The organism is Sphingomonas phyllosphaerae (assembly GCF_029623345.1).
Classification (GTDB): Bacteria; Pseudomonadota; Alphaproteobacteria; order Sphingomonadales; family Sphingomonadaceae; genus Sphingomonas; species Sphingomonas phyllosphaerae_C.
Genome location: NZ_JAPYKH010000019.1, coordinates 1 through 57,671, shown reverse-complemented (window position 1 = coordinate 57,671; position 57,671 = coordinate 1). Strand labels below are relative to the sequence as shown.

Below are 57,671 nucleotides of genomic sequence, written 5' to 3'. Positions count from 1 at the left end.
TCATCGCCGGCCTGCCGGGCAGCGAGGAGAGCTTCTCGATCGAGGACTTCCGCGCCGCCCTGGCCAGCTATGATGGGGTGGATGCCGCCGCGCTCCACGCCCATCACGTCGCCTTCCTCGAGGCGGTCTGCCCGGTGGCGGAGGAGCTCGGCCTGCACCTGGTGGTCCATCCCGACGATCCGCCCTTCGCGCTCTTCGGCCTGCCGCGCGTGGTCAGCACCGAGGCCGACGTCGCCGACCTGTTCGCGCGCGTGCCGAGCCGCGCCAACGGCCTGTGCTTCTGCGCGGGGTCGTTCGGCGCGCGGCCGGACAACGACCTGCCGGGGATGGTCGACCGGCTCGGCGAGCGGATCGGCTTCCTCCACCTGCGCTCGGTCCAGCGCGAGAGCGGCGATGCGCGCGGGGGAACGTTCCACGAGGCGGCGCACCTCGAGGGCGACGCCGGCATGACCGCGGTGATCGCCGCGGTCCACCGTCTCCAGCAGCGCGAGGATCGCTCGATCCCGATGCGCCCCGACCACGGACACCAGATGCTCGACGACCTCTCGCGCGTGACCAATCCCGGCTACTCGCTGCTCGGCCGGATGCGCGGGCTCGCCGAGCTGCGCGGCGCCGAGCGCGGCATCGCCCACGCGCTTGCCGGGGCGCGCGCGGAGGCGCTGGCATGACGCGCGCGCTGCGGCTCCATCCCGATCGGCTGTTCCCGAGCGATCCGATCCAGCGCGACATCGCGCGCGCGCTGTACGCCGAGATCGGCGCGCTGCCGATCGTCAGCCCGCACGGCCATACCGATCCGCGCTGGTTCGCCGAGGACTCGCGCTGGCAGAATGCGACCGAGCTGCTGCTCGCGCCCGATCACTACGTCTTCCGCATGCTCCACTCGCAGGGCGTCGCGCTCGACGATCTCGCCATCCCCTCGCGCGCCGGTACGCCCGCGACCGATCCGCGCGCGGCGTGGCGCGTCTTCGCGGACCATTACCACCTGTTTCGCGGCACCCCGTCGCGGCTGTGGCTCGACTATGTCTTCGCCGAGGTGTTCGGCTTCGACGTCGCGCTCGAGGCCGAGACCGCCGACCTCTATTACGATCGCATCAACGAGCAGCTGGCCACGCCCGCCTTCCGCGCGCGCGCGCTGTTCGACCGGTTCGGGATCGAGTTTCTCGCGACGACCGAAGGGGCGGACGATCCGCTCGACTCGCATCGCCGGATTCGCGAGTCGGGCTGGGGCGGGCGCATTGTCACGACCTATCGCCCCGACGGCGTGATCGACGTCGAACATGAGCAGTTCAAGCCCGCGATGGCGCGTTTCGCCGAGCTGACCGGCGAGGATGTGTGGTGCTGGCGCGGCTACCTCGCCGCGCACCGTCAGCGCCGCGCCGACTTCCGTGCCGCGGGCGCGACCGCGACCGACCACGGTCATCCCAGCGCGCGCACCGCCAACCTCTCCGCCGGCGAGGCCGAGGCACTGTTCGCGCGGATCGCGGGCGGGAGCTGGGACGCGGCGGACGCCGAGCTGTTCCGCGCGCAGATGCTCACCGAGATGGCCAAGATGAGCGTCGAGGACGGGATGGTCATGCAGCTCCACCCGGGATCGTACCGCAACCACAATCGCCGGCTGTTCGAGAGCCACGGCCGCGACAAAGGCGCCGACATCCCGCTGCGGATCGAGTTCGTCGAGGCGCTCAAGCCGTTGCTCGACGTGGTCGGCAACGATCCGCGCTTTACGCTGATCCTCTTCACGCTCGACGAGACCACCTATGCGCGCGAGCTGGCGCCGCTCGCGGGCCATTACCCGTGCCTGCGGCTGGGGCCGGCGTGGTGGTTCCACGACTCACCCGAAGGCATGTTGCGCTACCGCGAAATGACGACCGAGACCGCGGGCTTCTACAACACGGTCGGGTTCAACGACGACACCCGCGCCTTCCTCTCGATCCCGGCGCGCCACGATGTCGCGCGGCGGATCGACTGCCATTATCTCGCGCGGCTCGTCGCCGAGCATCGGCTCGAGGACTGGGAGGCGGCCGAGCTGGCGCGGGATCTCACGGTCGGGCTCGTGCGGAAGGCGTACAAGCTGTGAGCGGCGCGGAGCGGCTGTCGCCTGCCACCGTCGATCGGCTGCCCGAGAGCGTCATGCGCCCTGGGTACGACCGCACCGCGCAGGCCACTGGGATCGTCCATCTCGGGCTCGGCGCCTTCCACCGCGCGCATCAGGCGGTCTATACCGATGCGGCGATGTCGGCGGGCGACCGCGACTTCGCGATCACCGGCGTGTCGCTGCGCTCGCCCGCGGTGGCGGAGGCGTTGCTGCCGCAGGACGGGCTCTACACCGTGACCCAACGCTCCGCCGCGGGCGAGCGGGTCGCGCTGGTCGGTGCGCTGCGCGACATGCTGGTGGCGCCGCGCGACGGCGAACGGCTGCGCATGGTGCTCTCCGCACCCACCACGTCGCTCGTCACGCTGACCGTCACCGAGAAAGGCTATCACCGCGGTCCCGATGGCGCACTCGACGTCGCTTCGGTCGAGACGGCGGGGGGCACGATCTACCACCATCTCTCGCGCGCGCTCGCGGATCGCCGCGCCTCCGGTGCCGGCGGCCTGACGCTGGTGAGCTGCGACAATCTCGCGCACAACGGCGCAGCGCTCGCGGCCTCGCTCGGCGCGTGGCTCGATCGCTCCGATCCGGGCCTGCGCGCGTGGTTCGAGGCGGAGTGCGCCTGTCCGTCGACGATGGTCGACCGCATCGTCCCCGCCGCGCGCGACGCCGACCTGGAGCGCACCGCCGCCGCGATCGGCCTGTACGACGCCGCCGCAGTAACCACCGAGCCCTTCATGCAATGGGTGATCGAGGACCGGTTCGCGACGCGCCGTCCGCGCTGGGAACTGGCCGGCGCGCAGCTGGTAGCCGATGTCGCGCCTTATGAGTTCGCCAAGCTGCGGATGCTCAACGGCGCGCACTCGGCGCTTGCCTATCTCGGGCTGGAGCGCGGGCATCAGTTCGTCCATCAGGCCGTCGCCGATCCCACGATTCGCGCCATCGTCGAGCCGCTGATGCGCGACGAGGCCGCGGCCAGCCTCACCCCGGCGCCGGAGCAGGACCTCGGCGCCTACGCCGACGCGCTGTTCGCGCGCTTCGCCAACCCGGCGCTGCCGCATTCGCTGATCCAGATCGCGATGGACGGCTCGCAAAAGATCCCGCAGCGCTGGCTCGCGACCTTGCGCGCCAGCGCAGCGAAGGGCCGCCGCTGCCCCGCGACACTGACGGCGCTGGCGGCGTGGCTGCGCCACGTCCGCGGCGACGGCGCGCCGGTCAACGACCCGATGGCGGAGCGGCTCGCGGCGCTGTGGCGCGAGGTCGGCGAGAGCGGGATCGTCGCGTCGCTGTTCGGCGAGCGCGGGCTGTTCGCCGACCATTGGCAAGCCGACGCGGAAGACCGCGCGGCGCTCGACGCGCGGCTGCGCGACGGTTGAAACGAGAGGGCGGCAGGCGCCGCTGCGGGAGGGTCGAGTGAGTTCAGCAGCTGAGGTGAGTCCGCCGGCGGTCAGGCCGCGCGGGCGCGTGCGCTGGACGATCTGCGCTCTGCTCTTCTTCGCCACCACGATCAATTACATCGACCGCCAGATCATCGGCATCCTCAAGCCCACCTTGCAGACCGAGCTGGGCTGGAGCGAGGTCGATTACGGCATGATCGTCTTCTGGTTCCAGGCGGCCTATGCGATCGGCCTGCTCGCCTGTGGCGCGGTGATCGACCGGATCGGGTCGAAGGTCGGCTATGCCGTCGCGATCACGCTATGGAGCCTCGCCGCGCTGTTTCACGCGCTGGTGCGCAGCCCGAGCGGCTTCGCGCTGGCGCGCTTCGCGCTGGGGCTGGGCGAGTCCGCCAACTTCCCCGCCGCGATCAAGTCGGTTGCCGAGTGGTTCCCGAAAAAGGAGCGCGCGCTTGCCGCGGGCATTCTCAACGCCGGCGCCAATGTCGGCGCGATCGCGACTCCGATCGTGGTGCCGATTCTCGCGCTCCGCTACGGCTGGCAGGCCGCCTTCATCATCACCGGACTGCTCGGTTTTGCCTGGCTGGCGGCGTGGCTGGCCTTCTATCGCGCGCCAGCGCAGCACCCGCGCGTCTCGCCCGAGGAGCTGGCCTATATCACCTCGGACCAGCATGCCGACGAGCTCAACGCCGCGGCGCCGCGCCCGTCTTGGGCGTCGCTGTTCCGGCACCGCGGCACCTGGGCGTTCATCGTCGCCAAGTTCATGACCGACCCGGTCTGGTACCTGTTCCTGTTCTGGCTGCCCGACTTCTTCGCCAAGCGCCACGGGCTCGACCTCAAGACCTTCGGCCCGCCGCTGATCGCGGTCTACCTGCTCGCCGACGTCGGCAGCATCGGCGGCGGGTGGCTGTCGTCCTGGCTGATCAAGCGCGGCTACAGCGTCAACGCCGGACGCAAGCTGGCGCTGCTGGCGAGCGCGATCCTGGTGCTGCCGATCTTCTTCGCCACCACGGTCTCCAGCCTGTGGGCGGCGGTGGCGATCATCGGCGTGGCGGCGGCGGCGCACCAGGGCTGGTCGAGCAACCTCTACACGATGGTGTCGGACACCTTCCCGTCGCGCTCGGTCGCTTCGGTGATGGGGATCGGCGGCGCGGCCGGCGCGGTCGGCGGCATGATCATGGCGCGCTACGTCGGCGAGGTGCTCGAGCGGGTCGGGAGCTACCTGCCGGTGTTCGTCTGGGCGGGCAGCGCCTATCTGCTGGCGCTGCTGCTGGTCCACCTGCTGGTGCCGCGGTTGGAGGTGAAGGCGTAAGCAGGGCTTGTCCGTCCATCATGAATCGGCGCCGGCGAACTGACACCATCGCTTCCGTCATCCTGAGACGAGTTCAGGATGACGGAAGGGAGAGGGAGAACGCAGTCCCAGCCGCTCACTCCCCCGGCCGGTAACGGCGCTCGACATGACCGGCGAGCTCGTCGGGGTAGAAGTAGATCGGCCGCAGCGCTCCGCTGGCGTAGCGTTCCACCTGGTCGACGAAGTGGCGCGACGCCGGGTCGCCGCTCTGCCCGCCGGCCATCACCGCCGCCGCGCGCACCCGCGGCCCGAACTCGATCACCGCGACGAAGCTGTTGCCGCTCGTACCGTAAGAGCGCCGTGTTCCCGGCCAGCGCTTGGCGCCGAAGGAGGCGAGGCTGCCCCATTGCGCCGAGGTGAAGGGCACCGGTACGGAAGCGCGCGCGTCGTCGAAGTGCGGCGCGATCGAGTCGTCGAGCCGCTGGAAGCGGTTAATCTGCGCCCAGGGCGTCCGCCACGTGCCGAAGTCGCGCGTGAGCCGCGCCACCGCCGCCTCCAGCGCGGCGAGCTTGGCCGCCGCGGTGACCCGCGTCGCGATATAGTCGGGGACGTTGACTCGCTCGACCTGCGCGACGTCGCCGACCTCGCGCCACAGCTGGTCGCCCCAGAACACCGCGAGGCTGGTTGCGACCGACTCCGCCGCCCAGCGGTGATCCCAGCGCTCCAGTTCGGCGATGGGGGCGGCGAGCGCCGCGCGCCGCGGATCGGTCGCCGGTAGCGCGCGCCATGCGGCCACGAGCGGCGGTAGCAGCCGGGCGAAGGCGGGCAGGTAGGAGTCATACGCCGCGGCGCGCAGTGCCTCGACGGTCCAGCCGCTCTTGCCCTCGAGCAGCAGGTCGGCGTGCGCGCCGCGCGCGTTGCCGCCGGTCTGGTCCATGTAGCGCGGGTAGTCGGCGGCGCGCGGGCTGTCGGCGCCCGCCGCGGTCCACGGCCAGTCGTTGGTGTTGTGGACCCAGCCGGTGCGCGGGCTGAGCACGCTCGGCAGCGTGGCGAGCGCGTGCAGCCCATGCCAGTCGGTGCGCGGGTCGCTGCCGTCGACCGGACGGGTGTAGTCGAAGCGGTCGGCGCGGCGCGGCATGAACTGCGGCATGAGGAAGGCTATCTCCCCTCTGTCGTCGGCGAAGATCGTGTCGTTGGAGGAATTGGCCTTTCGCCCGGCGATCCGGAGGTAGGCGGCGAGGTCGGTGGCGCGGGTGCGCAGCCAGCTCTGCTCGAGCGCGGGACGGGGCCGCCACATCAGCGCGGTCGCGATCCAGCGCCCGTCGCGCTCGGCGGTGATCGGGCCGTGATGCGTCCGCCACGTGGTGAAGCGCCGCTCCGCCATCGTGCCGTCCGTGCGGCGGTAGCGCAGCGACACCGCGCGCGCCGCGACCGGCCGCCGCGCCTTGCCGTAGCGATAGGTCCAGCCGGCGCCGCGGCGCTCGACCCGCTCGGCGAACTCGTCGACATTGTCGACGGTCGACGAGGTGTGCATCCAGCCGGCGTGCGCGTTGAAGCCCTGGTAGACGAAGAACTGGCCCCAGGTGCTCGCGCCATAGACGTTCAGCCCGGTGTCGCTGCTCAGCTGCGCCTCGGAGCGGAAGTAGAAGCTGGTGTGCGGGTTGATCAGCAGCAGCGCGTGGCCGTCGCGGGTCAGCCGCGGCGCGATCGCGATGCCGTTCGAGCCCGACGGCTCGCGTGGCACCACCCCGCGCTCTTCCGGCGTGGGCGGGGTCGGACGATCGTAGAAGCTGCGGAGCGCGCTCAGCGGGATGCGCTCGACGTCGCCGCCGATGCTGCCCTCGGTGAAGCTCAGCGCCATCCACGGCTCGTAGCGGGTGAGCACGCGCGGCCGCACCGCGGGATGGGTGGCGAGATAGAAGTTGAGCCCGTCCGCCCAGGCCTGGGCCAGCGCGCGCAGCCACGGCGGGCAGGCGGCATAGCCCGCGCGCAGTTCGGCGTCGTCGACGAAGAGGCGCTGGCGCAGGTCGGCCCAGAGCGCGGCCTCGCCCTCCGCCTCGGCGGTGCGGCCGAGCGCGGTGAGGTAATTGGCCTCGACGCGGGCGAGATCGTCCTCGGCCTGTGCGTAGCTCAGCGCGAATACCGCGTCGGCGTCGCTGCGGCCGTGGACGTGCGGGATGCCCCAGTCGTCGCGCGTGATCGTCGACGCGGCGGCGTGGCGGCGCCAGCGCAGGGCCTCGCGCTCGGCGGCGTCGGCTGGCGCGGCGAGCGCGACCAGTGCGGCGACCGCGGCGACGCGACGGCGAGGGCGGCGGCGGAGGAGCGAAAGGCGGTCGATCACGGCAGCAGGATAGCTGCGCCGCCGGCGGAGGCAACGCCGCGCGCGCGGCTCCGTCGCGCGCCATCATCGCTGGTTCTTCTTGAAATGAGTCAGTAGCCTGCGAGCGAGCGGCCGCGACACGGCGATGCCGCGTGAGACCAGGGAGCCGAGCGCGGGTGAGGGAGATCGACGCATGAGGCGCTCGCTCGCCCTGCTCGTGCTCGCGGGCGTGATCCCGATCGTGGCGCTGGGCGGCACGTTCGGCGCGCTGACGCTGCGCAGCGAGCGCGAGGCGGTCGCCGCGCGCGGTCGCACCGACGCCAATCTCGCCGCCGCTTTGGTGTCGCAGACGCTGCGCAGCAACGTCGCCGCGGTCGCGATGGTGGCGCAGTCGCCCGCGCTCGACGGCGCCGCGCCGGACATGACGCGCTTTGCGACGCTGGCGCGCCGCATCCTCGCGAATCAGCGCGACTGGCACGCGATCACGCTTACGGACACTCAGGGGCGCGTGGTGTTCAGTACGGCGCCGGCCGGTGCGGCGGCGATGCCGCTCGCCGGTCTCGATGCGGCGGCGCTACGACGGCTGCGCGAGCGCGGCGAACCGCAGATCGGGACCTTCTCGGCGGTGAGCGACGGTGCGCGAGTCTTCCCCGTCGCCGTGCCGTTGGGCCGGGTGGGGCAGGTGCGTTATGTCGTGGCCGCGCTGGTGCCGGCGGCGCGGCTCGAGCGGCTGCTCCGTGTCGAGCCGCTGGCGCCGGGCTGGACCGCCTCGATCATCACCGACGCCGGCTCCGCGTTGATAGTGCCGCGCGCCGCGGCTCCGCTGATCCACACCGACCCGCGACCGGTCGAACTGTGGATGCCGGTGAGCGGGGCGCGCTGGTCGATCCGCATCACCGCGCCGGCACAGGCCTTTCTTGTCCCGGTTCGGCGCGCCGTGCTGCTGCTGCTCGCCGCGGCGGCGCTCTGCGTCCTGCTGCTTGGCCTGCTCGCGCGGCTGCTCGCGGTCGAGCTGCGGCAGCAGCGTCAGCGCAGCGCTTCCGAGCTGCAACGCCAGCGGATGGAGACGCTCGGCCGGCTGACCGGCGGCGTCGCGCACGACTTCAACAACCTGCTGACGCCGATCATGATCAGCCTGGAGCAGCTGCGGCGCCACGCTGCCGACGCGACCTCGACGCGCCACGTCGACGTCGCTATGGCCGGCGCCGAGCGCGCACGGCTGCTGGTCAGCCGGCTCCTCGCTTTCTCGCGGCAGCAGCAGCTGTCGCCCGAGCCGGTCGAGCTCGCCGCGCTGATCGACGGGCTGATGGACCTCATCGAAAAGTCGCTGACGTCGGCCATCACGATGACGGTCACGGTCGCGCCCGAACTCCGCGCGGCCGAGGCCGATCGCGGGCAGCTCGAGCTCGCCATCCTCAACCTCGTCATCAATGCACGCGACGCCATGCCCGACGGCGGCGCGCTGCGGCTCTCGGTCGCGCCCGCCGAGCCGCGTCATGTCGCGGGCCTTGCCGCGGGCGACTATGTCGCGATTACCGTCTCTGACACCGGCAGCGGCATGGACGCGGCGACGATCGCGCGCGCGATCGATCCCTTCTTCACCACCAAGCCGATCGGCAAGGGGACCGGATTGGGGCTGTCGATGGTCGACGGCTTCGCCTCGCAGTCGGGCGGCGCCTTCCTGCTCGAGAGCGAGCCAGGCCGGGGGACGAGCGCGCGGATCGTGCTGCCGTGCAGCGCGCGAGCGGCGGTCGCGGCGCCGCTCGCCGCCGTAGCGGCGGGCACGAGCGCGCTGACGATCCTGCTGGTCGACGACGACCTCCGCGTGCGGCGCGCCACGGCCGAGGTGCTCGCCCAGGCCGGTCACACGGTGATCGAGGCCGCCGACGTAGACGAGGCGCTCGGGCTGCTGTCGTCGCGGGGCGCGGTCGACGTCGTCGTGACCGACTTCATCATGCCCGGTCGCTCGGGCGCCGAGCTGATCGAGCAGCTACGCGCCGATTGGCCGCGGGTCGCGGTGCTGATGGTGACGGGCCACGTCGAGGACGATGGCGTGCTGCCCGATGGCGTCGAACTGCTGCGCAAGCCCTATCGCGGCGCCACGTTGCTGGCCGCGGTGGAGCAGGCGGTGCGCCAGCGCGGCAGATAACGGGCGCCGGGAGGGTGTCGCGGTCGATTAAAGGCACGGGCCGCTTATCTCCGTCCCGATGCGCCCAGATCGCACTGTGGCGCGTTAAGACGTCGAGCGGAGGAATACGACAGTCGTAACGAGAGGTCAGCGTACCCCGCTGCCGATCGTCGCGGCAGACGCGTCCGCCCCGGCACGGGCTTCTCCCGCGCCGGCGAGGAGGAGCCTATCATGCGCGACAGCGAGACCTTCACCGCCAACGCCGTCCGCTGCCGCGAGGAAGCGGATGCGGCCACGCTCGACAACGTGCGCGACCGTTGCCTGCGGGCCGAGGCAGCCTGGGTCGCGATGGCGTCGCGCAGCCGCCGCTCCGAGAAGGCGCGCGACGAGCGGGTTTCCGCCGCCGCCTGAACGGCGCGATCAGGCGCCGCCGCGCTCGCGCGTGATGCGGCGCACCGTCGCGACCAGCGCGGCGAGCTTCGGATCGTGGATCGGTTCGGCGAGCTGCAAGTCGCGGCTGCGGCCGTCGATCGTCAGCCCGATCGTATAAGTGCGCGCGTCCGGGCGTGGTGCGGTGGGCTGGGGCGCGCAGTCGAAGAAGCTCGCCTCGTCGGCGAGCCGCGCCAGCTCGGCGCGCTCGTCACCGCCCAGCCGCTCGAGCGGCACGCATGAGTCGGTGGCGCGACCGGGCAGATGGGCAAAGCCGCCCTCCACCCGCATCCGCGCCTCGCCGCCGCCCCCCGCCTCGTCCGCCATCAACTCACTCCGACATCGCTCCACGCCGTGCCGACCGCCGCCGCCTCGACACTGCCCGTGCCGTACAATCTTCCGGCCACGTCCACCGTCACCCGCGCGAACGCGGCGAAATCGGTGTTGGCCCTGACATTGGGGTCGAGCAGCGCATTATACCAGATCGTGCCGGCGCGGTCCCAGGCGTTGCCGCCGATCGCCGTGGCGGCGAGGTAGAACGCGCGGTTGGGAATGCCCGAGTTGATGTGGACGCCGCCATTGTCCTGATTGGTGCGGACGAAATCGTCCATGTGCGCGGGCTGAGGATCCTTGCCGAGCACGGGATCGTCATAGGCGGTGCCCGGCGCCTTCATCGAGCGCAGCGCGCTGCCCTTCACCTTGGGCGTGAACAGCCCCTCGCCGATCAACCAGTCGGCCGCGGCGGCGTCCTGGCCGAGCGCCTTCTGCTTGACGAGCGATCCGAACACGTCCGAGATGCTCTCGTTGAGCGCGCCCGACTGGTTGAAATAGGCCAAGCCCGCCTCCTTCTCGGTGACGCCGTGGGTCAGCTCGTGGCCGATCACGTCGAGCGCGAGCGTGAAGCGGTTGAACAGCGCGCCGTCACCGTCGCCGAACACCATCTGCGTGCCGTCCCAGAAGGCGTTGTCATAATCCTGGTCGTAATGCACCGTGGCGTCGAGCGGCAGGCCGGCGTCGTCGATCGAGTTGCGCTGATAGGCTTCCCAATAGAGCGCGAAGGTGGCGCCGAGCCCGTCATAGGCCTCGTCCGCCGCCGCGTCCCCGGTCGGCGCGTCGCCCTCGCGGCGCACGACGACGGCGCCCGGCGCCTCGGGCTTGTGCTGGGCGTCGCGGATCGTGCGCAACGGGCTGGGGGCAAGGATGTTGCCCGCCGCGCTGCGCAGTCGCGCGACGCTGCCCAGCACCGGCCCGGCGGTGGCGGCGCGCACGAACCGGATCGAGGGATCAACCAGCAGCGCACGGATCGCCGAGCCGCGCAGCTCGGGCGGCCCGTGCTCGGCGATGCGCGAAAGGATATAGGGCGGCAGGATGCAGTGGATCGCGTGGCGATGGGTGAGCGTGCACATCGGCGTCTCTCCTTGGCAGATCAGCGGCGGGCGCGGCGCAGCCATAGCGGCGCGAGCGCGACCCAGATGATGGTGACGAACGCGAGCAACTGGCGCGTCTGCTCGGCGCCGCCGGGCAGGTAGCCGAACCCGCCGAGCGCGGCGGCGTAGAGCAGGAAGGAGGCCAGCGCGACCGCGATCGCGGAGGCGTCCGGCTGGCCGCCGCTGTCCTGCGTGCCGAACCAGCGCAGCGCGACGACGAAGGCGCCGATCACCGCGATCAGGATGAGCCGCACCGAGCGGTCCTCGCCCGCGATGCTGGTGGCGAGCGGGTAAAGCGCCACCGCTTCCACCGGGAAGAGCTTGGCTAAACTGGTGTAATAAGGCTCGATCGGGGGCGCCGCGGTCGCTGGCGCGAGGGCCGGCCGCGCTGGCTCGTCGCGCGCACGGTCCAGCCGCAGCGCGCCGCGCAACAAGGGTGCGGACGGGCTCGAAGCGACGCCGTTGGGCGGCTCGGCGCGCAGCACGGCGGTGGCGCGCTCCACCGCGGCGGCGTAGCGCTCCACCGCGGCGTCGCTCGGCGTCAGTCCCTCGCCCGCGCGACGCGCCTCGGCCGAGCGGTCGAGCACCGCGGCGAACACCGCGGCGTCACCCGGGACGGTGATCAGCGTCGCGGCGAAATGATCGAGTGCGTCGCCCAGCGCAGTGCGCAGCCCGAACAGCCGGTCGAAATAGCGCGGCAGGAAGCGCCCGTCGGCGACATAGGATTGCACCTGCTCGGCAAGCGCGTCGGCGGCGGCGAGCGCCTCGGCGTAGCGGGTCATGCCATCCTCCTCACAGCGGGCGCGCGATCGTGGCGACCAGGTCGAGCGCGCGCGCGATCCGATCGAGGTTGAGCTTGGCGGCGGCGCGGCGCTGCGTCGGGGTGAGCTGCCCGGACAGCGCGGCGCGCAGGTCGGCCTGTGCGGTGGACGCCAGCGCGAGCGCGTCCGCCACCGCCGCAGCGCGCGCCGGACCGGTGCGCGCCGCCTCGCGCGCGGCGAACACGCGCGCGGCGAGCTGCTCGCGCTGCTCCGCGGTGAGGTCGGTCCGGTGGCGCAGATAGGTGCGGAACAAGGCATTGCCGTACAGGTCATCGGCAGTGCGCGCGGCGGTGCGGCCCCAGCCCTCGACCTCGCCGCGCAACTCGGCCAGCGCCTCGTCGACCGTGTCGCCGCGCTCTTCCACCAGCGCGCGCACCTTGCCGGCGGTGCGCGCCTCGCGCGCGAGCTCGGCGGCGAAGGCGGCGAGGGCGACGAGGCTCTGCCCGCGCGGTGTCGCCGGATCGGCGTCGGTCACCCCCGCCGCGGCGACGACGCGGCCGACCCGCTCGGCAAAGGCGGTCAGCTCGGAGGAGGTATCGGCCTGAGGGGCGGCGACGATCGTTGCCAGCGCCTCGACATAGTCCCCGACCGCGGCGAGCAGCGCGACGCGCGGCTCGAGGAGCGCGCGCGGGCTGGTACCGACTTCGATGCTGAGGACGGCATAGCCGGGCGCGGGCGTGACGCCCTCGGGGCAGAGCGATGCCGGCGGCGCGGCGGCGCTCATCGGTACCTGGATCTGGAGCGGCGTGGCGGGAAGGCAGCTGGCATCGCTGGCGACCAGCGCCGCGGCAGCGTCGCGGCGGCGCTGTTCGACCGAGTCGAGATAGGCGGCGGTGGCGGAGACCGCCTCGCGCCCGCGCGCGCTGACGTCGGAGGCGGCCTGGATCCGCACCGCGTTCGTCGCGCAGCCGGTGAGCAGCAGCGCGGCGGCCAACGCGGCCGGCGGTGGGACGGGTTGGCGCATGGCGGGCGACTTACCTCCATCTCAACGGGCGAGATCGCCGAATCGGGTCACGCCGCGATCCATGTTCCACACCTGTTCCATGTAGGACAGCGCAAAGCGGTGGACGGCCACAGAAAAGGCGGGTGGCACGGCCGCAAGCAGCGCGGGAAGCGGGTTGGGCGCGTACGCGCGGCGCTTGGATGGAGTCGGAGCTGATGTCTGACCCTCCGCCACCCCGGCGAACGCCGGGGTTCGGTTGGCAGAACTGCCGTGAGAGCCACCGGCTTCTCCCACCTCGACCCCGGCGTCCGTCGGGGTGGCGCGATGGTCATGTGCTCTAGGCAAAGGCAGGCACCGTTTCGACACCTGCCACTTGCAGGGGGGCCAATGCCGCCGGTCGGGGCTCTGCCCGACCATCTGCACGGCACGGCCGCGTTCGGAGGCGAGGACATCAATGGGGTCGGCCTGGCGCTGGCACCACGCCGCGGTGCAGCCCGTGAGACGGGCAGGCGTTCGCCGCTACGCCGCCGCCGAGTCCGCGCCGAGGAGCCAGGCCTCGGCCTGCTCGACCGTCTCGAAATAGCCGGCGGCGCGTTCGGCCGCGGCGCGGCGAATCTGCGAGCGCGCGAGTGAGCGCGCCACGACGAAGGCGAGGCGCCGCGAGGCGTGGCGCGGGTCTGCGAGCACGGCGCGGAACTCGGCGACGCTGCCCTGCGCCTGAATGTCCATCTCGCGGATGTCGACGAGCGTGACATGCGCGTTGGCGCCGCAGGTGAGCAGGGCGTGCGCCGCGTCGCGCGCGGCGACGAAGCGCGCGATAGCGGCGGCGTCGAAGAAGCCCGACATGGTGATACGCACCAGTGCGCGCGACACGTCGACCTGGATGAGGAAGTGCTCGGTCATCGCCGGGCGGCATAGTCGAGGATCGGTAAAGGGTGCGTTAGTCGCATGGGTGGATGGGCGAGACGTCGGCGAACAACTGGCGCCGGAGAGTTGCCGCCGCTGGTGCCACGCTCAATGCTCAGCGCTCCCCGACCGCGCACCCCTTCGGCCGGCGCACCGGGTTGCAGCGCGCGACTCCGCCGCCGGGCAGCGCCACGTGATAACCGCCGGGGAAGCGCGGGTCGGGCCAGAGATAGTCGGTCGACACATATTGCGCCCCGCTCGCCAGCGCGGTGTCGCGGCGGCGCGTGTCGTTGGTGCGTGCCTCGCGCGTCTCCGCGTCGGCGCGGGTACGCACGAGATAGCCCGCGGCGACGTCGCGGCGGATCCGCGCGGCGTCCGCCACCGTCTCGTTGAGCGTGAGATAGGCCGCCGCGGGCGAGTCCTCATCGGTGTTGATGAAGAACACGCGGCCCTCGAGCGAACGCCGCGTGCCGCGGTACAGCGCTACCTTCGCGGGCGGTTCGTCCATCGCGAACAGGATCTTGCCGCGCGCCTGCTCGAGCGTCGGCCAATTGTTCGCCAGCACCGCGTCGCGCAACGTCGGGTAACGGCCCTGGACGTCGTCTGGCGTGATCAGCTTGGCCGGCGGCAGCACCGCCCGGATCTCGGCGTCGAGCGCGTCATAGCCGGCGGCATCGGGCACGATCGAGTCGATCCCGCCGCGCGCCGCATTCTGCTCGTCCTTGACGTTGAACATCAGCATGATCGGCACGTGCCGCGGGTGCGCATCGGACCAGCGGCGGATGATCGCCAGGCACTCGGTCAGCAGCACGCAGCTTGATGAGTTGTCGATGCCGGGGATGTGGAGCACCTTGTAGCCCGCGCGGCGTAGCGCGGGATCGTCCGACCCGCGCGCGTAATGCCCGCCCTGCGGATCGTAGTTGACGTCGATCTCGAGCTGGCGCGCGCCCTTGTCGAGCTGCTCGCTCAGGTCACGGTGCGCATAATCGAGCGCGTCGGCCAGCTTCGGGTCGGCGGCGCGGAGCCGCGCCATGGTCGCGGCGGGCATCGCGCGCTTGTAGCTGTTGTGGGTGCCGATCACCTGGAGGTCGTTAAGTCGAAGCGGCGCGGCGTCGCGTGCGGCGTCGCATGCGGTGGCGGGGGCGGCGAGGAGAGCGGCGAGCGCGAGGGCGCGGGTGAGACGGATCATGCGCGCGGCCCTAGGGAGCGCACGTGAAACTGGCGTGACAGCGTCGGCCAGCGCCCGAGTCTCCGCCGCCTTCAGCAATGGTTTGCGCTCAACATCAGCGGTTTGCGTGAGACCGCTTGTGCCGCCGCGGCGTGGTATTATCGTCAGACAATAGCAGGGTGGCGGAAGGCTGCCCGCAGGGGAGGAAAGAGGGAATGCGCTCGCTGTTGCTCGCCGGCGTCGCCGCCGCGTCGCTGGTCATGCCGCTCGGATCGTGGGCCGCCGCGCAGGGCATGCCGCAGGTGCAGCCGGTGCAGGTCGACCCGTCACGGCCCGACTGGGAGAACCCCGCGGTCAACGCGCGCAACAAGCTGCCCGCGCATGCCACCGGCTTCCCGTACGAGACGCGCGCGCTCGCCATGGCGGGCGCGGAGGCGCGCTCGTCGCGCTACGTCGCGCTCGATGGTACGTGGAAGTTCGCGCTTTCGCCGAGCTCGGACGACGTGCCCGGGGGGTTCGAGAAGCCCGACTTCGACGTCGCGGGATGGAAGGACATTAAAGTCCCCGGCGACTGGCAGGCGCAGGGCTTCGACCAGCCGCGCTACAACAACGTCACCTACCCGTTCCCCGCCAACCGCCCGCTGATCCCGCACGCGACCAACCCGGTCGGCTCGTACCGCCGCGACGTGGACGTGCCCGCCGGCTGGCAGGGCAGCGACGTGATCCTCCACATCGGCGCGGCGGGTTCGGCCTATGAGATCTGGGTCAACGGCGAGAAGGTCGGCTATTCCGAGGATTCGAAGCTGCCGAGCGAGTTCGACGTCACGCGCTTCGTCAAACCCGGGCGCAACATTGTGGCGATCCAGATCCACCGCTGGTCCGACGGCAGCTACCTCGAGGACCAGGACTTCTGGCGCGTCTCGGGGATCGAGCGCTCGGTCTATCTGCTCGCCGCACCCAGGACGCGCGTGCGCGACGTGTTCGTCCACGCCGGGCTCGACGACGCCTATCGTGACGGCAAGCTCGCGGTCGAGGTGGCGGTGAGCGGCACGGCGGCCGCGAGCGCGCGCTACGTGCTGATGGACGGCGACCGTGTGCTGCAGCAGGCGCGCGCCGCCGTGGCGGCGGGTTCGGGTGAGCGCGCGGTGACGCTGAGCGGCACTGTGGCGAACGTGCGGCCGTGGACCGCCGAGACGCCCAACCTCTACACGCTGCTGGTCGAACTGTACGACGCCAAGGGCGCGCTGATCGAGTCGAGCGCGCGCCAGATCGGCTTTCGTACGGTGGCCATCATCGACGGCCGCGTGACGGTCAACGGCAAGCCCATTACGATCCGCGGCGTCAATCGCCACGAGCACGACCCAGAGACCTTCCACACGATCACGCGCGCGTCGATGGAGCGCGACGTGCAGCTGATGAAGCGCAACAATATCAATGCGTTACGCATGTCGCACTATCCCAACGACCCGTATATGTACGAGCTCGCCGACCGCTACGGCCTCTATGTCATGGACGAGGCCAACGTCGAGAGCCACGCCTATATGGAGGCGGGCAACAACCACCCCGACGATCGCGCCAAGCTCCAGATCGGCTTCGACCCGGCGTGGAAGGACGCGCACGTCAGCCGCGTCACCAACATGATCGAGCGCGACAAGAACCACGCCTCGGTGATCTTCTGGTCGCTCGGCAACGAGGCCGGGATCGGGCCGAACTTCGAGGCGGGCGCGGCGGCGGCCAAGCAGCGCGACCCGTCGCGGCTGCTCAGCTATCTCGGCTGGGGCACGTGGGAAGGCGTCCACGACCATCGTCCCAATTACTTCGCCGACATCTATGCGCCGATGTACGACACGGTCGAGAAGATGCGCGACTATGCCGTCAACTGGCGCTTCAAGCAGCCGATGATCCAGTGCGAGTATGCGCACATGATGGGCCAGACCGGCGGCAATCTGAAGGAATATTGGGACACGATCTACGCGCATCCCGATAAGCTACAGGGCGGCTTCGTGTGGGACTGGGTCGACCAGTCGATGTACCGCTTTACCAAGGACGGGCGGCGCTATTGGGGCGACGGCGGCGAGTACGGCCCCAATCCGGGCGGCGACATCGAGTTCGGCGACGGCCTGCTCCAATCCGACCGCACGCCCAACCCGCAGCTGTACGAGCTGCGCAAGGTCTATGCGCCCGCGCAGTTCGACGGCTTCGATCCCGCCACCGGCCGCGTGACCGTGCGCAATCGCCACGACTTCCGCGACCTGTCGGGCTTCAGCTTTGACTGGGAGCTGGAGGAGGACGGCGTGCCCGTCGCCAAGGGGGGGCTGGCGCCGCTCGCCACGCCCGCGCGCGGCGCGGAGACGATCGCGCTGCCGCTCGCCGGCTATCAGCGCAAACCAGGTGCGGAATATTTCGTGACGGTCAACGTCCACGCCAAGGAGGGCGCGGTCCCCGGTGTCGCGGGTGGTACCTTGCTCGGGTTCGAGCAGTTCCAGGTGCAGCCGGGCGCCGCCACCGCGCCGGCCGCTGCGAAGGGAGCGGTAGCGCTCAAGCAGGAGCGCGGCGCAATGACGCTTTCCGCGAACGGCGCGACGCTCACGATCGATCGCACCACCGGGCTGGTGCGCGCCTATGCGCAGGGCGGGCGGACGCTCGCGAGCGGTGGCGCGCCGCATTTCTGGCGCGCGGTGACCGACAACGACCTCGGCATCGGCACCGATCGCAAGCTGGCGATGTGGAAGGCGATGAGCGACACGCGGCGGGTCACCGCGGTGCGCAGCGCGCGCACCGATACCGGCGCCGAGGTCACGGTCGATTATGCGCTGGGCGACGGCGCCGCGACCTTCACCACGCGCTATGCCATGGCGGCGGACGGCGGCGTCGCGGTCGACGGGCAGTTCACGCCGGTGAAGACCGACCTGCCCGCGCCGTTCCGCGTCGGGCTCGCCTTCGCGATGCCGACCGACCTCACCGAGGTGGAATGGTACGGGCGCGGGCCGCATGAGAGCTATGTCGATCGCAGGACATCCGCGCCGATCGGGCTGTGGCGCGGCAAGATAGCGGAGCAGAACCACGACTTCATCCGCCCGCAGGAGACCGGCAACAAGGTCGACGTGCGCTGGATGGAGCTCTCGGGGGGCGGGCGGGGCGTGCGCGTTCAGGGTGACCAGCCGCTGATGATGAACGCGCTGGCTTTCCCCTATGCCGATCTCGACCGCCACACCCCGGGCACGTGGAAGTCGACCGACGTGGTGCCGCACGGCCAGGTCACGCTGCTGGTCGACTCGGCGCAATGGGGCGTCGGCGGCAACACCGAGTGGAGCCAGGCGGGGCTGCCGATGGCGCAGTATCTGACGCGGCTGGAGCCGACGCGCGTGACCTTCCGGCTCACCCCCTTCGCAGGCGAGGGCACCACGCCCGATCGCGCGCGGGCGGCGAGCGCGACCGGCGAGGACTGATCGCGCCTCGTCGCATCGTCTCGCGTGGAACGATCGGGCGTACACATGCGGCGTGCTCCCGCGGACGCAGGAGCCCGGGACCACGAACGTCACTCCTGCGGCTCTGGGCTCCGGCGTTCGCCGGAACACGGACCAATTGCCGTGGGTAAACGTTTGGCGCCACCGGCAGCGAAAGGTTAATGCCGCAGTATTTTCGTTTGCTGGGGTAAGTAATGACCCGGATCGGTGATAATTGACCTCGTAAGTAACAATTAAACGACTGCCAATCAGAAGCTTCACCTTTTGATCTGATCCGGCGCAATCTTCGCTGACGCGGCACCATCAATAATCCCACTTATCATAGGGGCGCCAGATAAAAAGGGGCGCGCCGTGTACATTAAAACCTTGCTTCTATTCACCTGCGTACCGTTGGGAGCCGGCGTGCCGCAGCTCGCCGCCGCGCAGCAGGCGACCGCCGCGGACGATCGGGACGATGCCGCGCCCCACGCCGGCGAGTCGCCGCCGCGTCGCGACGTGGTCGTCACCGCGGTGGCGCGCGGACGCGACCGGCTCGACACCGCGGTCTCGACCAGTCAGCTGCTCGCCAGCGACATCGACAAGATCGCACCGCGTTCGGTCGCCGAGATCTTCCGCAACATTCCCGGCATTCGCTCGGAGAGCTCGGGCGGCGAGGGCAATGCCAATCTGTCGATCCGCGGCCTGCCAATGGCGACCGGCGGCGGCAAGTACCTGCAATTGCAGGAGGACGGCCTGCCGCTTGTGGAATATGGCGACTTGGTCTTCGGCAATGCCGACATCTTCCTGCGCGCCGATCTGGGCGTCGACAGCATCGCCTCGGTGCGCGGCGGCTCGGCCTCGACCTTCGCGTCCAACTCGCCCGGCGGCGTGATCAACCTGATCTCCAAGACCGGCGTTACCGAGGGCGGCGCGGTGCAGCTGCTCACCGGACTCGACTATGGCGAGCATCGCCTCGACCTGGACTATGGCGGGCGGCTCGGCCACGGCTGGCGCTTCCATGTCGGCGGCTTCGTCCGCGAAGGCGAGGGGCCGCGCCGCATCGGCTATGACGGCAACCGCGGCGGCCAGATCAAGCTCAACCTCACCAAGGAGTTCGACGGCGGCTACGTGCGCTTCTACGGAAAGGCGCTCGACGACCGCACCGTGAGCTACATGCCCAACCCGGTGCGCGTGACCGGCAGCGACGCCGACCCGCATTACGTGAGCCTGCCGGGCTTCGACATCGGCCATGACGCGCTCTATTCGCGCTACGCGCTGCGCAACGTCACGCTGGACGGCGCCAACCGCCGCAGCGTCCACGACCTGCGCGACGGCATGCACCCGGTGGTCAACGCGATCGGGCTCGAGGCGCAGGCGACGCTGGCCGGCTGGACAGTGATCGACCGCTTCCGCTTCACCAGCATCACCGGCCGCTTCATCGCCAACTTCCCCGCGGCGATCGACGGCGCGAGCGACATCGCCACCGCGCTCGGCGGTGCCGGCGCGACCCTGCGCTACGCCAGCGGGGCGCAGCCCGGCCAGATCATCGCGCGGCCGGGCCAGCTCGGCGGCGGCAACGGCCTGCTCGTCGAGAACATCGTCTTCGACGCCAAGATAAATAGCTTCGGCAGCCTGTTCAACGATCTGCGCGCCAGCCGCGTCGATCCGATCGGGCGCGGCGAGCTGACCAGCACGCTGGGCTTCTACCGCTCGCGCCAGGACGTCCACACCGATTGGCTGTGGACATCGGACCTGCTCGAGCTGCGCGGTCGCGGCACCGCAGCGATGATCGACCTGTATGACGCGCAGGGCGCGCCGATGACGCAGGACGGCTTCTACGGCTACAGCGCGAGATTCTTCGGTGACTGCTGTCACCGCCGCCATCGCGTCGACTATCACACCAACGCGCCGTTCGGCTCGCTCAACTACAAGCTCGGCCGCGTCTCGATCGGTGGCAGCCTGCGCTACGACTATGGCGACGCCGCCGGGCTGATCTACGGCGCCGACCTGGGCGGCAATCGCCCCAAGCTCATCGCGCGGGACATGAACGGGGACGGCACGATCGCGGCGGCGGAGCAGCGCGTCGCGGCGCTGCCGCTCGGCAGCCCGGCGCCGGTCTTCTACGGCTGGCACTATCTGTCCTACTCGACCGGCATCAACTGGCGTGTCGCCGAGCCCTTCGCGCTGTTCGCGCGCTATAGTCGCGGCGCACGCACCAATTCGGACCGGCTGCTGTTCGGCCCGGGGCTGGACGTCGCCACCGGCGCGCTGACCAACCGCCGCGCCGCGATCGACCGGGTCGAGCAGGTCGAGGGCGGGCTGAAGTACCGCCGCGACGGGGCGCGGCTCGATCTCACCGGCTTCTGGGCGCGCACCGGCGAGCAGAACGCGCAGATCACCACGCCCGGCTCGTTCATCGACCGCGTCTATCTGGCGCACGGCGTCGAGGCGGAGGGTGCGCTCACGAGCAAGGTCTTCAGCCTGACCGCCGGGGCGACCTTCACCGATAGCAGGATCGCGATCGACCAGATCGATCCCAGCACCGTCGGCCATGTGCCGCGGCGCCAGGCACGCTTCATTTTCCAGACCACGCCCGAGCTGACGCTGGGGCCGATCGAGCTCGGCGCCAATGTCGTCGGCACCACGAGCAGCTTCGCGCAGGACGTGAACAAGCTGAAGCTGCCGGGCTTCACCACCGTCAACGCCTTCGCGACCTTTCACCTGACCGAGCGGGTGCAGCTCTCGCTCAACAGCAACAACGCCTTCGACGTGCTCGGCTTCACCGAGTCCGAGAACGCGACGATTCCGGCGAACGGCATCGTCCGCGCCCGCTCAATCAACGGCCGCACCACCTCGCTGGCGCTGCGCCTGCTGCTCTGAGCGCGGCGCGGCTCCCCGAACAACCACGTCACTCTTCTACCACGGACAAAATCTCATGCGATTCAAGACCCTCCTCCTCGCGGCGGCGGCGCCGTTGTCGATCGTCGCGTCGGCGAGTGCGTTCGCCCAGGCCACGACGGATGTGACCGCGCCCATCACCGAGGCGAACGCGCCCGACCAGCGCGCCCAGGTCGGCTCGCCGCACCGCGACGTGGTCGTCACCGCCGTGGCGCGCGGGCGCGACCGGCTCGACGCCGCGGTCTCGACCAGCCAGCTGCTCGCCGACGACATCGACAAGATCGCGCCGCGCTCGCTCGCCGAGGTGTTCCGCAACATTCCCGGCATCCGCTCGGAGAGCTCGAGCGGCGAGGGCGGCGCCAATCTCTCGATCCGCGGCCTGCCGATGGCGACCGGTGGCGGCAAATACCTCCAGCTCCAGGAGGACGGCCTGCCGGTTCTGGAATATGGCGACATCGCCTTCGCCAACGCCGACATGTTCATGCGCGCCGACCTCAACCTCGCCGCGATCGCCTCGATCCGCGGCGGCTCGGCCTCTACCTTCGCGTCCAACTCGCCCGGGGGCGTGATCAACCTGATCTCCAAGACCGGCGAGGCCGAGGGCGGCGCGGTCCAGCTGCTGGAGGGCCTGGACTATGGCGAGCACCGGCTCGACGTGGATTACGGCGGGCGGCTGGGCGACAGCTGGCGCTATCATTTCGGCGGCTTCGTCCGTGTCGGCGAGGGCCCGCGCCGGATCGGCTATGACGGCAACCGCGGCGGCCAGTTCAAGCTGAATCTCACGCGCGAGTTCGCGGGCGGTTATGTCCGGCTGTATGGGAAGGTGCTCGACGACGGCGCGGTCGGCTATGCGCCCAACCCGGTCCGCGTGACCGGCAGCGACGCGTCGCCCCACTACGAGAGCCTGCCCGGCTTCGACATCAAGCATGATGCGCTATTCTCGCGCTACGCGCTGCGCGTGCCCACGCTCGATGGTGACAATCGGTACAGTGTCTATGACGAGCGCCACGGCCGTCGCTCGACGGTCCAGTCGTTCGGCGTCGAGGCGCAGGCGACGCTCGCCGGCTTCAGCGTGATCGACCGCTTTCGCTACAGCCATATCAGCGGGCGGATCGGCGGCGACTTCCCCGAAAGCGTGGGCGCCGCGAGTGAGATCGGCGCTTCCCTGGTCACGTCCGCCAGCACGCTGCGCTATGCCACCGGCCCGAACGCGGGCGTGGCGATCACGGACCCGACCACGCTGGGCGGGGGCAACGGTCTGCTCGCCCGGATGATCGTCTTCAACACCAAGCTCAACGATCTCGGTAACGTCTTCAACGATCTGCGCGGCAGCCGCGTCGACCCGGTCGGCCCCGGCGAACTGACCAGCACGCTGGGCCTCTACAACTCGCGGCAGGATATCCACACCGACTGGCTGTGGGCCTCGCGCGTGATGGAGGTGCGCGGCGGTGGTGATGCGGCGCTGGTCGACGTGCTCGACGCCAGCGGCGTGGCGCAGACGCAGGACGGCGTGTACGGCTATGGCGCCAGCTTCTTCGGCGATTGCTGCCGGCGGCGGCATCGCGTCGACTATCACACTCACGCACCGTTCGGCTCGCTCAACTAAAAGCTCGGCCGGATCTCGATCGGCGCCAGCGTCCGTTACGATCTCGGCAACGCCACGGGTGTGATCGCCGGGTCCGACTTGTATGGCAAGCCGATCCCTCTGACGTCGCGCGATATAAACGGCGACGGCGTGATCTCGCCGGCGGAGGAACGGGTCGCCTACTTCCCCGCCGGCTTCGCCGCGCCGGTGGATTATGACTGGCACTATGTGTCTTATTCGTCGGGCATCAACTTCCGCCTTGCCGAGCCCTCCGCCGTCTTCGCGCGCTATAGCCGCGGCGGCCGTACCAACGCCGACCGGCTGCTGTTCAATCCGGCGAACATGAGCCTGGTGACCGGCCGGCTCACCAAGTCGAACGCCGCCGTCGATCGTGTCGAGCAGGTCGAGGGAGGGCTCAAATTCCGACAGGCCCACACACGGCTCGATCTCACCGGCTTCTGGGCGCGGACGGGCGAGCAGAACGCGGAGAGCACGCATCCCGGCGTGTTCGTCGATCGCGTGTATTGCGCGCACGGTGTCGAGGCCGAGGGTAGCCTTGATCTCGGCGTCTTCCGGCTCTCCGCCGGTGGCACCTACACCGACTCCAAGATCGTCGCCGACCAGATCAAGCCCGCAACCATCGGCAATGTCCCGCGGCGCCAGGCGCGCTTCATCTACCAGGCGACGCCCGAGCTGGCGCTGGGGCCGGTCGAATTGGGCGCCAATGTCGTCGGCACCACCAGCAGCTTCACCGACGACACCAACCAACTCAAGTTGCCCGCCTTCGCCACAGTCGGCGCGTTCGCCACCTGGCACCTGGGCGAGCGGCTGCAGCTGTCGGTCAACAGCAACAACCTGCTCGACCGGCTCGGCTTCACCGAGTCCGAGGACGCGACGACCCCGGCCAACGGCATCGTCCGCGCGCGCGCGATCAACGGACGCACCACCTCGCTGGCGCTGCGCCTGTTGCTCTGATCGCGGCGCTCAGGCTGCCGCGGGGCGGAGCAGCGGCTCCACCCGCGGCACCTCGGGCTCGCGCCAGCGCTCCGCCAGCCGACGATAAGTGGCGAGCGCCTGTCCGACAACCTGATCCATGTTGTAATAGCGATAGGTGGCGAGCCGTCCGACGAAGCTCACGCCCGCCTCGGCGATGGCGAGCGCCTCGTAGCGCTTGAACAGCTCCTGGTTTTCCGCGCGCGGGATCGGATAATAGGGATCACCCGTGGCGCTCGGATATTCGTAGGTGATGCTGGTGTTCGGCGCCTGCTGCCCGGTGAGATGCTTGTACTCGGTCACGCGCGTGTAGGGCACGTCGGGCGAGGGATAGTTCACCACCGCAACCGGCTGGTGCCACTCCTGCGCCAGCGTCTCGTGCTGGAAACGCAGCGAGCGGTAGGGCAGCTTGCCGTAGCGATAGCCGAAATATTCGTCGATCGGACCGGTGAAGACGAGATGGTCGTGCGGATAGGCGTCCCGCGCCTCGTGATAATCGACACCCAGCAGCACGTCGATGTTGGGATGGTCGAGCATCCGCTCGAACATGCGGGTGTAGCCGTCGAGCGGCATCGCCTGGAAGCTGTCGGTGAAATAGCGATCGTCGGTGTTGGTGCGAGTTGGCACGCGCGCGGTGACCGACTTGTCGAGCTCGGACGGGTCGAGCCCCCATTGCTTGCGCGTGTAGCCCTGGAAGAAGGTCTCGTAGAGATCGCGCCCGACGGCGGAGATCACCACGTCGGCTGAGGTGCGCACCACCTCCACCGGCTCGGCGCGGCTGGCGAGGAAAGCGGCCGCCTCCGCCCCCGTCTTGAGCTCGAGCCCGTAGAGCGCATTCAGCGTGGTGCGGTTGATCGGCATCGGCATCAGCGTGCCGCGCACGTCGGCGAGGACGCGATGCTCGTACGGCCGCCAATCGGTAAAGCGCGACAGATAGTCGACGACATCGCCTGAGTTGGTGTGGAAGATATGCGGTCCGTACTGGTGCATCAGCACGCCGCCGGCGTCGAGGTGGTCATAGGCATTGCCGGCGACATGCGGGCGGCGATCGACCACCAGCACGCGCTTGCCCGAGCCGGTGGCGAGCCGCTCCGCCATTACCGCGCCCGCGAAGCCCGCGCCGACCACCATCACGTCGTAGCGCTCGCGTGTCGTCACCGGCCACATCACCGGCGAGACGATCGGCTGGACGTGGCTGCCGCGCGCAATCGCAGTGTCGATCAGCTCGGCCATCTCGCGCTGCACCTGATCCCACGATCCGCTGGCCAGCAGCGCGTCGACCTGCGGCAGCCATCGCTCCGGCGCGCGCGCCAAGTCGAGCGCGGCGTCACACGCCGCCGCGAAGTCCGCCGCCTCGGCCGCGACGAACACGCCGGGCACGTCGCCGTAGCTGCGCACCACGTCCTTCACCGGGGTCGATACGACCGGACGGCCGGCGGCGAGATATTCGGGGGTCTTGGTCGGGCTGATGAAGCGCGTCGCCTCGTTGATCGCGAAGGGCATCAGCGCCACGTCCCAACCGCGCAGATAGTCGGGCAGTTCGGCATAGCCGCGCCCGCCGGGATAATGGAGGTTGGCGCGCCGCGGCAGGTCGTCAGGCGAGATCTTCACCACCGGGCCGAGGATGACGATCTGATAGTCGGGGCGCGCATCGGCAAGCGCGGCGAGCAGGGCGACGTCCATCCGCTCGTCGATGACGCCGTAGAAGCCGAGCCGCGGCGCGGGCAGGTCGCGCTGGTCCGCGGGCGTCGTGCCGGGGGCGCGTGCGGCGGCGAAATGTGCGACGTCGACACTCGACGGGAAGGCGTGCACCGCGTCGTGGCGCTCTCGCTTCGCCTCATAGAGGCTGTGGCCGCCGGTGAAGACCAGATCGGCCTGATCGAGTAGCCGCTGCTCGAGCGGCAGCAGGTCATGCGGCGCGTTCTTGAACTGCGACAGCTCGTCCATACAGTCGTAGACGATGCAGTCGGCGGCGAGATGCTCGGAGATGGGCAGCATCATCGGCGTGTAATACCAGCGCACCACCGGGCCGCGCGGCGCCGCCATCACCGCGTCGAGCAGGCCGCGCAGCGTCGCGCACACCGCGTCGCCGTCGAGCCCGGCGGGGAGATGCGGGGTACACACCGTGACGCCGGTCTCGGCGCAACGGCGCTGCTCGACGCGCGGCGCGGCGTCGCCGGCGGTGACAATCGGCTCCTCCCAGAACAGCACCTGCCGCGCGCGCGCGAAGCGGCTCATCAAATGCTGCGGTCGCTGGAAGACAAAGTCCCACCGCAGGTGGCTGAAGCAGATCAGTGTGCCCTCGTCGTCGCTGGAGGTCGCACGGCTGTCCTGGTGCGGCAGGGGAGACGAGGGCAGGTTCACGGGGGGGCCTCCCGGTAGTTCGGACACATTGGGAAACTCAGCAACATAGCCGCGTGTTCCAACGCAAGTATTTGAATAACTTGGGTTTAGTTTGAGGCAGCGAGCGGGATTCGCCTCGGCGAGGCAACGGCGTGCGGAGCCGAACGTTGACGGTACGATCGGGCAGAGGAGCCGGAGCGTGCGCGAACTCGAGCTATGGGGCGGCCTGGAGTGTACCGTGAATCGTGTCCGCGACCAGTACGTCGATCAATTTGCGCTGCTCGGCCATCGTGACCGTCCCGAGGACATCGACCTGATCGCCGATCTCGGGATCAGTGCGCTCCGCTACCCCATCCATTGGGAGACCGTCGCGCCCGAGCGGCCCGAGACGCGCGACTATGGCTGGTACGACCAGCGGCTGGAGCGGCTGCGCGCCGCCCGCGTCGGCGTGGTCGCTGGGCTGGTCCATCACGGCTCGGGCCCGCACTACACCGACCTGCTCGACGAGCGCTTTCCCGCGCTGCTCGCCGATTACGCGCGCGCCACCGCCGAGCGCTACCCGTGGATCGACGACTGGACCCCGGTCAACGAGCCGCTCACCACCGCGCGCTTTGCCGCGCTGTACGGCCATTGGTACCCGCATTGCCGTGCCGAGCGCGACTTCTGGCGTGCGCTGGTCAACCAGGTCGACGCTACCGTGCGCGCCATGGCGGCGATCCGCTCGGTCAATCCGCGCGCGCGGCTGATCCAGACCGAGGACCTGGGTCGCAGCTTCGGCACCGTCACGACGCGCGACCAGGTGGCGTTCGACAACGTCCGCCGCTGGGCGACATGGGATCTGCTGTGCGGTCGCGTCGTGCCTGATCATCCGCTGCACGCGCGGTTGCGCAACTTCGGTCTCGCGGCGCGGCTCGACGCCCTCGCGGCGGCGCCGTGCCCGCCCGACGTGATCGGGGTGAACCATTATCTCACCAGCGACCGCTTCCTCGATCATCGGGTCGCGCGCTATCCGTCGCACACGCACGGCGGCAACGGTCGTCAGCGCTATGCCGACGTGGAGGCGGTACGCGTGCTCCAGCCCGGTGCGCCGGGGCTGGCGGGCGTGCTGCGCGAGGCCTGGGCGCGCTACCGGCTGCCGCTGGCGGTGACCGAGGTGCACAACGGCTGCACGCGCGAGGAGCAGATGCGGTGGACGGCCGAGGCCTGGGACGGTGCCGTGGCGTTGCGCGCCGAGGGCGTCGACCTGCGCGCGGTGACGTGCTGGTCGCTGCTCGGCAGCCAGGGGTGGAACACGCTGCTGACCGGCGGCGGACTGTACGAGCCCGGCGTCTACGACGTCTCTTCCGGCGTGCCGCGGGCGACCGCGATGGTGCCGCTGTTGCGCGCTTTGGTGTCAGGCGGCGCGCGCGACCCGCTGGTGCACGTGCCCGGTTGGTGGCGCCGGCGGGAACGGCTCGCCTATCCCGCAGTGCCGCGCCCCGCGCCGATGCCGGCGCAGCGGCCGTACCAAGACGTCGCCGGCGTCGCGGTGCCACCGCTGCTGGTGCTCGGCCGCGACGATGCGCTCGCGCCGCATCTCGCCGATGCCTGCGCGCAGCGCGCGATCCCACTGGTCTTCGGCGAGCGCGACGGCGATTCGCCCGAGGCTTGGGCGGTGGTGGACCTCAAGGGCGAGCCGCGCCGGGGCGGCTCGTCGCCGACGCGCCCGCGTCTGCGGATCGAGGCGGGCTGGGGAGACGAACCGCCGCGGCCGTCGCGCCGCGCACCCGCGGCCTTGGTGGTCGTCGCCGATGATCTGTTCGCGCCCGACCGGCCGCCCTCGCCGCGCGCGGCGACGCCCACCTACGCGCCCGATCTGATCCGCGCCGCACTCGATCTGCTGATCGATCGCGCGACCGGCGAGTGGCGGCTGCGCCACGGTCATGCGGGGCAGGAGCCGCCGGCGCGCAACCTGCTGCTGCTGCGCCCGCTCGAGGAAGCGCTGGCCGAACAGGCCTCTGCCGCCGCTGCGCTTCCCGCGTGCGCTGCATGAGCGTCAGTTCGGCCGTGATCGGCTCAGGCGGATCGCCGCGGTCCGACTGATCGTTGGAAGCAGCGGCGGCGCCCGCGCGCCGCGCCACGGGAGACGATGATGCCGCAGCTCAACGGAGTGCTCGAGACCGCGCTCTATGTCGACGACAAGCCGCGCTCGATCGCCTTCTTCCGTGACATCATGGGGCTGGCGATCCTGCGCGACGAGGAGCGGCTCACCGCGTTCGACGCCGGTGGCGGCAGCGTGCTGCTGATCTTCGCGCGTGGGCAGTCGACGGCGGGCGAGGAGACGCCGCAGGGGCATATTCCCGGGCACGACGGTGCCGGTCCGCTCCACATGGCGTTCAAGACCGCGGCGGAGGACTATGACGCCTGGCGCGATCATCTGCGGGCGCACGTCGTGGTCGAGCTCAGCGAGATCCACTGGCCCGCGGGCGGGCGCAGCGTCTATTTCAACGATCCCGACGGCCATGTGCTCGAGATCGCCACGCCCGGGCTGTGGCCGAATTATTGAGCGGGCGATCTTACGGCCGAGGGCGGGGGCAGTTCAGGTGTCGGCCCGCGCCAACCACGTCTGCAGGCGCAGGTCGGCGCTTGCCGCGGTCTCGGCGCACATGCTTTTGCGCATCAGCTCCAACGCCCAGTCGAGATGCTCGGTGCACTCGCTTGCCACCGTGTCCTCGGGCACCCACAGGTCATAATCGCGCATGTGCGCGTCGGCGGCGGTGAACAGTACGCAGATGTCGGCGGCGACCCCGGTCAGGATCAGTCGGCTGACCCCGAGTTGCGGCAGCAGCACCGGCAGGTTGGTCGCGTAGAAGCCGGAGAATTGCGGCTTGACCACGAAATAGTCGCGCTCGCGCGGGCTGAGGGCGTCGATCAGCGCGGCGCCGCGGCTGCCCTGGCGACGGCAATGGTCGACGATGCTCGATCGCTCGGCGCGCCAGCGCCCGAAATTGTCGTTGACGTAGATCACGGGCACGTCGGCCGCGTCGGCACGGTCGCGCAGCGCGCGGATGCGACCCGCCGCCGCGACGGCTGCGGGAGCGAGCTGTTCGCCGCCCTCGAAATCGAGGTCGTTGATCATGTCGATGATCAGCAGCGCGGTGGCGCCGGGCGTCGGCTCGGTGGCGTCAGCCATGCCGCGCGGTCTCGGCCAGTGGCACGGTCGCGGGTGGCGGCGGCGTCATCGCAACGGGCAGCGCGCGAACCGCCGCGACGATCTGAAAGGAGGCGAAGGGCGCAAGCAGGCACGGCCGCGAGGCGAGATGCGGCGGCGGCACCATCCCCGCCTCGCCGATGAGGAGCAGCGGCACGCCGGCGGCCTCGAGCGAGTCGAGCAGCGGCAGCGCGCTGCCGTCGCTCAGCCGCAGGTTGACGATCGCGGCGGCGGGGCGCTCGCGCAGATTGGCGAGCAGCGTAAGCCCTTCCGCCACCGCGCGCACCGGCCCGAGCAGCTGCGCACCCGCATCGTGCAACGCGTGGCGCAGATAGTCGGCGCGGAACGGCTCGGCCTCGGCGAGCAGGAGCAGCGGCCGTGTGGGCAGGGACGCGTCCGGAAACATGCGCGCAACCTGACACGCGCGTCGCGGCTTCGCGTTGATCTGGAGTGATTCCGGTCGATTTAGCTTGGGCCGGCCGGCTCGGTCGCTCCTCGGGAGGTGCGCGACGAAACGGTTTTCGGCGCGGTAGCACTCAATTGCTCGGTCGAGGCGCTCACGCTTTCGGGCGTGAAGGCGTCGTCGGCAATTAATCTGACAATTCTCTTTCCTTTATCGGACTGCCTGTGCCATCCCGCTGGCAAGACGGGCGGAACGCCTCGCAGGGAGAGAGACATGAGCAAGCTGGCCATTATCGTCGCGGCGCTCGCTGGAGCGGCGACCTGCCCGCTCGCGGAAGCGCAGACCGCCCCCGCCACGCCGGCCGGCAAGATCTACACCAGCGATCTCGTCACGCGCTGGGGCCGCGCCGTCACTCCGGACAACGCCTGGCGCAGCTATCCGCGCCCGCAGATGAAGCGGACCAAGTGGCTCAACCTCAACGGCCAGTGGGACTATGCGGTGCGCCCCAAGGCAGCGCCGCAGCCCGCGGCGATGGACGGCAAGATCCTCGTCCCCTTCGCGGTGGAAGCGCGCCTCTCGGGCGTGGCACGTTCGGTCACGCCCGACGATCGGCTGTGGTACAAGCGCAGCTTCGCGGTGCCCGCCGACTGGCAGGGGCAGCGCGTGCTGCTTCACTTTGGCGCGGTCGACTATGAGGCGAGCATCATGGTCAACGGCAGCCTCGTCGGGACGCACCGCGGCGGGTCGGACGCGTTCAGCCTCGACGTCACCGATTATCTGAAGTCCGGCGACAACGAGCTGGTGGTGCAGGTCACCGACCCGACCTCGACGGGCGCGCAGCCGCGTGGCAAGCAGGTGCTCAAGCCCAACAGCATCTGGTACACGCCCGTCACCGGCATCTGGCAGACGGTGTGGCTCGAGCCCGTCCCCGCGCTCCACGTCGAGGACATGAAGATCACGCCGGACATCGACCGCGGCACGCTCTCGGTCGACGTCGCGCTCAACCGCAGCGCCGCCGACGACGACGCGGTGCGGATCACCGCCTCGCAGAAGGGCCGCACGATCGCGACCACATTGGTGCGCGGCAATCGCCCGGCCGCGCTGGCGATTCCCGACGCGCATCTGTGGTCGCCCGACGATCCCTTCCTCTACGACCTCAAGGTCGAGCTGGTGAAGGTGCGCAGCCCCTACACCGGGCCGGACAACAGCCCGCATCGCCAGCGCGGGGACTCGATCCTCACCGCGCAGGAGGCGGCGCTGTATCGCACCGCCGCGGTGCAGGGCGGCGCGAGCGATACGGTCGACGGCTATTTCGCGATGCGCAAGAGCTCGATCGGCGCGGGCAAGGTGCCGGGCCAGCCGGTGATGATGCTCAACAACAAGCCGCTCTTTCAGAACGGCACGCTCGATCAGGGCTGGTGGCCCGACGGGCTGCTCACGCCACCGTCCGAGGAGGCGATCCGCTTCGAGATCGACTATCTCAAGTCCTCCGGCTTCAACATGTTGCGCAAGCACATCAAGGTGGAGCCGGCGCAATATTACTACGAAGCCGATCGGATGGGCATCCTGATCTGGCAGGACATGCCCTCGGGCGAGGAGGACGAGAGCCTCGACCAGTTCGTCCGCCCGTCGTCGCAGGGCGAGGCGCTGATGCCGCAGGAGACCACCAACGAGTTCGAATATGAGCTCACGCGGATGATCAGCGACCTGCGCAACCATCCCTCGATCGTCACCTGGGTCGTCAACAACGAGGGCTGGGGGCAATATGCCTCGACGCGGCTCGCCAAGATGGTCCACGAGCTCGATCCCAGCCGACTGGTCAACAAGGTGTCGGGCTGGCTCGACACCGGCGACGCCGGGTCCGATCTTTACGACATCCACACCTACGAGGACGTGCCCAAGGCACCGACGCATCAGACGCATCGTGCGATCGTGATCGGCGAGTTCGGCGGGATCGGTCTGCCGGTGCCGGGGCATCTCTGGTTCCCGGCGCGTAACAATTGGGGCTATCAGACCGCCAAGGACAAGGCCGACTATCAGGCGCGCTACCAGCGCAAGTACGACGAGGTGATCCGCCAGGCGCGCGAACTAGGGCTGAGCGCGGCGGTCTACACCCAGACCACCGACGTCGAGGGCGAGATCAACGGCCTGCTCACCTACGATCGCGCCGAGAGCAAGCTGCCGCCCGCTACCTTCGCGCGCATCCACGCGCCGCTCCACGCCGCGGAACCGGGGGCGGGGAAATAGTAGCGACCTTCGCACACAGACCCGATGGTAGACCGTGCTCCTGCGCACGCAGGAGTGCAGATCGACGGGCGTCGCGTTCATCTCAGACTGATCGGTCCACGCCGAGCCGCGCTCCCGCGCACGCGGGAGCCAAGAGCGGGAGGCGGTGACGCTTGTCACTCCGGCGTGCGTCGAAGCACGCTGACGGTTCGGACGCGGTGGCTCAGGCTCTAGAGCTCCGCGCCCCCTTGCGCAGCAGCGCGGTCCAGCGACGCCAACCGGTCGGGCGGTGGAAGGTCTCCAGACCGCGGTCGTCGAGCGCGCGGACCAGATCGCGCGTGAGGGAGCGTAGCTGGCGGTCGTTCACCACCAGGCTGACCCGCTCGTAATCCTGGCGCCGCACGTCCTCTGCCGAGCGTGCCAGCTGCAGCGTCACGACGAAGCCGTGGCGCGTGCGGTCGCGCTTCCAGCCGACCAGGATCGCGGGCGCCTCGGTCATTCTCTCACCCCCGGTGCGCGCCCGCATTCGGACGCATCCATGCGCCGAAACGCTGAACCCGGCGACCGGCGGAGGCAAGGTGCCGCCTGCGCTCGATCGGCCCGACTGTGCGGCGATCGATGTAAAATGCGCGGCTCACTCGTTCGACTTCGGTCTTATCCGTCGGCAATGAAGCAACGTCGCTAGCACCTACTTAACCAGATCAGCCGCTGATCGCTCTCACACGCCCGCGTCGGGCGGGACGCGGGAGTAATGGCGATGACGCCGGGACGGTGGACGGCAGGGATGGCGGTGATCGCGGCGGCGTTGTCGCTCGCGGTGCCGTCGTTCGCGGCCACGCCCGCCGGCACGCGCATCGTCAACACTGCGCAGCTGATCGTCGCCGGCGACGCGCCGCGCACGATCAACAGCAACACGGTCTCGGTCGCGATCGACGCGCTGGTCGACGTCGCGCTCGCCGCCGACGTCGCCAGCGTGGCGGTGACCGGCGCCGCGACTCTGCCGATCGCCTTCACCGTCACCAACAGCGGCAACGCGCCGGCGCGTTATGATCTCACCGCCACGGTCGATCTAGGGGCGAGCGTCACCGCGATCGTGCCCGACGTCGACGCGAACGGCCGCTACGATCCCGCGATCGACAAGGGCGATGCGACGGTGACGCTCGCCGCGGGTGCCAGCGCGCGTGTCTTCGTGCTGGTCGCCGGTGCCGCCGAGGGCGCGACCGTCGCCGCCACGGTCGCCGCGCACGCGGGCAGCGGTGCGGCGGGGACGCTGCTTCCCGCCGCCGGCCCCGCCGGTACCGATGCGGTGGTGGGGAGCAATGGCGCGCGCGCCAGCGCGAGCGCCCGGCTCACCGCCGACACCGCCGCGGCGCGGCTCGACAAGGCGCAGTCGGTCGTCGCTCCGGACGGCAGCGCGCGCGCGATCATCGGCTCGGTCGTGACCTACACGTTGGTGGCCCGCTTCGCCCGCGACTGCCCGGCGGTCGAAGTCAGCGATGTCGTGCCCGAGGGCACGCGCTTCGTCGCGGGCAGCATGACGCTCGACGACCGCCCGCTCAGCGACGGGGCCGACGGCGACGTCGCGCGGCTCGACGGCAGCACCGTGCGGGTCGCGCTCGGCGACATGCCCGCCGGCACCACCCGCACCATCCGCTTCAAGGCCATCATCCTGTGAGGAGTCTCCGCATGATCCGTCCGCTCCTGCTGCTCGGTGCGGCGCTCGCCGCGCCCGCCGTCATCGCAGCCCCCGCCGGCCCGCTCCAGGTCACCTCCAAGGTGCTGGTCGAGAGCAAGCAGCGCGCCGCCGACGGCACCACGCGCGTGGCGCTGGTGCCCGCCAAACGGGCCGTGCCCGGCGATCGCGTCGTCTTCGTGCTGGCCTATCGCAACACCGGCACGCAGCCGCTCAGCAACATCGTGTTCGACAATCCGGTGCCCCGCGGGGTCGCCTATCGCGCGCCGCTGCCGGGCTCGAGCGCGCCCGAGCTGTCGGTCGACGGTCGCGCCTATGGCGCGCTCGATCAGCTGACTGTCGCGGCGAACGGCATCCGCCGCGCCGCCGCGGCCGATGACGTCACCCACGTGCGCTGGCGCCTCGCGCGCCCGCTCGCGCCCGGCGCGCAGGGCGAGTTCGCCTTCCAGGCCGCGCTCAAGTGATCCCGACCATCCACGCTTAACAGAAAGGACACAACATGTTCGTGAGAAGGGCCATGGCCGTGCTGCTGGCGGGGACAGCCCTCGCCGGCGTCGCCGGCGCGGCGCAGGCGCAGACCGCGGCGGCGCAGCTGACCACCGCCGGCACGCGGATCGACAACACCGCCTCGGTGACCTACTCGGTCAACGGCACCAACCAGTCGACCACCTCGACCACCGCCAGCTTCGTGGTCGACAAGAAGGTCAACTTCACCGTCGTCACGGCGCAGACCGGGCCGACCCAGGTCAATCTGGGCGATCAGAATGCGGTGACGACCTTCCGCGTCACCAACCTGACCAACGACGTGCAGGACTTCCTGCTCGATCCCGATCAGCAGAACATCTCGCTCGGGCTGTTCCCCGGCAGCGACAATTTCGATCTCACCAGCCTGCGCGCCTATGTCGATTCGAACGGCAACGGCCGCTACGACGCGGGGGTCGACACGCAGACGTGGATCGACGAGCTCGCCCCCGACGCCTCGGTCACCGTCTTCATCGTCGGCAACGTGCCCAACCAGGCCGGGGCGCAATATGCCTATGACTCGCTCCGGGTCGTCGCCGCGGCGGGCGGCCAGTCCGGCACGCAGGGCAGCGCGCTGATCGCGACCGACCTCAACCTCAACGGCGCCGACGGCACCGTCGACATCGTCTTCGCCGACGATGACAGCGACGGCGCGCTGCTCGGCGACATCGCGCGCAACGGTCAGGGCCGCGCCTATTCGGGCTATTTCGTCGCGATCAACAATGTCGCGCTGAGCGTCGCCAAATCGGCGCGCGTGCTGGCGGACGGGCTCGGCTCCGCCAACCCCAAGGCGATCCCCGGCGCCACGGTCGAATATTGCCTGCGGGTCAGCAACGCGACGCTCAACGCCAGCGCCAACGGCGTGACGCTGAACGACGTCGTCCCCGCGCACACCACTTATGTGCCCGGCTCGATCTCGATCGGCACCCCCGGCGCGCTCGGCATCGCCTGCGTCGTCAACGGATCGACCGAGGACGACGACTCGGACGACGCCACCGAGACCGACGGCGTCACCGCCTCGTTCGACGGCGTCGCCAAGAAGGTGATCGCCAACGTCGGTACCGTCAGCGGCGGCGGCGCGGTGGCGGCGTCGTTCAAGGTGACGATCGACTAAGCCCGGTCAGCTCCCGCTCGTCATCCACCCCCGGCGCGCGCCCGCGCGCCGGGCAGGGATCCTGCATGCCCGCATCGCGCGCCCTCTCTGCCTACGCCACGCTGCGCACGCTCGCGGCGGCGACGCTGTGCGCGCTCGCCGCGCTGGCGACCGGCGCCGAGGGGCAGCTCGCGCAGGTGAGCAACACCGCGCGGCTCAGCTTCGGCGCGCCCGCCGCGCGCACGACGATCGACTCGAACACCGTCACGCTCGCGGTCGACCGGACCAGGCGCCCGAGCTCGCTGAGCTTCCGGCTGCTGCCGATCGGCTATCGGCTCACCGGTATGCACTGCGGTCCCGACGCCGCAGCGCCGTTCACCCCGGCGCCGATCGAGGCCGCCGATCTCGCGCGCGCGGCGCCGCTGCGCACGATCGATACCAAGCAGCCGATGATCATCGTGCTCGACGCCGCCGCGGACAACCACGATCCCGCGGTGCGCGAGACCGACTGGATCGACGTCACCACCGACTCGCGCACCGTCAAGCTGCCGCTGCTCGAGACTGGCCCGAATACCGGTGTCTTCGCCGGCGGCGTACCGGGCGGCGGCACCCAGCCCGAGCTCGCTGCCTGCGATCCGACCCGCAATCGCGGCATGCGGCTGCGTCTGTCGTACGCGGGCAATGCGCTGAGCATGGCGTCGGAGGCGTCGGTGCTGGTCGACCCGGCCGGCTACGTGTTCGACTCGGCCACCGGCGCGCTGGTCGACGGCGCCGAGGTGACGCTGCTCGACGGCGACGGCAATGTCGCGCAGGTCTTCGGCGACGACGGCGTCAGCGCCTATCCCGCGACCGTCGTCAGCGGCGGCTCGGCGCACGATTCGAGCGGTCGCGAGTATCGCTTCACCACCGGCAACTACCGCTTTCCGCTGGTCGCGCCCGGCACCTACCACCTACGCATCGTACCGCCCGCTAATTATGTCGCGCCGTCGACGCGCGACCCGGGCGAGCTGGCGCGGCTGCTCGACCCGGGGGGGCGTCCGTACATGATCAACGCCGCGTCGTTCGGCGCAGGCTTCACGATCACCACGCCCGACCCCTTCTACTCCGATATCCCGCTGGATCGCACCGGCGACACCATACTGCTGCTGAGCAAAACCGCCTCGACGCGCGAGGCGTCGCCGGGCGACGTCGTGCAATATCGCGTCACCGTGACCAACCGCGGCGAGCGGGCGGCGCGTGCCGTGTCGGTGACCGACCTGTTGCCCGCCGGCCTGCGCTATCAGCGCGGCTCCACCCGCGGCGTGACCGAACCCGAGCTCGCGCCGGACGGGCGCAAGCTCACCTTCGCGCTGCCCGAGATCGCGGCGCATGCCACCGCGGAGCTGCGCTACACCGTCTCGATCGCTGCCGGCGCCAAGCCCGGCGACACGGTCAACCGCGTGCTCGCCAGCGGCAGCGCGGGCGTGACCGGCAACGAGGCCGCGGCGGCGGTGCGGATCCGGCCGCTGCTCTTCTCCGACGGCTTCACCGTCATCGGCCGCGTGACCGAGGGCGACTGCCGCGATCCGGTGGCGGGGCGGCGTGGCGTGCCCGGTATCCGGCTGCTGCTCGAGGACGGCACCTATGTCGTCACCGACAAGGACGGTCTGTACCATCTCGAGGGGGTGCGCCCGGGCCGCCACGTCGTCGCGCTCGACCGCGACTCCGTGCCCGCCAGCCACGCGCCGGTGGCGTGCGACGCCGACACGCGCCAGGCCGGCAGCGCCACCTCGCGCTTCGTCGAGAGCGAGGGCGGGCTGCTGAAGCGGGTCGATTTCCAGCTCCGCCCGACCGGCCGCACCGCCGCCGCGGCCGCTGCCCTACCCGTGCCGGTGCTCGCCGACGCCGCCGCGGCGGGCGCCGCGCGCGACTGGTTCGCCGGCCAGGCGCCGGGCATCGCCTTCCTGTTCCCCGAGCCCGACCATAACCCGCGTGCGCCCGCCGTCCGCGTCGCGATCAAGCATCTGCCCGGCCAGCGCGTCGCGCTGACGATCAACGGCGAGCCGAGCGACCCGCTCGCCTTCGACGGCACCGACCTCGACCCCACCCGCACCATTGCGGTGGCGCGCTGGTCGGGCCTGCCGCTGCGCGCGGGGGACAATCAGCTCGTCGCGCGCGTGCTCGACGCCGATGGTGCGGTCGCGGCGACGCTGACCCGCATCGTCCACACGTCCGGTGCGCCCACGCAGGTCGTCGCGATCGCCGAGAAGAGCCGGCTGGTGGCCGACGGGCTCACCCGCCCACTGCTCGCGCTGCGCGCCACCGACGCGAGCGGCCGCCCGGTGCGGGCGGGGACGTTGCTCACCGTGCGCGTCGACGCGCCTTATGCCGTGGCCGAGGAGGTCGCGATCGCGCAGGAGCGCCGCCAGGTCGCCGACGGCGGCACGCACAGCGCGCAGGTGGTCGGCGACGACGGCTATGCCTTCATCGCGCTCGAACCGACGATGCAGAGCGGGGCGGTGCGCGCGCACGTCGAGCTTGCCGACCGCGACACGCGCCGCACCGTCGACCTCACCGGCTGGCTCGCCGCCCCGGCGCGAGACTGGACCGTCGTGGGCTTCGGCGCCGGCACGCTCGGCTATGACACGCTGCGCCGGCACGGCGGTACGCTGCCCGCGGGCGTGCGCGGTGGCACGGTGCGCGACGGCCAGCTCGCGCTCTACGCCAAGGGGCGGATCAAGGGATCGTGGCTGGCGACGATCGCCTATGACAGCGATCGCCGCCGCGACCCGACGCGCGGGCTGCTCGGCACGATCGACCCCGACCGCTATTACACCGTCTACGGCGACGGCACGCGCCAGGGCTATGACGCCGCGACCGATCGCAAGCTGTACCTGCGGCTGGAGCGGCGCGAATTCTATGCGCTGTTCGGCGACTATGAGACCGGGCTGACGCAGACCCGGCTGGGTCGCTACAGCCGCACGCTCAACGGGCTGAAGGCCGAATATGACGGCGAGCGCCTGCTGTTCAGCGCCTTCGCCGCGCACACCGACGAACGCTATGCGCGCGACGAGATCGCGGGGAACGGGCTAAGCGGGCCGTACCGGCTGATGGCGCGCGACATCGTGCCCAACAGCGACAAGCTGCGGATCGAGGTGCGCGACCGCTTCCGCCCCGACCGCATCATCGCGACCACGCAGATGACGCGCCACATCGACTATGACATCGACGCCGCCGCGGGCACGATCCGCTTTCGCGAGCCGGTGCTGACGCGCGATGCCGCGCTCAACCCGGTGGTGATCGTGGTCGACTATGAGACCTATGGCAGCGGCCGCAAGAAGGTGGCCGGCGCGCGCGGCGCGGTGCGGCTGGCCAGCGGCAAGGTCGAGCTGGGTGCCACCGCGCTGCACGACGAGACCACCGCCGCCGCCGACCTCGTCGCGATCGACGTCAAGGCGCATGCCGGCGCCGCGACCGAGCTGCGCGCCGAGGCCGCGACCGGCGGGCGCGGCGGGCTTAGTGCCGGCCGTGCCTGGCTGGCCGAGGCCGAGCATCACGGCGCACGGGGTGACCTGCTCCTCTACGCGCGCCAGCAGGATCGCGGCTTCGGTGTGTCGCAGCAGAATGTCGTTGACGCCGGCGCGCGCCGCCTCGGCGTCGACGGTCGCGTCCAGCTCAGCGGCGCGTTGTCGCTCACCGCGACTGGCTGGTACCAGCGCCAGCTCGACGCGCCGGGCAGCCGCAGCGCGCTCGACACGCGGCTCGAGTGGCGCCGCGAGACGGGCGCGCTGTTCGCCGGCGCGCAGCTCGCCTCCGATCGCGGCGTCGACGGCCAGGCGCGCGACTCGCGGCTCCTGACGCTCGGGGCCACGCGCGCGGTGCTCGACGGCAAGCTGACCCTCACCGGCCAGACCCAGGTCGCGCCGAGCGGCGACAAGGCCAGCGTCGACTTCCCGATGCGCCATCAGCTCAGTGCCGCTTACCGCGTTGCGCCGACGGTGCGGCTGATCGGCGGCTACGAGATCGCCGAGGGCGCCAGCTACACCGCGCAGACCGCCCGGCTCGGCTTCGACGTAGCGCCCTGGACCGGCGGCAAGCTCATGAGCACGCTCAACCAGCAGGCCGTCGGCAGCGAGAACGCGCAGCGCCTCTTCGCGCAATACGGGCTCAGCCAGTCGCTGCCGCTCGGGTCGCGCTGGATCGTCGACGCGACGCTCGACGCGAGCAGCACGCTGCGCGGTCGCCTGCCCGAGGGCGGCACCGTCAACGCCTTCCAGTCGGGCGTGACCGGCACCGCCACGCAGGACGGCACGGGCGCGGACTATGCCGCGGTGACGCTGGGCGCGAGCTATCGCGCGGGGCGCTGGTCGTGGAACGGTCGCGCCGAATATCGTGCCAGCGACGCCGGCGACCGGCTCGGGCTCACCAGCAGCGCGCTGCGCTCGCTCGGCGAGGGGCGGACGCTCGCGGCCGGGCTGCGCTGGTACAGCGTGACCCAGTCGCCCGACGCCAAGGCCGTCTCGCTCGCGGGCGACGTCGCGCTGGCGTGGCGCCCGCTCGACGGGCGCTGGTCGCTGCTGGAGCGGCTCTCGCTTCGCCACGACGAAGCCGACGCCGGCGTGACCGACCGCAACGTGCTCGGTGTCGGTGCGGGCGGCGGCGCCTTCCAGGCGACGCTGCGGACGATCAACAATGCCGCGCTCAATTATCGCAGCGGGGCCGAGGGCGAGGGCCACGGCACCGAGCTGACGCTGTATCACGGCATCAAATGGGTGCGCGGCAGCTTCGGTGCGGACGATTACACCGGGCTTACCCAGGTGGTCGGCGTCGAGCTGCGTCGCGATCTCGGCCGTCGCTTCGATCTCGGCGTGCAAGGGTCGGTGCAGCACGGTATCTCGAGCCACACCATGGCCCTCAGCGCGGGGCCGAACGTGGGCGTGTCGCCGGCACGTGACCTGTGGATCAGCGCGGGCTATAACGTCAGCGGCTATCGTGACCGCGACTTCGGTCAGGATCGCTACACGCGGCGTGGGCCGTATGTGACGCTGCGGCTGAAGTTCGATCGCGACAGCGTCGGATCATTGTTGGGGCGGGCAGGATGACCAATCACGCGGCGCGCTGGCGCATGACGGAGGACGGGATGACCCAGGGGGCCGATCAGGTGCCGTCGCGTGCGGGCGAGGAGCAGCGTGCCGCCCCGCGCGAGCGCACGCTCTACGCATTGGGTCGGCTGATGGTCGCGGGGCGGCAGCACGTCTGCACCGTGCGCAACCTCGGGCCGGGCGGTGCGGGCATCGAGCTCGATCCGCCGCCCGCGGTGGGCGCCGCGGTGACGATCGAGACTCGCGACCTGATCGCCCGCGCCGCCACGGTGCGCTGGGTGCGCGAGATGATGGTGGGGCTAAGCTTCGACGAGCCGCTCGGTGAGGCGACGCTGCGCGCGGTGGCCGAGACGCCGCGCAGCCCGCGCTTCCGCTACGACGGCCCGGTCGAGCTCGTCATCGACGCGCGGCTGACCGAGCATCGCGCGATCGACCTCGGGCTCGGCGGGGTGCGCGTCGCCGGTGCGCCGCCGGCCGACGCCGGCAGCGCGATCGAGGTGGTGATCGACGCCGAGCTGGTCGTGCGCGGTAAGCTCGCGTGGACCGGAGACGACGCCTTCGCGATCGAGTTCGCCGCGCCCCTCAGCGTGCGCCAGCTCGCCGGCGCGATCGCGCGGCTGGAGGCGACGCTCCGCCGCTGAGCAGCGCGCGGATCTGTGCGGACAGCGACAGCGGGTCGAACGGCTTGACGATCACGCCCCGCGCGCCGATCGCGCGCAGCGCCGCGACGTCACGCTCGCGCCCGTGCGCGGTCATGAAGATCACCGGCAGCCCAGGTCTGCGGTCGTGCAGCGCGGCGAGTAGCGCGGGCCCGTCGATGTCGGGCATCGACACGTCAAGCAGCGCGGCGTCGGGCTGCGTTTCGGCGAGCGCGTTCAATGCCTCGTCCGCGCTGGCGGCGACGCGCAGCTCGATCGTCGGGTCGAGCCCCAGCGCCAGCTCGACGATGGTGCGGATATCGGGATCATCGTCGACGAAGAGCAGGCGCAGCGACATCAGGCGTCCACCGGCGCGTGCCGCTCGGCGAGCAGCCGCCGCACCGTCGCGACCAGCTCCGGCAGATCGTGGCGTCCCTTGGTGAGCACGATCCGCGCGTGCGCGGCGAGCGCCGGCGGCACCGCCTGACCCGAATAGATCACCACCGGCACCGGCGCACCGCTCGCGTCGACCAGCTCGGGCGCGAGCTCCGGTCCGTGGCCGTCGACCACCTGCATGTCGAGCAGAGCGACGTCCGGCGCGCCGTCGCGCAGCAGCGCACGCGCCATGGCGAGGCTTGCCGCCGGCAGCACGCGCGCGACCCCGGCGAGCGCTGCGGCGACGGTATCGCGGACGTCGGGGTCGTCATCGAGGTGAAGCAGCAGCGGCAGCGGCGCGTCCGACGCGGTCGCGTCGCCGACCTCGGAACCGGCCAGCGGCAGCGCGAAGGCGAAGCGCGTGCCGCCGCCGTCGCGATCCTCGAACCAGATCGTTCCGTCGTGGCGGCGGACGATCTCGCGCGAGATCGCCAGCCCCAGTCCCGACGCGGGCGCATGGGTCGCGACGCGGCCGCTCTCGAACCGCTCGAACAGCCGCGGTCGCACCGCTGCCGGTACGCCATCGCCGCGATCCTCTACCGCGATCAGCGCGCGGCCCGCCTCAACTCGCGCCGCAATCGTCACCGTGGCGCCCGCGGGGGAGGCGTGGATCGCATTGGAGACGAGGTTGGTGACGACTTGCAGCAGCCGCCCCGCGTCGCCCTCGACCGGCACGGGCGAGTCCGCGGACGCGTCGGCCAGCACCACGTCGCGGCTGCGCGCGAGGCCGTCGCTGTCGAGCGCGGCGCGCGCCACCACCTCGCGCACGTCGACCGGCGCACGCGCCATCGCCAGCTGGCCCGACTCGATCCGGTCGATGTCGAGCAGGTCGTTGATCAGCCGGATCAGCCGACGCGCGTTGTTGTCGGCGATATCGACCAGCCGCGCTGCTTGTGGCGGCAAGTCCACCGCGGCGCCGCCGCGCAGCAACGCGAGCGACCCGACCACCGAGGTGAGCGGGGTACGCAGCTCGTGCCCGATGGTGGAGATGAGCTCGTCCTTGGCGCGCTCGATCCGGGCGCGCTCGGAGGCGTCGCGCAGCGACAGCACGAGGTGGTCGCCGCTCGGCACGCGCATCACGCCGATCGCCACGTCGACGTGCCGCTCGCTGCCGTCGCGGTGGCGTGCGACCCGGTCGGCGAGGAAGGGACGGTCTAGCCGGCCGTCGTCGAGCCCGATGCGCTCGTGAAAGGCGCCGTGGCCCTCCGCGATGCGCAGTACCGTGGCGACGTCGTGTCGCTCCAGTTCCTCGGGCGTGTAGCCGAGCAGCGCGCTGGCGGCATCGTTGATCATCTCGATCGTGCCGCTGGGATTCAGGATCAGCAGCGCGTCGCTGGTGCCGCGCAGGATCGCGGCGTTGCGCTCGCCCTTCTCATAGGCGTCGAGCGCGGAATCATAGGCCGCGCAGCGCGACCGCCACAGCGAGCGCAGCGTCACCGCCAGCGCCAGCGTCAGCACCGCCGCGGTGGCGAGCAGCAGCAGCCGCAGATCGCTCCGCTGCCGCGCGAAGGCGGCGCGGCGCTCGGCGGTCAGCGCCCGCTCGCCGGTGCCCGCGCGCGCGAGCGCGACGCGCAGCCGGTCCATGACGCGGCGCCCTTCACCGTCGGCCACCGCGTCGCGCGCGGCGGCGTGCTGCCCGGCGCGGAACAGCGCGAGCGTGCGGTCCAGCTCGGCGAACTTGGTGTCGATCAGCGCCGCCACCTCTGGCGCGGCGACTCCCTCCACCGCACGGAGTCGCGACGCGAGGCGGCGGGCGGGCGCATAGGGACGGAGGAAGGCGGGGTCGCCGGTGAGCAGATAGCCGCGCTGCGCGGTCTCGGCGTCCTTCACCGCGGAGAGCAGCATCACCTGCGCGCGCTCGCGGTCGAACGAGCGCGTCGCCATCGCCTGCAACCGTAGCGAGCGCGCATATTCCGTGTCGGTCCACGCGATCAGCGCCGCCATCAGCAGCGGAACGAGCGCGGCGGCCAGCAGGAAGCGTCGACGCGAGGGCGGCCGCGGGCGCGTCGCGGCGCTCACCGCGGTGCGGCGCCAAGCAGCGGCTGTACCGCCAGCATCGCCTGCGCGCGGTTGATCACGCCCAATTTGCGGAAGATCGCGGTCATGTGCGCCTTGATCGTCGCCTCGGTGACGTCGAGGTCGCGCGCGAGCTGCTTGTTCGAGCGACCATCGGCGAGCGCGATCAGCACGCTGCGCTGCGCCGGCGAGAGCGTCTCGATCCGCGCGCGCAGGTCGCCGAGCTGGGGTGTCGCACCGCTGACCGGGGGGAAGGCAATCTGGCCGGCATCGATCCGGCGCAGCCGCTCGGCCAATGAGTCGAGCGGCAGGCTCTTGAACAGATAGCCGGCGGCGCCGAGCGCGCGCGCCGCCTCGACCAGGGAGGGCTCCTCGCTGGCGGTGACGAGCACCACCGGGGTCCGCGGCGCGTGCATCTGCAAGGTCAGCAGGCCCGAGAAGCCGTTGGCGTCGGGCAGGTGGAAGTCGAGCAGGATCATGCGGAACGGTCCGCGCGCGGCAGCCTCACTCGCCTCGCGTACGGTGCCCACCGCGACGACCGAGACGCCGGGTAGCGCCGCACGTGCGGCAAGCGACAGCCCTTCCCGCGTCAGCGGGTGATCGTCAGCAACGAGGGCACGGCCCCCTAATCTCTGCTCCTGCTCTGGCATCCTACCGATTTACTTATCTTTTTGCGGTAGGATGGTTTCCCGACGAGGCCGGTCTGTCGAGCGATTTTTCGACCGGAACGGTGGAAGTTTGATGCGGATAAAGAAGAATCATTGTCTCATCCTCGTTGGGCCCGCCGCGGCGACGCTGAACGTCGCCGATTGGCGGGTTTGCGATCGGGCGGCCGGTTCGCATGTCGAGGCCGAGGCGCCCGACGCCGCGCTCATCGCTATCACGCCGGGCACACCGTCGCCCGCCCGGGTTCGTGCGCTCGCCGACGTGCCGTACCTTCCCGTGCTCGCGCTCGCACCCGCCGACTGGATCATGCGGCACGATTGGCGGGCGCTCGGCTATGACGCGGCAGTGTCGGCGGAGGGCATGCCCGACGCGCTCGCCGACGCGCTCGCGGACTGGCACCGAGACGCCACGCTGGCGACGCTCGACCGGCTCGAGGCGAGCTTCGGCGCCGCCGAGGTGGCGGGGCTGGTCGAGCGCTTCGGCGCGATGCTGGCCGCGGCGCGCGACGAGCGCGATCCGGCGGCGCTGGCGGACATGGCGCATCGAGTCGCGGGGATCGCGGGGACGCTCGGCTTCGCCGCGCTCGGGCGGCTGTGGCTGCGCTTCTCCGAGGGCGAGACCGGGCTGGCGGACAGCGCGCGCCGCGCCGCGGCCTATGCGATCGGGACCATCGCACGGCGCGGCTGAGCCGCCGGCTCAGTCCGCCAGCGGCGCGACGTCGACGCTGACCTCCATCGCCTGCGCGCCTGAGCCGAGCACCACGCCGTCGACCGGCGCGATCTCGGCATAGTCGCGCCCGATCGCGACGACGACATGGTCGCTCGCCATCCAGATGCCGTTGGTGGGGTCGAGCCCGATCCAGCCGCGTGCGGGGCCGCACCACAGCAGCACCCAGGCATGGGTGGCGTCGGCGCCGACCAGCCGCTCCTGCCCGGGCGGGGGAAGGGTGCGGATATAGCCCGAGGCATAAGCGGCGGGCAGACCGGCGGCGCGCAGGCCGGTGATCATCACCTGGGCGAAATCCTGGCACACGCCGCGGCGCTGGCGGAACGCCTCATGCGGCGGCGTGTCGACCAGCGTGGCGGCGGGATCGAAGACGAAGTCGCGCTGGATCCGCCGCGCCAGCGCGATCCCCGCCTCCAGCGCGTTGCGCTCGGGGGCGAGATCGGCGCGGCAATAATCGGCGATGGCGGGATCGAGCGGGATCAGCGGCGAGGGGAAGAGATAGGCCGCGGGTCCTGCCGCGGAGAGGTCGTTCGAGGCCCGCGCCAGCGCCGCCACTTCGGCGAGCGACGGGTCGTCCGCCTGCGGCACGGGCACGGCGCGATCGATCGTCACCCGCGCGCGGCTCTCGATCGTGAGCGAGCGCACGGGCTCCTCGATCACCAGCCGCGCGACATGCGCCAGCCCCGCCTCGGCGCGGGCGGGTTGGACGCGCCCGGCCGGCGCGACCGTCAGCGCGTAGGACTCGACCCGCTGCCCCGGCCAGTCGATCGGGCGCAGCCGCAGGTTGCAGCGCGCGAACTTGACCGCATTGCCATAGTCGAAGCGGGTGACGTGGACGATGTCGTAGCGCATCGTATGTCCGCCGTCGGCGGCGAGCGGCGGGAGCGCGAGCGTGTCGCTCATGCCAGTGTCAGCCCGCCGGCGCGCAGCGGCTCGGCGCCCTGCAGGAAATACCGGCGCGCCACCGCGTCGGACAGCCGCCCGAGCCGCTGATCCACTGCCAGCAGCAGCTCGCCGGTGAGCGTCGCGGCCTGCTCGGGCGCGACCATCGCGTAGAGCTCGGTCGCCTCGATCTGCTGCGCCTCGGCCATGCCGTCGTCCTCCAGCACCGGCAGCCGCGCGAGATGATCGCGGATCGCCTCCACCTGGAAGGCGAGCGCGCGCGGGTTGCCGGGATCGAGCACCACCAGGTCGAGCACCGGTACGCGCGCGATCCCGGTGAGATAGCGCTGGCGGTAACTGATCTGGCTATCGCCGAGGTCGAGCAGGGTCGAGAGATCGTCGAGCCCCGCACCCACCGCGCCGAACACGCGCGCGGCGCGCGCGATCGCCTGCGCGCGCTCGATGCGGCGGCCGAGGTCGTGGAAGCGCCACGCCGCGGTCCGCCCCATATGCTCGGCCGAGAGCCCGGCGATCGCGGCGTAGCGGCGCTGGAGCGAGCCGGCGCGGTCGAGCAGCCCGCGGTGGGACGGGAAGGGCGCGTCGAGCAGCCGGATCATGTCGGCGGAGAGCCGGTCGCGCGAGCCGCCCGCGATCCGCTGCGCGTGCGCGTTGATCGCGGCGACCGACTGCCAACCGTCGGCGCGCGCCTCCATCGCGGTGCGCGCGAACTGGGTGAGGTCGGCGCGGCGCAGCGACGGCGGTGCGGGCGCGGCGCCCGCACCGACCAGTTCGTTGACCAGCTTGGCGACCGTGGCGGTGCCGAGCGCCGCGCCGGCGTCGGCGTCGATGGAATTGCCCAGCATCACGCGGATCACCGCCAGCATCGCCTCGCCGCGCTCGAGATAGCGGCCGAGCCAGAAGAAATTGTCCGCGACCCGGCTCGGCAATGTGCCCGGGTTGCGGCGGACGTGGAGCGTGTCGACCGCGGGCAGCAGCGACACCGGCGCGACCGGATCGGGGCCGTGGACGCAGACGTCGGCGGACCAGCTGCCCTCACCCATCACCGCCGCGCGCGGATCCGGGTGGGCGCCGATCCGTGCGAAGCCGCCGGGCATCACCTGCCAGCGGCCGTCGCGGTCGCGCGCGGCGAAGACGCGCAGCGTGAACGGGCGCGGCTCCATCCGCTCCGCGATCACCACCGGCATGGTCGAGAGGCGGACGATCTCCTGCCCGACATAGTCCTGCGGACGCGCGGTCATCGCCTCCAGCAGCGCGGCGCGCTGCGCCTCCGAGAGGTCGGCGCCCGCTACCGGCGCCTCGCCGGGCAGGCCGAGCGTACGCGCGCCGAACGCGGAGGAGAGCAGCAGCGAGGGCAGCTCGGCCGCGACATGCTGCGCCTCGCACGGCTGGCCGCACCACCAGGTGGCGATGTTGGGCAGGATCAGGTCCGCACCGGTGAGCCGGGTGGCGAGCTGGGGCAGGAAGGCGCCGAAGGCGGCGCTCTCCAGCACCCCCGCGCCGGGCGCGTTGGCGAGCACGACATTGCCCGCGGCCCAGGCGTCGATCAGGCCGGGCACGCCGATGGTTGAGTGCGAGTCGAAGGCGAGCGGGTCGAGCAGCCTCGGATCGAGCCGCCGCCACAAAGCGTCGACTCGCTTGAGCCCGCCGATCGTGCGGACGTAGAGCCGGTCCTCGAGCGCGGCGAGATCGTCACCCTCGACCAGCAGCAGCCCGAGGTAGCGCGCGAGGTGCGCCTGCTCGGGATAGCTGGGATTGTAGCGGCCCGGCGTGAGCAGCCCGATCCGCGGGTCGCTGCGGCGGCACGCGGCGGCGAGCCCGTCGCGGAAGGCGGCGAAGAAGGGCGCGTGGCGCCGCACGTTGAGGCGGCCCTGCAATCCGCCGAGCGTGCGGCTGACCGCGAGCCGGTTCTCCAGCGCATAGCCCGCGCCCACCGGCGCGCGCAGCTGGTCGCCGAGCACGCGCCACTCGCCCGACGGGCCGCGCCCGAGATCGACCGCGACGAAGCGGAGGTGATAGCCGCCCGGCGGCGGCAGGCCGACGAGCGGGCGAAGAAAATAGGGGCTGCCGGTGACGAGCGTGGCGGGCAGATGGCCGCGCTCGACCAGCTGGGCCGCGCCGTACAGGTCCTGGAGGATGGTCTCGAACAGATCGGCGCGCTGCGCGACGCCGCGTTCGATACGGGCCCATTCGTCGGCCTCGATCAGCAGCGGGATCGGGCTGACCGGCCAGGGCCGCTCGCTGTCCTCGCCGATGATGCGGAAGCCGGTGCCGATGTCGGCGGCGTGGCGCTGCACCCGCTCGCGCGCGTGGCCGAGATCGTCGCCAGCGACCGCGGCGAGTTCCTCCAGCATCGCCAGCGACGCGGCGACGTCGCCCGCGCGCATCGCGTCATCCGGGCCGCCGGCATAATCGTCGAGCCAGCGGCGGGCATTGGTCCCGGCATCGAACAGGGCAGGCTGGGTCGCCACTCGGTCCTCCGTGCGCGGGATGGGCCGACCCTAGGCGATGCCGCGGTGCAGTGCAAAGCCGCGGTGCAATGTTTCAGCGCGCGATGAGCGGCGCGGGGTAAGCCAGCACCGCGGCGGTGTAGCGCTCGACCACCGCGCTGATCGGGGTGCCGTCGGGGAGGAGCAGCACCGCGCGGTTCTCGATCACCGTGTCGGCGACGTCGATCTCGGCGCGACGCGGCCAGCGCCACGCCGCCAGCGTCTCCCAGCGCCGCGGCAGTGGCGACCACAGGTGCTGGCTCGACAGCGTGTAGCGGCGGAAATGCAGCGGCTGCGCGGCGCGGCCGAACGGCGTGTCGCTGGTGTCGAGCTGGCGGGTGATGTCCGACGTGAGCCGCGCCGGGACGTACCAATTGTCGGCGTCGGACAGGACGTGCTGCCCGCAGCGGAGCCGGACGTGGCGATAGCCGAGCGACTCGGTGGCGGAAACCTTGAGCAGTTCGCGGATCTCGGCTGGGGCGGCGCGCTCGTCGCCGCGCACGCGCTCCGCCTTGATCTTGGGATCGGCCGCCATCTGATGCTCGGCGCACCAGCCATCGAGCACCAGAGTGGCGCTGTCGCTCGCGGCGAGCCGGTCGCTCAGCGCGTGGAGCGCGGCGTCGACGGCGAGCCGGCCCTGCACCGTGCCGACCCAGCTGGGTGGGACCGTCGCGGCGGCCGCGGGCGCGGCGGTGAGGAGGAGCAGGGCGCAACGGAGCGGGCGGTACATGAGACCATTATAACGTGATCCGACCGCATGGGCTCGCCGTGATCCTAGATCCTCCCCGCGAGCGGGGGGAGTTAGCCCCTCACACCTCCGGCAACACCTGGTCCGCCACCCCCCAGCCCTTGAGCGAGCGGCCGTTGGCGCGCGCGATCAGCTCGGCCGCGTCGCCGACGTGCCAGCGCGCTGCTGTGTCGAGGTCGCGCAGCTCGGTCCAGGATACCGGCGCGGCGACCGGCGCCCCCGCGCGTGCGCGTGCGGCATAGGGCATGATCGCGGTCGCGCCGCGCTGGTTGCGCAGATAGTCGATGAAGATGCGGCCCTTGCGCTTGGCCTTGCTCATGTTGGCGACGAAGCGGTCGGGCTCGGCCTGCGCCAGTGCGCGCGCGAACCGCTCGGCGAAGTCGCGCACGGCGGGCCATTCCGCCACCGATGTCAGCGGCACCACGACGTGGACGCCCTTGCCGCCCGACAGCAGCGGAAAGCTGGTCAGGCCAAGCTCGGCAAGCTGCTCCTTGAGGTGCTCGGCGGCGCGTTTGGTGTCGGCGAAGTCGAGGTCCTCGTCGGGATCGAGGTCGAACACCATGCGATCGGGCCGCTCCAGCGTCGCGACGGTCGAGCCCCAGCCGTGGAACTCGATCGTCCCCATCTGCACGCAGGCGACCAGCCCGTCGGCCGAGTCGACGTAGAGGTAATTCTCGGTCGAGCCGTCCTTCTCGCGGATCGGCACCTGATGCACGGTGTCACCGAACGAGCCGGCGTCGTGCTTCTGGAAGAAGCAATGCTTGGCGCGTCCCTGCGGACAGCGCACAAGGCTGACCGGGCGATGCCCGACCCACGGCAGCATGATCGCGGCGACGGCGAGATAATGATCGGCGAGGTCGCCTTTGGTCACCTCGCTCTCGGGGAAGATGATGCGCTCGCGGCTCGACACCTTGATCGACGTGGTCGGTGCCGCGGCGGCCTCGGGCGCCGGTGCGGGCCGTTCCACCACCACTTCGGCAGCCTTCTTGTCACCGCGCAGGCCGAGGAAGCTCGGGTGGCGCAGCACGCCTTCCGGGGTGGTCTCGGTGAAGGCGATCTCGGCGACGAGCTTGGGGCTGGCCCAACGCGCGCCGCGTACCGCCGCGCGCGGCGCCGCCACGGTCGGCGTCTTGCGCTCGAGCTTCTCCAGCTGGGCGCTCAGCTCCTCGATCAGCGCGCCCGAGAAGCCGGTCCCGACCTTGCCGGCGTAGCGCAGCACGCCGCCCTCGTTGACGCCGAGCAGCAGCGAGCGGAAGCCGCGGCGCTTGTCCGAGGGCGTCCAGCCGACGACGACGAACTCCTGCCGGCGCGTGCATTTCACCTTCAGCCACGCCTGGGTGCGCCGGCCGCGGTAGGGCGCGTCGGCCTTCTTCGAGACGACACCCTCGAAGCCCTCGCGGCACATGGTCTCGAACAGTTGCTCGCCCGCGCCGGTGACATGCTCGGCGAACTGGAGCCGTGCCTCGCCCGCGCCGACCAGCGCGCGCAGCCGCTCCTTGCGGTGGACGTTGGCGAGCCCGCGCAGGTCCTCGCCGTCCTGCTCGAGCAGGTCGAAGGCGAAGAGCGTCATCGCGCCGTTCCCGCTGATCGCGTCCTTGAGCGTCGAAAAGTCGGGACGCCCGTCCTTGAAGGCGACGATCTCGCCGTCAATCAGCGCGCTGCCGACGGGGAGCGCGGCCGCGGCCGACGCGATGCCGGCGAACTTGTCGGTCCAGTCGAGGCCGTTGCGCGTGTAGACCTTGGCCTGCCGGTCGGCGACGGCGACGAGCGCGCGATAGCCGTCGTACTTTACCTCATGGATCCAGTCGCCGCCGCTGGGCACCGCGTCGACCAAGGTGCAGAGCTGGGGCGGCTCATAGGCGGGCAGGGCGGCCTTGCGCGCGCGTCCGGCCGGCTTTGCCCTGGCTGGCTTCGCTTTCGGCGCAGCGGCGTCCTCATGCGGCGGCGCGCCTTCGGCGATTTCCTGCATCGTGCGGCCGGTGGCGACGCTGGTCAGCGCGGTCTCCACCAGCGTGTCGGTGCCGCCGGCATGAGCGTCGTCGATCTTGCGCAGCAGCCAGTTCTCGCTCTTTTCCTTCCCGCGCGGGCGCAGTCGGATGAGCAGCCACTCGCCCTTCATCCGCTCGCCGTCGAGCACGAAATGGAGGTGGCCCTTGTCGAGGTCGCGCGCGCTCTTGCCGGCGATCGGCGACCAGGTGCCGCGGTCCCACAGCATCACCGTGCCGCCGCCATATTCGCCCTTGGGGATCGTGCCCTCGAACGTGGCGTAGGAGAGCGGATGGTCCTCGGTGCGTACCGCGAGCCGCTTCTCGTCAGGGTCGAGGCTGGGGCCGCGCGTGACCGCCCAGCTCTTGAGCACGCCGTCGAGTTCGAGGCGGAAGTCCCAGTGAAGGCGCGTGGCGTCGTGCTTCTGCACCATGAAGCTGTTGCTGTTGCCGGGCGCGAGCGTGCCCGCGGGCTCGGCGGTACGGCTGAAGTCGCGCTTGGCGTTGTAGCGCGCGAGCGGGTCGGCGGGGGAGGCAGGAGCGGCGGGTGCGGTGCCTTGGTCTTTCTTCTTCGTCACCCGACCTTCTCCGCACCGTCGCCGCTCGTGTTTCCCACGATCGCCGTCATTCCGGACTTGGTCCGGGATCCACCGTGCCGCGTACTCAGAAGGGGTTGCTCTCGCGGACAAGTGGATCCCGGACCACGTCCGGGATGACGGAGGAGTTGAGCGACCCTCACGCGCTCTTCTTCGCCGCCGGCTTCCTGGCCGCCGGCTTCTTGGCGGGTGCGCGCTTCGCCGCCGGCTTGGCGGCGGCCTTGCTCGCGCCCGCATTCTCGTTGGCCGCGCCGCGCGAGCCTTCCATCGACTTCTTCAGCGCCGCCATCAGGTCGACCACGTTCGACGCCGAGCGGGCGTCGCCCGCGTCCTTGTCCTCGATGATCTTGCGCCCGTGCGCCTTGCGCTTGCGCTCGATCAGCCCGCGCAGCGCGTCGACGTAGCGATCGTGGAACTCCTGCGGGTCGAACGCACCGCTCTTCTTCTCGATCAGCGCCTCGGCGAGGTCGAGGAGCTCGGGGTCGGGCTTCTCGTCCGGGATGTCGCGGAAGTATCCCTGCGCCTTGTTGACCTCGTCGGCGTAGCGCAGCGTTTCCAGCACCAGGCCGCGCCCGCAAGGCTTGAGGCTGACGACATATTCGCGCCCGCGCATCGCGAGCTGGCCCAGCCCGACCTTTTTGGTCCGCCGCAGCGCCTCGCGCAGCACGATGAAGGCCTCCTCGGCGAGGTCGTCCGCTGGCACGACGAAATAGGGCTTCTCGTAATAGAGCACGTCGATCTCGCTGGCGTCGACGAATTGCGTGAGCTCCAGCGTCTTCTTCGACTCGAGCTTGACCGCGTCGATCTCGTCCTGCTCGAGCAGGACATATTCGCCTTTCTCGACCTCGAAGCCCTTCACGATCTCGTCGGTGTCGACTGGGCCCATGCCCGGCACCACTTTCTCATACTTGATCCGCTTGCCCGAGGGCTCGTGGATCTGATGAAAGCTGACCTGCGCGCCCGACTTGGTCGCCGAGTAGATCTCCACCGGGATCGACACCAGCGCGAGCCGGATCTGTCCCTGCCAATATGCCCGCGCCGCCATGTCGCTTCCCTTGTTCCGGAGGCGATTCAATCATTTGCTGGCAGACGGGTTCCCTCGCCCGGCGCCTCGCCCGATCGGGCGTGGAAATCGCGGCTCTTTTCGCCTAGATGCGCGGCATGGCCGACGATCCGATCGCGCTCTTCGACCGCTGGCTCGCCGAGGCGGAACAGAGCGAACCTAATGACCCCAACGCGATGGCGCTCGCCACCGCGGACGCCCGCGGGCGTCCGTCGGCGCGCATGGTGCTGCTCAAGGGGCATGGCCCCGAGGGCTTCGTGTTCTACACCAACCGCGGCAGCCGCAAGGCCGCGGAGTTAGGCGACAACGCCCAGGCCTCGCTGCTCTTCCACTGGAAGTCGCTGCGTCGCCAGGTGCGCGTCACCGGCGCGGTGACTCGAGTCAGCGACGCCGAGAGCGACGCCTATTTCGCCTCGCGCGGTCGCGACTCGCGGCTCGGCGCCTGGGCTTCGGACCAGTCGCGCCCGCTCGACTCGCGCGCCACCTTCGAGGAGCGGGTCGAGGCGATGCGTCAGCGCTTCGACGGGCAGGACGTGCCGCGCCCGCCCTTCTGGGGCGGCTATCGCGTCGCCGCCGAGGAGATCGAGTTCTGGCAGGACCGCGCGCACCGGCTGCACGAGCGCCGGCTCTTCACCCGCGCGGGCGGCACGTGGAACGAGGGGCTGCTCTTCCCATGACCAACGAGGAACGTCGTCGCGCCGTACCCTTGGCGATGCGCGCCGCGCTCGCCAGCGTGGCAATGGCCGCGTCGCTGCTGCTGGTGAAGGGCTATGCCGCCTGGCACACCGGCTCGGTCGCGATGCTGGGCAGCTTGGCCGATACCGGGCTCGACCTGCTCGCAAGCCTGGTGACGCTGTACGGCGTCAAGCTCGCCGCCGAGCCCGCTGACCACGACCATCGCTTCGGTCACGGCAAGGCCGAGGCGCTCGCCGCGCTCTTCCAGGTGGTGCTGATCACCGCCTCCGCGATCGGCATCGCGGTGCGCGCGATTCAGCGCTTCTCCGAGCCCGGCGCCAACGAGGACGCGGGGCTGGGCATCGGCGTCTCGGTGCTCGCCATCCTCGCCACCTTTGCGCTGCTCGCCTACCAGCGCAGCGTCATCCGGCGCACCGGCTCGGTCGCGATCCTGGCGGACAACGTCCATTACCAGTCGGACGTGCTGCTCAACGTGGCGGTGATCGCCGCCCTGGTGCTGGACCAATATGTCGGCCTGTCGGGGGCGGACCCCGTATTCGGCATCGCCATCGCTTTGTGGCTCGCCTGGGGCGCGTTCCAGGCGTCGAGCCAGGCGATCGACATGCTGATGGACAAGGAATGGTCCGAGGACCAGCGCGCCGCCTTCATGGAGGTGGCCGCGCGCCAGCCCGGCATCCGCGGCATCCACGATTTCCGCACGCGCCGCGCGGGTAGCCACGATTTCGCGCAATTCCACATGGAGGTCGACCCGAGCCTCACCGTGCGCGACGCGCATGATATCGTCGAGCGGGTGGAGGTGGCGCTGCGCCAGACCTTCCCGCGGGTGGAAACGCTGATCCACCTCGATCCCGAGGGCCACGTCGACACCGACAATCCCTTGGTCGAGGCGGACGTCACGCCGCACTGGTTCGGCAAGCGAGTAGGCTATTGATGCGCATCCCCTTCGCCCAGATCGACGCGTTCGCCGACGCCGCCTTCGCGGGCAATCCGGCGGCGGTGATGCCGCTGACGAGCTGGCCCGAGGACAGGCTGCTCCAGCAGATCGCGGAGGAGAACAACCTCAGCGAGACCGCCTTCCTCGTCCCCGATACGAGCGGCGACAGCGACTTCGAGCTACGCTGGTTCACCCCGGCAGCGGAGGTGGCGCTGTGCGGCCATGCCACGCTGGCGAGCGGCCATTTCGTGCTCTCGTCCGACGGGGACCGCGATTCGGTGCGCTTCCGCACGCGCCAGGCCGGCGTGCTCGAGGTCGCACGCGCGGAGGGCGCGGTGGGCGCCAGCTACGCGATGGCGCTGCCGGCATGGAAGCCGGAACCGCGCGCGATGCCGGAGATCGTCGCGGCGCTCGGCGTCGAGGCGGTCGAGACCTTGTGGCACGAGAAGGGCTATGCGCTCGTGATCGTCGCCGACGAGGCGGCGGTGCGGGCGGCGACGCCGGACGGGCGCGCGGTCAAGGCGCTGGGGCCGTTCGTCCACATCGTCGCGGCGCGCGGTGAGAGTGCCGAGGTGGTCAGCCGTGTCTTCACCGACTATTTCGACATCCCGGAGGATCCGGTGACCGGTTCCGCACACGCGGTGATGGTGCCGTATTGGGCGGAGCGGCTCGGCCGCGACTCGTTCGGCGCGTTCCAGGCGAGCGCGCGGGGCGGACGAGTGGGCTGCCGGCTCGATGGCGAGCGCGTGATCCTGCGCGGTGATTGCGTTACCGTGATCGAGGGTACGTTCCTCCTTCCTTGACTCGGTCCTACAATGAAGGAAACGGGCGTCCGCTCGGGCGCGAGCACCGTCGTGCGCGCTCTCTCGTGCGCGCTCCGCTGCTTTTCGCCTCCATGGGTCGGCTGACGCATCTACTCTCTTGTATTCCGATCGGAGCAGTGTAGATTTGCGGGGACGGCGCGAGGCGCCGCCTATTTGAAGGGGATCGGAGTTGATGAAGAAGATCGTCGCCGGTGCGACCGGGATCAGCCTGGCGCTGGCGCTCGCCGCTTGCGGTTCGAAGACCAGCAACGACACCGCCGCCAACGACACGCTGGCGAATGAGACGGTGCTCAACGAGGAGCTGCCCACCGATGGCAACTTCGCGTCGGTCGGCAACGGCACCGACCTGGGCGCGCTGCCCGCCAACGCGACCGGCGACAATGTGAACGCCACTGCCGGCAACACGCTCTGATCCGAGATTCGGCACCCCCTCCACGGGCGCCGCACCGAACCGTCTAGTGCTCCCTAGACCAACCTCCGCCCGGCGCTCCCCCGCGCCGGGCGCTTGTTGTTGACGCCCCGAGCGCCACCTCACGGCAGACGTCGCAGCGCATCGATAGCGGCGCTTGCCCCGCATCCGCCGTCTGGGTAACTGCCCGTCGAGCCTCCGCAGTCCGGGACCGAGCGTGCCACACCTCGAGCAGAGCCGCCCGCGACGCGCGCCCAACGTGCTGCCGCGGCTGATCTATCTCTGGCGGTTCGGGCGGCTGCCCGATCTCGCCGCACCGCGCCGGTTCAGCGAACTGGTGTATGCGCGCAAATTGTTCGAACGTGACCCGCGCTGGCCCAAGCTCGCCGACAAGGTGGCGGTGAAGGCGCATGTCGCCGCGGCGTTGGGCGGCGAGTGGGTGATCCCGACCCTGTGGCATGGCACCGCGCTGCCCGACGTGCCGCCCTGGCCGCGCCCGTTCGTGCTCAAGTCCTCGCATGCGAGCCAACAGAACGTGTTCGTCCGCGACGGCGACTCGCTGGATTGGGCGGACGTGCGGCGCCGTGCGGCGCGCTGGCTGCGCCGCCCCTATGCGCCGCTGCTACACGAGTGGCTCTACTCGGAGATCGCGCCGCAACTGCTGGTCGAGCCGCTGATCGGTTGCGGTCGCGTGCTGCCGGTCGACTATAAATTCTTCGTGTTCGGCGGGCGGGTCGAGTTCATTCAGGTCGATCTCGACCGGGAACATAACCACTGCCGGGTGATGCTGGACCGCGCGTGGCGCCAGCTCGACCTCGCCTTCGAGTTTCCCACCGATCCGCGTCCGGTCACGCAACCGGTGTCGCTCGACCGGATGATCGCGGCGGCCGAGACGCTCGGCGCGACGCACGATTTCGCGCGAGTGGACCTCTATGACGTCGACGAGCGACCCTATTTCGGTGAGTTCACGCTCTATCCCGGCTCAGGGCTCGACCGCTTCCGACCGGTCAGCTGGGACCTGCACTTCGGCTCCTACTGGGCCGAGTATCGGTTCGCCCCCCGATCAGGCAGCAAGGCGGTACGGCTCATCCGCGACTGCCGCGGTGACGATCGGCGCGGCGACCGGCACCACGTCAGCACGCGCGCGCTCGGCGCGGCGGTGGCTGATGATGAGGTAGATGAGCGAGAACATAAGAGATCCTAGGCTTGATGCTGCGGTGCAGCACTAGCGTCCATGTGGTCAACGCCCGGTTAGCGCGCAATTGCAAGCTTGCGTCTCGCCGTTGCAGCGGGCGCAACCGCACGGGCCATGGCGGGCAGCGCGAGGGGGAGGCCAGCGAGCCACACTGGCGCGAGCATCAGTCCCCAATAGCTGTTCTCGGGCCGGCCGATCAGCAGCGTGGGGGCCAGCAGCGTCACTAACGTGAGGGTGACGCGGCGTGCATAGTCCCCCGGCGCGTTCGCCCAGCCATAGAGCGCGAGCGGGACGAAGAAGGTGGCGGTCGCTGCCGGAACGAGCGCGAGCGGCGTGGTGGCGCGTGCCATCGCGAGATCGAAGCTCCAGCCGCCCGCCCGGATCCATCCTTGCGACACCGCGTCGTCCGGTCGCAGGACGGCGGCGACCGCGCCCGCATGGGCCGCGAGCGCGGCCATCGCGGCGGTCGCGGCGGCCGCCCACCCCAGCGCCTCTTCGCGCCGCCGCTCGAACGCCGCGGCGAGCACCATCGCGGCAAGATAGGGAAGCGCCAACTCGCGGAGCAGCGCAGCAGCCAGTCCGAGCAGCGCGGCGACACGCCAGCGGCGCTCGTCCCGCAACGCGAGTGACAGTGTCACCAGAAGCCCCGCCCAGCACTCGGGCCAGAGAGCGACCACGGGGTTGGCGAGTGGCAACGCAGAGGCGGCGGCGATCGCGCTGGCGCCGCCCCAGAGTAGACGCGGGCGGACCGCCGCGCGCAGCCGAAAAGCGGTGCCGATCGCGGCGAGCAGCGCTAGCGCGCGCAGCGCCCATAGAGCGCCCTCTGCGCCGACCAGACGATAGAACCAGGCGCGCGTCGGCAGCCTCACCGCGACGAACGGCCTCAGCGGAAAATCGCGGGTCCGATGCTCGGCCGCGGCGGCGGCGTAATAATCCTGCCCCGCGGCAACGCGACGGTC

The 57,671-nt window shown here is 70.8% G+C and carries 44 protein-coding genes (1 of these 44 running past the window's edge); 24 read left to right on the top strand and 20 right to left on the bottom strand.

The window, feature by feature from the left end:
• The 4 genes in view from uxuA to QBJ89_RS15930 are tightly spaced (at most 55 nt apart) and all read left to right on the top strand, a layout consistent with a single transcriptional unit that may run on beyond the window.
• Positions 1 to 668: the 3' portion of a mannonate dehydratase gene (gene uxuA / locus QBJ89_RS15945; protein ID WP_277981464.1), read on the top strand. Its footprint begins 559 nt before the window's first position; the window shows 668 of its 1,227 coding nt (coding positions 560-1,227); its start codon lies off the left edge, out of view; the stop codon is at positions 666 to 668.
• Complete coding sequence (gene uxaC, locus QBJ89_RS15940) at positions 665 to 2,077, top strand: glucuronate isomerase (protein ID WP_277981463.1); 1,413 nt, start codon at positions 665 to 667, stop codon at positions 2,075 to 2,077. Before uxuA ends, uxaC begins: the two co-directional genes overlap by 4 nt.
• A complete protein-coding gene (locus tag QBJ89_RS15935; protein WP_277981462.1) occupies positions 2,074 to 3,468 on the top strand; it encodes a mannitol dehydrogenase family protein in 1,395 nt (464 codons plus the stop codon). The genes uxaC and QBJ89_RS15935 overlap by 4 nt, the downstream gene beginning before the upstream one ends.
• 55 nt (positions 3,469 to 3,523) lie before the next feature.
• Positions 3,524 to 4,798, top strand: coding sequence for an MFS transporter (locus QBJ89_RS15930; RefSeq protein ID WP_277981461.1), 1,275 nt, complete (start codon positions 3,524 to 3,526; stop codon positions 4,796 to 4,798).
• A gap of 115 nt (positions 4,799 to 4,913) precedes the next feature.
• Here the strand turns inward: QBJ89_RS15930 and QBJ89_RS15925 are convergent, their stop codons facing one another.
• Complete coding sequence (locus QBJ89_RS15925) at positions 4,914 to 7,115, bottom strand: penicillin acylase family protein (protein WP_431522548.1); 2,202 nt, start codon at positions 7,113 to 7,115, stop codon at positions 4,914 to 4,916.
• Positions 7,116 to 7,290: 175 nt separating this feature from the next.
• Between QBJ89_RS15925 and QBJ89_RS15920 the strand changes: the two genes are divergently transcribed.
• Both QBJ89_RS15920 and QBJ89_RS15915 read left to right on the top strand, forming a co-directional pair.
• Positions 7,291 to 9,246, top strand: a complete 1,956-nt coding sequence (locus QBJ89_RS15920) for an ATP-binding protein (RefSeq protein WP_277981460.1) — start codon at positions 7,291 to 7,293, stop codon at positions 9,244 to 9,246.
• A 210-nt stretch (positions 9,247 to 9,456) separates the two neighbouring features.
• The gene (locus QBJ89_RS15915; RefSeq protein ID WP_277981459.1) at positions 9,457 to 9,636 is read left to right on the top strand and encodes a hypothetical protein; all 180 of its coding nucleotides are present in this window, start codon (positions 9,457 to 9,459) and stop codon (positions 9,634 to 9,636) included.
• Positions 9,637 to 9,645: 9 nt separating this feature from the next.
• Here QBJ89_RS15915 and QBJ89_RS15910 read toward each other — a convergent pair whose 3' ends face one another.
• The 6 genes from QBJ89_RS15910 to QBJ89_RS15885 form a co-directional block, all read right to left on the bottom strand.
• Positions 9,646 to 9,981 carry a protealysin inhibitor emfourin gene (locus QBJ89_RS15910; RefSeq protein ID WP_277981458.1) on the bottom strand — a complete coding sequence of 112 codons (336 nt, stop codon included), beginning with the start codon at positions 9,979 to 9,981 and terminating at the stop codon, positions 9,646 to 9,648.
• Positions 9,981 to 11,060, bottom strand: coding sequence for a M4 family metallopeptidase (locus tag QBJ89_RS15905; RefSeq protein ID WP_277981457.1), 1,080 nt, complete (start codon positions 11,058 to 11,060; stop codon positions 9,981 to 9,983). Before QBJ89_RS15905 ends, QBJ89_RS15910 begins: the two co-directional genes overlap by 1 nt.
• Before the next feature lie 20 nt (positions 11,061 to 11,080).
• On the bottom strand, positions 11,081 to 11,863 hold the full coding sequence (locus QBJ89_RS15900) for a hypothetical protein (protein WP_277981456.1): 783 nt from the start codon (positions 11,861 to 11,863) through the stop codon (positions 11,081 to 11,083).
• Positions 11,864 to 11,873: 10 nt separating this feature from the next.
• Positions 11,874 to 12,866: a hypothetical protein gene (locus QBJ89_RS15895; protein ID WP_277981455.1), complete on the bottom strand. Its 993-nt coding sequence runs from the start codon at positions 12,864 to 12,866 to the stop codon at positions 11,874 to 11,876.
• A gap of 498 nt (positions 12,867 to 13,364) precedes the next feature.
• Positions 13,365 to 13,748, bottom strand: a complete 384-nt coding sequence (locus QBJ89_RS15890) for a hypothetical protein (RefSeq protein WP_277981454.1) — start codon at positions 13,746 to 13,748, stop codon at positions 13,365 to 13,367.
• Between the two features lie 118 nt (positions 13,749 to 13,866).
• Entirely contained in the window at positions 13,867 to 14,940 is a 1,074-nt protein-coding gene (locus QBJ89_RS15885; RefSeq protein WP_277981453.1) for a phosphatidylinositol-specific phospholipase C1-like protein, read from the bottom strand.
• A gap of 194 nt (positions 14,941 to 15,134) precedes the next feature.
• Between QBJ89_RS15885 and QBJ89_RS15880 the strand changes: the two genes are divergently transcribed.
• The 4 genes from QBJ89_RS15880 to QBJ89_RS15865 all read left to right on the top strand — a co-directional run bounded on the left by QBJ89_RS15880 (position 15,135) and on the right by QBJ89_RS15865 (position 23,823).
• Positions 15,135 to 18,368 carry a glycoside hydrolase family 2 TIM barrel-domain containing protein gene (locus QBJ89_RS15880; RefSeq protein ID WP_431522547.1) on the top strand — a complete coding sequence of 1,078 codons (3,234 nt, stop codon included), beginning with the start codon at positions 15,135 to 15,137 and terminating at the stop codon, positions 18,366 to 18,368.
• A gap of 420 nt (positions 18,369 to 18,788) precedes the next feature.
• Positions 18,789 to 21,245 (top strand): TonB-dependent receptor domain-containing protein, encoded by a 2,457-nt coding sequence (locus QBJ89_RS15875; protein WP_277981452.1) that lies wholly within the window; start codon positions 18,789 to 18,791, stop codon positions 21,243 to 21,245.
• 55 nt (positions 21,246 to 21,300) lie between these two features.
• On the top strand, positions 21,301 to 22,869 hold the full coding sequence (locus QBJ89_RS15870; RefSeq protein WP_277981451.1) for a TonB-dependent receptor plug domain-containing protein: 1,569 nt from the start codon (positions 21,301 to 21,303) through the stop codon (positions 22,867 to 22,869).
• A gap of 12 nt (positions 22,870 to 22,881) precedes the next feature.
• Positions 22,882 to 23,823 (top strand): TonB-dependent receptor domain-containing protein, encoded by a 942-nt coding sequence (locus tag QBJ89_RS15865; protein WP_347342836.1) that lies wholly within the window; start codon positions 22,882 to 22,884, stop codon positions 23,821 to 23,823.
• A gap of 9 nt (positions 23,824 to 23,832) precedes the next feature.
• Here QBJ89_RS15865 and glf read toward each other — a convergent pair whose 3' ends face one another.
• Positions 23,833 to 26,205 carry a UDP-galactopyranose mutase gene (gene glf / locus QBJ89_RS15860; RefSeq protein ID WP_277981450.1) on the bottom strand — a complete coding sequence of 791 codons (2,373 nt, stop codon included), beginning with the start codon at positions 26,203 to 26,205 and terminating at the stop codon, positions 23,833 to 23,835.
• 178 nt (positions 26,206 to 26,383) lie between these two features.
• On the opposite strand from glf, the gene QBJ89_RS15855 reads away from it, so the two are divergent.
• Both QBJ89_RS15855 and QBJ89_RS15850 read left to right on the top strand, forming a co-directional pair.
• A complete protein-coding gene (locus tag QBJ89_RS15855) occupies positions 26,384 to 28,216 on the top strand; it encodes a family 1 glycosylhydrolase (protein ID WP_277981449.1) in 1,833 nt (610 codons plus the stop codon).
• A 99-nt stretch (positions 28,217 to 28,315) separates the two neighbouring features.
• On the top strand, positions 28,316 to 28,729 hold the full coding sequence (locus tag QBJ89_RS15850; protein ID WP_277981448.1) for a VOC family protein: 414 nt from the start codon (positions 28,316 to 28,318) through the stop codon (positions 28,727 to 28,729).
• Between the two features lie 33 nt (positions 28,730 to 28,762).
• On the opposite strand, the gene QBJ89_RS15845 is transcribed toward QBJ89_RS15850, so the two are convergent.
• Positions 28,763 to 29,356 (bottom strand): cysteine hydrolase family protein, encoded by a 594-nt coding sequence (locus QBJ89_RS15845; protein ID WP_277981447.1) that lies wholly within the window; start codon positions 29,354 to 29,356, stop codon positions 28,763 to 28,765.
• The gene (locus QBJ89_RS15840) at positions 29,349 to 29,780 is read right to left on the bottom strand and encodes a hypothetical protein (protein ID WP_277981446.1); all 432 of its coding nucleotides are present in this window, start codon (positions 29,778 to 29,780) and stop codon (positions 29,349 to 29,351) included. The genes QBJ89_RS15845 and QBJ89_RS15840 overlap by 8 nt, the downstream gene beginning before the upstream one ends.
• A 270-nt stretch (positions 29,781 to 30,050) precedes the next feature.
• On the opposite strand from QBJ89_RS15840, the gene QBJ89_RS15835 reads away from it, so the two are divergent.
• A complete protein-coding gene (locus QBJ89_RS15835; protein WP_277981445.1) occupies positions 30,051 to 32,024 on the top strand; it encodes a glycoside hydrolase family 2 protein in 1,974 nt (657 codons plus the stop codon).
• 202 nt (positions 32,025 to 32,226) lie between these two features.
• On the opposite strand, the gene QBJ89_RS15830 is transcribed toward QBJ89_RS15835, so the two are convergent.
• Positions 32,227 to 32,502 carry a hypothetical protein gene (locus QBJ89_RS15830; RefSeq protein ID WP_277981444.1) on the bottom strand — a complete coding sequence of 92 codons (276 nt, stop codon included), beginning with the start codon at positions 32,500 to 32,502 and terminating at the stop codon, positions 32,227 to 32,229.
• A 258-nt stretch (positions 32,503 to 32,760) separates the two neighbouring features.
• On the opposite strand from QBJ89_RS15830, the gene QBJ89_RS15825 reads away from it, so the two are divergent.
• The 5 genes from QBJ89_RS15825 (at position 32,761) to QBJ89_RS15805 (ending at position 41,033) form a co-directional block, all read left to right on the top strand.
• Entirely contained in the window at positions 32,761 to 33,678 is a 918-nt protein-coding gene (locus tag QBJ89_RS15825; RefSeq protein WP_277981443.1) for a hypothetical protein, read from the top strand.
• Between the two features lie 11 nt (positions 33,679 to 33,689).
• Entirely contained in the window at positions 33,690 to 34,160 is a 471-nt protein-coding gene (locus QBJ89_RS15820) for a hypothetical protein (RefSeq protein WP_277981442.1), read from the top strand.
• A 35-nt stretch (positions 34,161 to 34,195) separates the two neighbouring features.
• On the top strand, positions 34,196 to 35,332 hold the full coding sequence (locus QBJ89_RS15815; protein WP_277981441.1) for a hypothetical protein: 1,137 nt from the start codon (positions 34,196 to 34,198) through the stop codon (positions 35,330 to 35,332).
• A 65-nt stretch (positions 35,333 to 35,397) separates the two neighbouring features.
• The gene (locus tag QBJ89_RS15810; protein ID WP_277981440.1) at positions 35,398 to 40,392 is read left to right on the top strand and encodes a DUF11 domain-containing protein; all 4,995 of its coding nucleotides are present in this window, start codon (positions 35,398 to 35,400) and stop codon (positions 40,390 to 40,392) included.
• Positions 40,389 to 41,033, top strand: coding sequence for a PilZ domain-containing protein (locus QBJ89_RS15805; protein WP_277981439.1), 645 nt, complete (start codon positions 40,389 to 40,391; stop codon positions 41,031 to 41,033). The genes QBJ89_RS15810 and QBJ89_RS15805 overlap by 4 nt, the downstream gene beginning before the upstream one ends.
• Here the strand turns inward: QBJ89_RS15805 and QBJ89_RS15800 are convergent.
• The 3 genes from QBJ89_RS15800 to QBJ89_RS15790 are packed head-to-tail and all read right to left on the bottom strand — an operon-like array spanning position 40,975 to position 44,131.
• Positions 40,975 to 41,388 carry a response regulator gene (locus QBJ89_RS15800; RefSeq protein WP_277981438.1) on the bottom strand — a complete coding sequence of 138 codons (414 nt, stop codon included), beginning with the start codon at positions 41,386 to 41,388 and terminating at the stop codon, positions 40,975 to 40,977. The genes QBJ89_RS15805 and QBJ89_RS15800 overlap by 59 nt on opposite strands.
• Positions 41,388 to 43,484 carry an ATP-binding protein gene (locus QBJ89_RS15795; protein WP_277981437.1) on the bottom strand — a complete coding sequence of 699 codons (2,097 nt, stop codon included), beginning with the start codon at positions 43,482 to 43,484 and terminating at the stop codon, positions 41,388 to 41,390. Before QBJ89_RS15795 ends, QBJ89_RS15800 begins: the two co-directional genes overlap by 1 nt.
• Positions 43,481 to 44,131: a response regulator gene (locus tag QBJ89_RS15790; protein WP_277981436.1), complete on the bottom strand. Its 651-nt coding sequence runs from the start codon at positions 44,129 to 44,131 to the stop codon at positions 43,481 to 43,483. Before QBJ89_RS15790 ends, QBJ89_RS15795 begins: the two co-directional genes overlap by 4 nt.
• A 91-nt stretch (positions 44,132 to 44,222) precedes the next feature.
• Here QBJ89_RS15790 and QBJ89_RS15785 point away from each other — a divergent pair, with 91 nt between their 5' ends.
• A complete protein-coding gene (locus tag QBJ89_RS15785) occupies positions 44,223 to 44,834 on the top strand; it encodes a hypothetical protein (protein ID WP_277981435.1) in 612 nt (203 codons plus the stop codon).
• Between the two features lie 9 nt (positions 44,835 to 44,843).
• On the opposite strand, the gene QBJ89_RS15780 is transcribed toward QBJ89_RS15785, so the two are convergent.
• The 5 genes from QBJ89_RS15780 to QBJ89_RS15760 all read right to left on the bottom strand — a co-directional run bounded on the left by QBJ89_RS15780 (position 44,844) and on the right by QBJ89_RS15760 (position 52,636).
• Positions 44,844 to 45,725, bottom strand: coding sequence for a transglutaminase family protein (locus tag QBJ89_RS15780; protein WP_277981477.1), 882 nt, complete (start codon positions 45,723 to 45,725; stop codon positions 44,844 to 44,846).
• A 47-nt stretch (positions 45,726 to 45,772) separates the two neighbouring features.
• Entirely contained in the window at positions 45,773 to 48,244 is a 2,472-nt protein-coding gene (locus tag QBJ89_RS15775; protein ID WP_277981434.1) for a circularly permuted type 2 ATP-grasp protein, read from the bottom strand.
• 73 nt (positions 48,245 to 48,317) lie between these two features.
• Positions 48,318 to 48,992, bottom strand: a complete 675-nt coding sequence (locus QBJ89_RS15770; protein WP_277981433.1) for a hypothetical protein — start codon at positions 48,990 to 48,992, stop codon at positions 48,318 to 48,320.
• Between the two features lie 79 nt (positions 48,993 to 49,071).
• Positions 49,072 to 51,573, bottom strand: a complete 2,502-nt coding sequence (gene ligD, locus QBJ89_RS15765; RefSeq protein ID WP_277981432.1) for a DNA ligase D — start codon at positions 51,571 to 51,573, stop codon at positions 49,072 to 49,074.
• Positions 51,574 to 51,730: 157 nt separating this feature from the next.
• A complete protein-coding gene (locus QBJ89_RS15760) occupies positions 51,731 to 52,636 on the bottom strand; it encodes a Ku protein (RefSeq protein ID WP_277981431.1) in 906 nt (301 codons plus the stop codon).
• Between the two features lie 116 nt (positions 52,637 to 52,752).
• Here QBJ89_RS15760 and pdxH point away from each other — a divergent pair, with 116 nt between their 5' ends.
• From pdxH to QBJ89_RS15735, 5 genes are all read left to right on the top strand, one after another.
• Positions 52,753 to 53,331: a pyridoxamine 5'-phosphate oxidase gene (gene pdxH, locus QBJ89_RS15755; RefSeq protein ID WP_277981430.1), complete on the top strand. Its 579-nt coding sequence runs from the start codon at positions 52,753 to 52,755 to the stop codon at positions 53,329 to 53,331.
• Positions 53,328 to 54,281 (top strand): cation diffusion facilitator family transporter, encoded by a 954-nt coding sequence (locus tag QBJ89_RS15750; protein WP_277981429.1) that lies wholly within the window; start codon positions 53,328 to 53,330, stop codon positions 54,279 to 54,281. Before pdxH ends, QBJ89_RS15750 begins: the two co-directional genes overlap by 4 nt.
• The gene (locus QBJ89_RS15745; protein ID WP_277981428.1) at positions 54,281 to 55,087 is read left to right on the top strand and encodes a PhzF family phenazine biosynthesis protein; all 807 of its coding nucleotides are present in this window, start codon (positions 54,281 to 54,283) and stop codon (positions 55,085 to 55,087) included. The genes QBJ89_RS15750 and QBJ89_RS15745 overlap by 1 nt, the downstream gene beginning before the upstream one ends.
• Before the next feature lie 193 nt (positions 55,088 to 55,280).
• Positions 55,281 to 55,520, top strand: a complete 240-nt coding sequence (locus QBJ89_RS15740; protein ID WP_277981427.1) for a hypothetical protein — start codon at positions 55,281 to 55,283, stop codon at positions 55,518 to 55,520.
• 214 nt (positions 55,521 to 55,734) lie between these two features.
• Positions 55,735 to 56,721, top strand: coding sequence for an ATP-grasp fold amidoligase family protein (locus QBJ89_RS15735; protein WP_277981426.1), 987 nt, complete (start codon positions 55,735 to 55,737; stop codon positions 56,719 to 56,721).
• Positions 56,722 to 56,768: 47 nt separating this feature from the next.
• Here the strand turns inward: QBJ89_RS15735 and QBJ89_RS15730 are convergent.
• Positions 56,769 to 57,671: hypothetical protein (locus QBJ89_RS15730; RefSeq protein WP_277981425.1), on the bottom strand; the 903-nt coding region annotated here is incomplete at its 5' end.

Bases quoted from the DNA above. Each gene is read 5' to 3' on its own strand.
- uxaC (WP_277981463.1), top strand. From the start codon at position 665: ATGACGCGCGCGCTGCGGCTCCATCCCGATCGGCTGTTCCCGAGCGAT.
- QBJ89_RS15920 (WP_277981460.1), top strand. From the start codon at position 7,291: ATGAGGCGCTCGCTCGCCCTGCTCGTGCTCGCGGGCGTGATCCCGATC.
- QBJ89_RS15915 (WP_277981459.1), top strand. From the start codon at position 9,457: ATGCGCGACAGCGAGACCTTCACCGCCAACGCCGTCCGCTGCCGCGAG.
- QBJ89_RS15910 (WP_277981458.1), bottom strand. From the start codon at position 9,981: ATGGCGGACGAGGCGGGGGGCGGCGGCGAGGCGCGGATGCGGGTGGAG.
- QBJ89_RS15905 (WP_277981457.1), bottom strand. From the start codon at position 11,060: ATGTGCACGCTCACCCATCGCCACGCGATCCACTGCATCCTGCCGCCC.
- QBJ89_RS15900 (WP_277981456.1), bottom strand. From the start codon at position 11,863: ATGACCCGCTACGCCGAGGCGCTCGCCGCCGCCGACGCGCTTGCCGAG.
- QBJ89_RS15895 (WP_277981455.1), bottom strand. From the start codon at position 12,866: ATGCGCCAACCCGTCCCACCGCCGGCCGCGTTGGCCGCCGCGCTGCTG.
- QBJ89_RS15890 (WP_277981454.1), bottom strand. From the start codon at position 13,748: ATGACCGAGCACTTCCTCATCCAGGTCGACGTGTCGCGCGCACTGGTG.
- QBJ89_RS15885 (WP_277981453.1), bottom strand. From the start codon at position 14,940: ATGATCCGTCTCACCCGCGCCCTCGCGCTCGCCGCTCTCCTCGCCGCC.
- QBJ89_RS15880 (WP_431522547.1), top strand. From the start codon at position 15,135: ATGCGCTCGCTGTTGCTCGCCGGCGTCGCCGCCGCGTCGCTGGTCATG.
- QBJ89_RS15870 (WP_277981451.1), top strand. From the start codon at position 21,301: ATGCGATTCAAGACCCTCCTCCTCGCGGCGGCGGCGCCGTTGTCGATC.
- QBJ89_RS15850 (WP_277981448.1), top strand. From the start codon at position 28,316: ATGCCGCAGCTCAACGGAGTGCTCGAGACCGCGCTCTATGTCGACGAC.
- QBJ89_RS15845 (WP_277981447.1), bottom strand. From the start codon at position 29,356: ATGGCTGACGCCACCGAGCCGACGCCCGGCGCCACCGCGCTGCTGATC.
- QBJ89_RS15840 (WP_277981446.1), bottom strand. From the start codon at position 29,780: ATGTTTCCGGACGCGTCCCTGCCCACACGGCCGCTGCTCCTGCTCGCC.
- QBJ89_RS15835 (WP_277981445.1), top strand. From the start codon at position 30,051: ATGAGCAAGCTGGCCATTATCGTCGCGGCGCTCGCTGGAGCGGCGACC.
- QBJ89_RS15830 (WP_277981444.1), bottom strand. From the start codon at position 32,502: ATGACCGAGGCGCCCGCGATCCTGGTCGGCTGGAAGCGCGACCGCACG.
- QBJ89_RS15825 (WP_277981443.1), top strand. From the start codon at position 32,761: ATGACGCCGGGACGGTGGACGGCAGGGATGGCGGTGATCGCGGCGGCG.
- QBJ89_RS15820 (WP_277981442.1), top strand. From the start codon at position 33,690: ATGATCCGTCCGCTCCTGCTGCTCGGTGCGGCGCTCGCCGCGCCCGCC.
- QBJ89_RS15815 (WP_277981441.1), top strand. From the start codon at position 34,196: ATGTTCGTGAGAAGGGCCATGGCCGTGCTGCTGGCGGGGACAGCCCTC.
- QBJ89_RS15810 (WP_277981440.1), top strand. From the start codon at position 35,398: ATGCCCGCATCGCGCGCCCTCTCTGCCTACGCCACGCTGCGCACGCTC.
- QBJ89_RS15805 (WP_277981439.1), top strand. From the start codon at position 40,389: ATGACCAATCACGCGGCGCGCTGGCGCATGACGGAGGACGGGATGACC.
- QBJ89_RS15800 (WP_277981438.1), bottom strand. From the start codon at position 41,388: ATGTCGCTGCGCCTGCTCTTCGTCGACGATGATCCCGATATCCGCACC.
- QBJ89_RS15790 (WP_277981436.1), bottom strand. From the start codon at position 44,131: ATGCCAGAGCAGGAGCAGAGATTAGGGGGCCGTGCCCTCGTTGCTGAC.
- QBJ89_RS15785 (WP_277981435.1), top strand. From the start codon at position 44,223: ATGCGGATAAAGAAGAATCATTGTCTCATCCTCGTTGGGCCCGCCGCG.
- QBJ89_RS15780 (WP_277981477.1), bottom strand. From the start codon at position 45,725: ATGCGCTACGACATCGTCCACGTCACCCGCTTCGACTATGGCAATGCG.
- QBJ89_RS15770 (WP_277981433.1), bottom strand. From the start codon at position 48,992: ATGTACCGCCCGCTCCGTTGCGCCCTGCTCCTCCTCACCGCCGCGCCC.
- QBJ89_RS15760 (WP_277981431.1), bottom strand. From the start codon at position 52,636: ATGGCGGCGCGGGCATATTGGCAGGGACAGATCCGGCTCGCGCTGGTG.
- pdxH (WP_277981430.1), top strand. From the start codon at position 52,753: ATGGCCGACGATCCGATCGCGCTCTTCGACCGCTGGCTCGCCGAGGCG.
- QBJ89_RS15750 (WP_277981429.1), top strand. From the start codon at position 53,328: ATGACCAACGAGGAACGTCGTCGCGCCGTACCCTTGGCGATGCGCGCC.
- QBJ89_RS15745 (WP_277981428.1), top strand. From the start codon at position 54,281: ATGCGCATCCCCTTCGCCCAGATCGACGCGTTCGCCGACGCCGCCTTC.
- QBJ89_RS15740 (WP_277981427.1), top strand. From the start codon at position 55,281: ATGAAGAAGATCGTCGCCGGTGCGACCGGGATCAGCCTGGCGCTGGCG.